This window comes from Streptosporangium sp. NPDC051022, assembly GCF_040683035.1.
Classification (GTDB): domain Bacteria; phylum Actinomycetota; class Actinomycetes; order Streptosporangiales; family Streptosporangiaceae; genus Streptosporangium.
This window is the reverse complement of the sequence record NZ_JBFBCF010000054.1, coordinates 1-43,446: the sequence shown is the minus strand read 5'-3', so window position 1 is coordinate 43,446 and position 43,446 is coordinate 1. Positions and strand designations below refer to the sequence as shown.

Here is a 43,446-nt window from a genome sequence, read left to right as displayed (position 1 = left end):
ACGGTGCACGTCATGGCTGTTTCCACGATTTCCGACAACGACGGTTTCTGGGATTCCCTGAAGAAGGCGTACGGCCGGCCGCCCGGACACGGTGAGCACCCCGGAACACCCGCCGCGTCCGGGCGCACCATGCTTTGCGTGCCCTTTACCGTTCAACGCCAGCCAGATACGAGCATCGGCGCAGGGGTGTGGAGCAGGATCCCACTACGAGAGCCCGCACGGACCAACAGGGAGGCCTGCCATGTTCCGCAAGACCCATCTGGCTCTGATCGTGACGCTCGGCGTGGGCGTCGTCTCCGTCGGCGCCGCGGCGCTGGCCGAGTCGGCGCCGAACGGCCCCGGCCGCCAGGGCTTCGCCGTGATCAAGAACGTCGACGGGGCGACCGTCGGCTCGCTCAGGATCGAGCGCGAACGGTACGGCAAGTCCCGGGTGATCGTGGCCGTCAAGGGCCTGACCGCGGGCTACCACGGCTTCCACGTCCACGCCACCGGAATCTGCGACCCCAAGTCCACCGACCCGGCGACCGGCAGCCCGTTCTTCAGCGCGGGCGGCCACTTCAACCTCGGCACCGGCAGCCACGCCGACCACTCCGGCGACCTGCCCGCCCTCCTGGTCGGCGCCGACGGCACGGGGAGCGCCTCGGTGGTGACCGACCGCTTCCGGGTCGACCAGCTCTTCGACAAGGACGGCAGCGCGGTCATCGTCCACGCGCTCGCCGACAACCACGCCAACATCCCCGGCCGCTACGCCGACGCGGGCGGCAAGGCCGGGCCCGACGAGGCGACGCTCAAGACCGGTGACTCCGGCGGCCGGGTCGGCTGCGGCGTGATCACCGAGCACTGACCCGTCACCGGGCGCCGGCCCCGGCGAGCCTCACCAGCGAGACCCGGGCCCGGGTCTCGCGGCCCTCCTTCCGGCGGGTCCGCGAGCCCTGGGCACAGGGCCCCCTTTCAGCCGACGATCCCCCAGGGCTCGGAGATCCGCGAGGCCAGGCGCGGCTTGGCGTCGGCCCACCACAGGACGGAGCGCACGAGGAGGGCGGCCGGGTCGGCCACCTGGTGCGTCGGCTCGAAGGGGTCGGCCATGCTCGTGTAACTCTCGAACATGCCCAGCAGACGCACCGCCTGGAGCTGGATCGGCGACAGGTGCTGCTCGGCGAAGGGCAGGAAGAAGCGGTGCCATCGCCTCGGCGAGATGAACGGCGGCACGGCGACGGGCGGGATCCCGCGCTCCTCGCGCCAGCCGTTGAGCGTCCGGCAGGTGATGTCGAGCAGCTCCTGCAGGGTCATGCAGTTGCTCCCGCCGGCGATCGTCTCGATCCTCGTCCCCTCCGGCGGCGGCCCCAGGGCGGCGTTCAGGATCACCTCGGCCACCTGGTCGACCGGCGCCACCTCGGCGTATCCCCCGGGCTCGCCGACCACCGCCGCAGCCAGCCCGGAGACCAGGGTCTGCAGCAGCGTGTAGGGACCGGAGAAACGGGCTATCGACCCGTCGTCGCCGCGCCCCAGGATCAGCGGCGGCCGCACGATCGTGGTGGGGCCGCCGTGACGCTCGCCCACCACCTCCTCGCACCGGGCCTTGGACCACTCGTATCCGTTGCGGTAGCGCCCGAACTCGTCGGGCTTGGAGGAGGGAGGGACGTCCGATCCGCCCACGTACGCGGTGGAGACGTGCACCAGGTGGGTACCGGGGTCGAGCAGGCCGAGCACGGCCTCGGCCGGGCCGATGTTGGACTCCACCGCCTCCTGCCTGGTCATCGTCCACCGGGTGGACGCCGCGGCGTGCACGACGACGTCCCAGTGCCCCCGCAGTTCCCCGGGGGGCGGCTCCCGGCCGATCTCCCAGCGGACGTCGCCCTCGTACTGCGGCCGCCTGGCCACCCGTACGAGCTCGACGTGCCCGGACACCCCTCGGAGGGCGCGGGACAGCTCCGTGCCCACCACCCCCGTCGCCCCGGTCAGCAGGATCCGCATCCCGTCGCCTCCGGCCGCGGCGCTCATCGAAACTCCTTAAGCGTGGAAACCCGGTCCTTCAGGGCCAGGAGGAAACGCGGCGCGACGCCGCAGGATTCGATAATGTGTTCGGTGGCGGCGATAACCAAGCCGCCACCTGCACGATCGGCTTCCCCCTCGCCGCCGGGCCGGCGGAGAGGTGAAACGCCTGCGGAGCTGGTGTAAGACCTCAACGAAAGATCCTTTTCGGGCGGGCGTCCGGCGGTGAAACAGGAAACCCTGCGGGCGATCGTGGGAATCCCCTCCCTTCAGGGAGGGGATGAGGTCAAGCGGCCCTCAGCACCAGGGACACGTTGTGGCCGCCGAAGGCGAAGGAGTTGGACAGGGCCACCGGGGAGGTGATCTTCCTCGGTGTTCCCGTGACGAGGTCGATCCCGTCGGCGCACTCGCTCGTGCCGAAGTTGGCCACCGGCGGCACCAGTCCCTCGGCGGCGACGCCGAGTGAGATCACCGCCTCCAGTGCCCCCGCGGCGCCGATCAGATGGCCGACGACCCCCTTCGGGGCGGTCACGGGCGGGCAGCCGTCCGCGAAGCAGGAGGCGAGCGCGCGGGCCTCCGCCCGGTCGTTGAGGTGGGTGGAGGTGCCGTGCGCGTTGACGTGGCCGATGTCGGCGAAGGAGAGCCCGGCGTCCTTGACGGCCCTGGCCATGCAGGCGGCGGCGACGGCGCCGTCCTCCCGGGGGGCGACGATGTGGTGGGCGTCGGAGGTGCTCCCGTAGCCGAGCATCTCGCCGAGGATGGCGGCTCCCCGCCGCTCCGCGTGTTCCCAGTCCTCCAGCACCATGAAGGCCGCGCCCTCCCCCATCACGAAGCCGTCGCGGTCGGCGTCGAAGGGGCGGCTGGCCGCCCGCGGGTCGTCGTTGCGCCCGGACAGCGCGCCGATCCGCGCGAAGGCGGCCATCACCATCGGCGTGACCGGGGCGTCGGCACCTCCGGCGATCATGACGTCGCACTCGCCGGAACGTATCTTGAGCATGGCCTCGCCGATGGCCGTGGCTCCGCTGGCGCAGGCGGTCGCGTAGGTCAGCGCGGTCCCCCTGGCCCCCAGCCGCATGCCGATCCGCGCCGCCGCGGAGTTCGCCATGATCTGCGGCACGGTGAACGCCGGGATCCTGGCCGGGTCGTGCTCGCAGTGCCGCAGCACCTCCTCGGTCGCGCCGAGGCCGGCGGTCCCGGTGCCGACCGCGACCCCGACGCGCTCGGGCGCCGCGAGGTCTCCCAGGCGGGCGCTCTCCACGGCGTCCACCGCGGCGGCCAGGGCCAGCGTGGTGCCGCGGTCCATCTGGCGCCGCTGGCGGAGGATGACGTAACGGTCGAGGTCGAACTCGGGAACGGTGCACGCGAACGTCACCGCGACCCCGTTCCCGGCCAGCTCCTCCACCGTCGCCGCGGTGGACCGGGCCTCCTTCAGCCGCTCGAGCAGGTCCTCGACGGTGTTGCCCGCGGGCGACTTCACCCCGACGCCGGTCACCGCGACCCGTCGCCTGCCGTTCACGCCGGTCACGCCGAGATCCGTACGGCCACCAGGTCGACGGCGTGGCCGATGTTCTTCATCTCGAGGAGGTCCTCGATCTGCATCCGGACGCCGAGCGCCCGTTCCAGCCGCGCGCCGATCTCCATGAGTTCCAGGCTGTCGACGGCGTACTCCGCGCCCAGGTCCGTCTGCTCGCCGATCTCGGCCCGGTCGACCCCCAGTACCTCGGCCACCTTTTCGATCATCAACTCGGATAGTTCGGCTCGGTTCATCTCAGTTCTTTCATCGCGTTCGTCACTTCGAGGTCGGCGGCCGGGAGGCCAGGGAGGGCGCGCACTCGTCCAGGTCGAGTGAGGCGGGCACCCCCAGTGCCCGCCTGCCGAGGAACTGCCGGGTCGCCACGGGGGTCGGCGGATGGAAGCGGATGGCCTGGGCGTCCCGCCACAGCCGCGCCAGCTCGCCCCGGCGGGCGTAGGACGCGCCGCCGCACGCCTCCGCCACCGCCGCCACGAGGGCGGGCACCGTGCGCACCGCCTGCTGCTTGACCGCGAGCGCGGCCGGCAGGAGACGTTGCGGGTCGGCCCGGTCGTCCATCCGGGCCGCGACGGCGGCGCAGCCCGCCTCAAGGGTCAGCAGCTCCGCGACGGGATCGCCCAGCACCGCCTGGTAGCTCGGCAGCTCGGCCCTGGCGCTGCCGAGGTGCGCGATCCGCTGGGCGCCGAGCAGGCGGCGCCCGGCGCTCAGGGCCGACTCCGCGAGCCCGAGGTAGACCGCGGTCGCCGTCAGGGAGAACCAGATCACGCCGGCGGCCAGGACGTCGTCGTCCTCGGCGCCCGCCGGAGCCTGGTAGAAGACCAGTTCGTCGGGGATCACGCAGCGGTCCAGGACCAGGGTGTTGGAGGCGGATCCGCGCATGCCCATCGCGTCCCAGTTCTCCACCACGCTCAGCCCGGGGGCGTTGGTCGGCAGCATCGCGACGAGGACCTGCGGTGGGCCGCCGTCCTGCGCGGGGGCCGCCACCTGGAGGCAGACCAGGTCCGCCTCCGCGGCCAGCGAGCACGGGTACTTCTTGCCGGTCACCTCCCAGCCGCCCGGTACCCGTTCGGCCATCAGCGTCGACCTGGTCGCCGAGCCGCCCAGGTTCGGCTCGGCGAAGGCGGAGGCGACCAGCCGGTTCTGGGTCGCGATGGCCTCGATGAGCAGCCACGACACGTCGGTGTTGCGCCGCCAGTGCTCCACCGTCAGGCCGATGGTGAAGATGTGCATGTTCACCGCCACCGCGAGCGCCGGGTCCGCCCGCCCCAGCAGGCGCTGCGCCGCGCAGGACTCCAGCAGGCTCGCGCCCCTGCCCTGGAAGGGGGTGGGGATGGCGAAGGCGGGCCAGCCCAGCTCCCGCAGCAGATCCAGGCTGCCGGGGCAGGGCCGCCCGTCCTCGTCGGCCCGCGCCGCGCCGGCCGCGAAGCGCTCCAGGGCGTCGGCGGGCATGAGCTCGCCGATGTCGGGCCAGAGTTCGGCGAAGAGATCGGGGTCGGTGCTCACGCCGGTCCTCCCCATGCCGCTCCGGCCTCTTCCAGGGTCTCGTCCAGCGTGGCCATCGCCCGGGCGATCTCGGGCGGGCCCGCCACCAGCGGCGGAAGCAGCCGGAGTGTCTCCGGCCTGCTCAGGCAGGGGGACACCAGCAGGCCGCGCCGGGCCAGTCCCATCTGGATCTCACCGGCCAGCTCGGGGCCCGCGAAGTCGATCCCCCACAGCAGGCCTCTGCCCCGGACGTCGGTGACCAGCCCGGAACGGTTCGCGCGCAGCGTCCGCAGTCCCTCCCCCATCAGGCGGGCCAGCTCCGCGCCGTGGCCGGCGGCGGCCTCGACCTCGGCCAGCGACACCGGGACCGCCGCCATCCCCAGGGGGTGGCCGCCGAAGGTCGCGGTGTGCCGGAACGGATCCTTCAGCAGCGGCTCGTAGAGGGCGTCCGAGCAGACCAGGGCGGAGATCGGCACCACCCCGCCGCCGAGGGGCTTGCCCAGCAGCACCGCGTCCACCTCCAGCCCGGCCGCGAGCGCGACCGAGGGGTCGCCGCACCGCCGCAGGCCGCACTGGATCTCGTCGGAGATCACGAAGGCGCCGGCCCGGCGGGCGTCGGCGATCCAGCGCCGCAGCACGCCGGTCTCCAGCGGGCGCACGCCGTTCTCCCCCTGCACGGGTTCGAAGACGATCGCCGCGACGTCCGTCTCGGCGGTCACCCGTGCCACCGCCTCGGGGTCGTCCGGGGCGATGTGCGTCACGCCGCCCAGCAGGTCGCCCAGCCCGTCGCGGAAGCGGTCGTGGTGGGTCAGGCCGAGCGCGCCGAGCGACTTGCCGTGGTATCCGCCCTCCACCGCGACGACGACGCGCCTGCCGGTCGCCAGGCGGGCGAGTTTCACGGCGGCCTCGACGGCGTCGGCTCCGTTGAGGCCGAAGTAGACCCTGTTCAGGGCCCCGCCGAGATGGCCGCCCAGGTAGGCGGTCACCTGTTCGGCCGCCAGCGCGGCGACCGGGTTGGCGAGGGTCCTGGTCGAGGTCGGCATGACGTCGAGCTGCCGCCGCACCGCGGCCACCACGGCCGGGTGCCGGTGTCCCAGGAGGGTCACCGCGTACGAGCCGAAGTCCAGCGCCGTGCGGCCGTCGGACAGCCGCACCTCGCAGCCGGACGCGTCCGTCTCGACCGCGCCCTGACCGGCGAACTTGCCGCTCAGGGCGAGTCCCGGGGACATGTGCCGCTGAATCCTCCGGAAGGTGACCCGCGCGATGTCGGGAGCCGCCGTCCCCGGTGGGGCGGGCGGTTCCAGCACGTGGCGATCCAACGTTTCCCTTTCCCTGCGTTCTCCCCGCGTCTCGAGGCGCGGGCTCCCTGCCTCTGGGGCGCGGACGCGGTCAGGCCACCGGGCTGACGTCGCTGTTGCGGTTGCTCAGCCGGTTCAGGATGGCCTTGGAGTTCTCCTCCAGCGCGCGGGCCGCGACCGGGTTGAGCATGTCCGCCATCAGCGGGATGCCGATGTCGAACTCGACGTGCAGCTCGATCGTCGTCTGGCCCGCCCCGTCGTCGGTGACCTGCCAGTACCCGTCGAAGTAGGCCAGGTCGCCCTCGATCTGTTCGAACTCGATCCGGCGCCGTTCGTGGTCCACGGTGTCCCGCTCGACCCACTCCAGCTCGGAGCCCTTCAGCAGCACCGCCCATCGGCTGGTCCTGTTCGAGCCCGATCGGTCGAGGATCGTCACGTCGACCACCTCGTCCATGTAGGAGGGGAACTCCTCGCAGTCGAGCAGCACCTCCCAGATCCGCTGCGCCGGCTCGGTGCTCGTGTGCGATGTCGTTACGGTGGGCACTTTCTTCTCTCCTTCGTGCGGGCGGATCCCGGGGACCGTCAGGTCCACGCCGCGGGAAACGCGATGGGAAGTCCGGTGGCCTCGTTGAGGGGCAGCAGCGTCCTGGTCAGCCTGAGCGCGGGGAACAGGCCCGTCCGGCCGCGGATCGAGGCGGGCGGCGTCTCGAAGCCGAGGTCGCGTTCCAGCTCGGCGACGTAGCGGCCCACCCGCTCCGCGGCCTCCCGGGCCGCCGGGATGTCGCCGGCCAGTGCCACGGCGCGGGCCGCGGCGAGCCCGTGCTCGATCTCGTCCTCGGTGAGGCCCGCGTACGGGTCGGCCAGCGGGTCGTGCTCGTCGGGCGGGAACCCCTCGCGCAGCAGGGAACGGATCGCCAGCGCGCGGACCACGGTGTCCCTGGCGACGAACTTCGCGACCGGGAGGAAGCCCTCGTCCAGGGTGCCGAGCAGGTCCTCGTAGCTCGCGTGAACCTCGAAGAGCAGCTCGAAGACGCCGAAACACTGGAAGGCGCCCCATCTGCGCGGCTCACGGACCCGGATGTGCTCCACCCGGTCGCCGGCACCGTCGTTCACAGCGTCGTTCACACCGTGCTCCAGTCGATCGACAGCCACAGCAGGTCCTCCCCGGCCAGGAGCCGGTGCGTCTCGGTCATCTCGCCGCTCCTGCCCGTCCAGTTCCAGCCGGGATCGCCGAGGAACTCGACGTCCCGGGTCCGTACCTCGACTCCGCGCAGCGCCCAGCGGTGGACGAGCGCGCGGTCGCCGTGGCTGCGCCACGTCTCCAGCCCGGCAGCGGGGCTCAGGCCGACCTCCGGGTCGGCGGGCAGGTCCAGGCGGGCGGCCAGCCCGGCGAAGAGGGCGCCCGCCTCGCGCAGGTAGGTCCGCGCCTCGGCGGCGTTCACGGGCAGGTCGAGGAAGCGCCCGTACAGCGAGAGCAGCTCGGCGTCGCCCAGCCGTTCCAGCTTGGCGCCCACCCATTTCTGCCCGAAGCAGACCTCCCCCCGGGCGGTGGCCAGGGCGTCGAGGGCCGCGACCCCCGCCCTGCCGAGCCGTTCGGCCGCGGCCGTCGGCCTCGTGTCGCGCAGCAGCTCGCAGGCGAGGCGGTAGCGGACCGCCTCGGCGCGCCACCACCGCACCGTCGCCTCGGCCACCGGCCGCCGCCTGTCCCGCTGCCAGTCGAGCCAGTCCTCGCCGCCTCGCAGGGGGTGGCCGAGGATGAGCCGGTTGAGCTGGGCGAGCTTCCTCCGGTAGTCCCGCCAGGCGGCGCGGTCCCGCGACTTAGGGGCCTCGGGGTTCCGCAGGGCGTCGGCGGCGCGCCGGATCGACTCGGCCCGGATGTAGTTCACGTCGACGGCGACGCCGAGGGTGAACGACGTGATGGGCAGGCCCGTCACCGTCGAGCTCTCGACGACGACGTGGACGTCGATGTCGCTCATCGGGGTGCCGAACCCGTGCACCACCGAACCGGCCGCCGACATCAGCACGGGTTCGCCGAAACTGGTGTCCACCTCCGCGACGAGATCGTCGAGCGTCCTCCCGTGCGCGGCGAGTCGCGCGCCGAGATGTCGCGCCATGTCTTCAAGGGATGTCAAGGAGCCTCCTTGGCCGGTGCCGGCCATCGTTCGGCCGGGCCGTCAGTACAGGTCGTATTTCTGGCGCCGGTAGTCGAAGGCCGTCGCGGCGACGACCCCGAGGATCACGGCGCAGCCGCCCAGGACGCCGATCGCCTGCAGGACGGGGGCCCACTCCCCCCGGCCGACCGTCGCCTCGTCCAGCGCGCGCAGCGCCCAGTGGTGCGGTGTCAGGAATCCCACCGCCCGGGACACGGCGGGCAGGTTCGCGTCCGGCACGATCGCGCCCCCGACGCTTCCCGCGGTGATCAGGAAGATGTAGAACAGGCTCTCGAAGGTCGAGGTGTCGCTGGTGACGAGATAGAGGACCACCCCCATGGCGCAGCTCACGCCCAGCAGCGCGACCGCCACCGCGAGGAGCTGCCACAGCGAGCCGTGGACGGGCGTGCCGTAGAAGACGACGGCGATGACGGCGAAGAGGCTCAGCTGCACCAGGCCGATCCCCGCGATGGGAAGGATCTTGCCGAGCAGGAAGGCCGCCCGCGACGGCCGGTAGAGCGCCTGCCGTACCCAGGTGTTGCTGCCGAACTCGCGAAACAGCGCCAGGCCCGTGTAGTGGGCGGTCGTGAAGCTGAACATGACGGCGATCCCGAGCATGGCGCGCCCGTGACTGCCGGATCCGGCCACGGCCGACCCGAGGGTGAAGGCCAGGGTCGCCGGCACCGCGAACATGAAGACCAGCGGGGTGCGCATCCGCCACAGGATCAGCAGCTCGGTCGTCGCGTAGCCCGCGACCAGGGACCGGAAGCCGGCCGTTTCCTCAGTCGTTCTCAACGACGCTCCCGCGAAGGTCGGGGTCCATGGAGATGATCTCCCGCAGGTTCCGGCTGGTGAGCCGTACGGACTCGACGGCCGAGCCGCCGTGTTCCGGGTCCCGCGCCCAGCGGGCGAAGGTCTCGGCGGCCTCGGCCACCGTCGTGGGCGCCGGGGCGCGCAGCGTCGCCGGGCCGCCGCGGGACTCCACCCGCACCAGCAGTTCGCTGCGGTAGCCGCCGAGCAGGTCCGGCAGCGGGCCGACGCCGACGACGGTGCCGCCGGAGACGACCGCGACGTGGGTGCACATCTCCTCGATGTCCTCGGGGTAGTGCGAGGTCACGATCATCGCGTCGCCCGCGTCCCGCCATCGCGCCATCAGGGTCACCAGCCGGGACCTGGTCTCGAAGTCGAGTGCGGTGGTGGGCTCGTCGAGGAAGCGGACCCGGGGGGCGTGGACGAAGCTCGCCGCGATGTGGGACAGCCGCTCCCACCCTCCGGACAGGCGGTGCACCGGGGTCCGCGCGACCCGGGCGAGGCCGAAGTCCTCGACCGCGCGCCCGACCGCCGCGGCGACGTCCCGGCGCGGCAGGACGAGCCGCGCGGCGTGCGTGAGGTTCTCGGCGACGGTGAGCTTCTTGTAGAGCGAGATCCGCTGGCCCGCGACGCCGATGTGCCGCCGGGCGGCGGTCCCCCCGGCGCCCCCGGCGCCCCTGGTGCCCCTGGTGCCCTCGGTGCTCCCGGTGCTCCCGCCCAGGTCGTCGCCCTCCCCCGCCTCTCCCAGGACGATCCTTCCGCCGCGCCTGCCGGGCACGATGTCCAGGACCGCGTTGATCAGGGTGCTCTTGCCCGCTCCGTTGCGGCCGAGGACTCCCAGTGCCTCGCCCGCCCGGAGGGTCAGTGCGACCCCGGTCAGGACCGGCTCGGAGGACTCGCCGTAGGCGAAGGACAGGTCCGTGACCGTCAGGAGGACCGGCGCGCCGGGCCGTCCGCCGCCGGGAGCGTCGCCGCGCATCCGTTCCTCCGCCGTCGTGTGTTCCGGGGACGTCGTGTGTTCCGGGAACGCGGCCCGCCCGCCCCCGCGGGTGACGCCGCTCACCGCAGCCGCGCCGCGATGACACCGGCCACCCGGTGGGCGTTCGCCATGGCCGTCAGGGACGAGTTGGTGGCGCCGGAGGTCGGCATGAAGCTGGAGTCGACCACGAAGAGCCCCCTGGCCTCGAAACACTCGCAGTCGCGGTCCAGCACGGCGTCCGAGGCGCTCTCACCGAAGACCGCCCCGCCGTGGTGGTGGGCGGAGACCACGTCGGCGCCCGCCGGGGCTGCGTGCACCCGGGTCTCGACGGCTCCCAGCGCCCGCCCCAGCCGGGCGAAGAGCTTGGTGACGTGGTCCTGCAGGAGGAGGTCCGCCGGATGCGGCGCGTAGGTCACCGCGGGCACCCTGGCCCCGAAGGAGTTCCTGCGCGTGCTCAGCGAGACGAACTTGCCGGTCGAGGGCAGGGACTCGCCCTTGAAGCTGGCCTTGACCACGTAGCGGCCGCTCTCGGCGCGCAGGAACCGCGCGAGCTCGGGGCCGAACATCTTCAGGTTGCGGACGTGCCTGGACGGCGTCTCGGCGACGTAGGCGTCGTAGAGGGCGAACTTGCCGCCCTTGCGCAGCGGCCCGGCGTCCCCGAGGTCGTAGAAGTCCTTGATCACGACGTTTCCGTAGAGTCCCGCCAGGCGGTCGGTCAGTTCCCGGTTCCTCGGTTCCGCGGTCACCAGGTAGCCGGTGCGTTCCAGGGTGAAGGTGAACCTCCGGCCGAGCAGCCCGTTGCGGTTGGGCAGGTCCGAGCTGAGCAGGATCCGCGCGGTCTCCAGGGCTCCGGGGGCCAGCACGACCGTGCCGCACCTGATCCGTCTCGTCCGCAGGTCCCCGCTCTCGTCGCGGCCGACGAACTCGACGCCCTGGACCTCTCCCGCCTCGACCAGGATCCTGGAGACGTAGGAGCCGCCCATCAGATGCACCCGCGGGTCGGTCCGCAGCCTGCCGTACAGGCCGACGTACCAGTTGGGGCGCGCCAGCATCGGCCGTTCGCGGTCGGCGGGGTGTCCGGTGACCGGTGAGACCGGGCAGCTGTCCCAGGCACGCCCGCCGAGGCAGCTCTGCCCGACGTAGGCGTTCAGGCCGTCGCGCCGGAACCTGTCGACCATCAGGCGTTCGAGGTGACTCGGCCCGGGCCGCTCCAGGTACGGTCCCCCGTCGAACTCCCGGTAGGCGGGCGCGGTGTGCCCGTAGGAGCAGCCGAAGGGCCCGAGCCGTTCCTGGACGCGGGTGTAGGCCCGCTCCAGCTCGGCGAAGTCCAGGGGCCAGTCGCGCACCTCGGGGCCGAGGGCGTCGCCGGACGAGGAGCGCATCCGCAGGTCGCTCGGGCGGAAGCGGGACAGCTGGCCGTACCAGAGCCAGGAGCCGCCGCCGGCCAGCCTGGCCGACCACCACTTGCGCAGCCGCGTCTGGCCGCCGGGGACCCGCAGGAGCACGTGGTCCTCCTCGGGGTCGACCGTGAGCGGGCGTTCGAGGGCCAGGCTGCGCTCGTCGGGGAAGGAGTGCTCGGCGGGCTCCCAGAACGCGCCCCTGTCGAGGACCACGACGTCGTTCGCGCCGCCCTCCTCGAGCAGCCGTTCGAGGACGGGGGCGCCGGTGAGCCCGAAGCCGACGACGACGGCGTCAGCGGAGCTCGTCCATCGGGTGTTCATAGCCCACCTCCCTCCGCCACCGCGGGGACGAGAACAGCACGTCGTTCACGCAGGCGCACACCGACTCCGCGGACGCGCGCAGTTCCTCGTCGTGGCCTTCCAGGACCCGCCGGAGGTCGTTCCAGTCGCGGACGCCCGCCCCGGCGAGGGCCCGCGAGCCGAGCCCCCGGGCCCGCGCCGCCCGCAGCGCCTCCCCGGCGAGCGGCTCCGTCCCCGCGTCGGGCAGGCCGTAGGAGCGCAGTACGGCCGTCACGACGCCCGCTAGGCCGTCGTCGTCGCGCGCCATGCCTTCTCCTGTTCGGTCGGCTCGTCGGCCAGGGAGCCGAACTCGCGCAGCCAGGTGAGCGTCTGGCGGAGGCCGTCGGCGAGCGGGGTGCGCGCCCCCGCCCCCGTCCGGTCCAGGCGTGTCGTGTCGAGCGTCAGCTCCAGGTCGCGGAAGGGGAAGTAGTCCCGCGCCGGCACGCCCGCGCCGGTGACGTGGACCAGCCGGGGCGTCGTCCCGGACGTTTCCGCCAGGACGTCCAGATACTCCGCGAACGTGCGGGATCCGGGTTCTCCGATGTTGTAGGTCCCGGGCTCCAGCTCCGCCGCGCACGCCGCCGCCACGGTGCGGGCCAGGTCGGAGACGTGGCAGAACTGGATCCTGGTACGGCCCTCGCCCGGCACGAAGACCGGCTGCCCGGCGAGCATCCGGGCCCACAGGAACCGCTCGCGCGGCTCGGTGTTGTGGGGACCGTAGACGTAGGGCGGGCGCAGGATCGTCAGCTCCGGGCCGGACAGGCCGGACAGCAGGCGCTCGCACTCCGCCTTGGCCTCGGCGTAGCCGCCCCAGAGGGAGTCGCCGCCCGCCGGGTCGCCCTCCCGGAACGGCGGACCCGCGTGCCCGCGCTCGTAGACCGAGGCCGAGCTGACGTAGACGTAGCGGGCGGCTCCGGTCACCGCGGGCGTGCCCAGGACGTTGCGCACGTGGACGGGCTCGGTGCCCGAGACGTCCACCACCACGTCGTGGTCCCCGTCCAGGGCGGCGCGCGTCCGGGCGGCGTCCCGCCGGTCCGCCGTCACCTGGGCGATCCGCGGATCCCACAGGGGCCGGGTTCCCCGGTTGAGCACGGTCACCTCGCAGGAGGGCAGCAGCGCCTCCACGATGGCCCGCCCGACGAACCGGGTGCCGCCCAGCACCAGTGCCCTGGTCACGAGCCCGGGACGCCGGTCGGCACGGTCTCGGCCTCCGCCTCGGCCGCGGCCGCCGTGCGGGAGCGCAGCCTCCGCTGGGCCTCCTGGATCAGGTGGTCGATCCGCTCGGCCCCCTCCAGGCGCAGGATCGGCACCGTGGCGCCGATGCCCGCCAGGAAGTCCTCGGCCCGTGCCCGGAGGTCGGCGGCCAGGTGCTCGCCGATCCCGGACCACCAGTCCTCCTCCGGGTTGTCCGGCGTGTAGACGTTGGGCCGCATGAGCTCGGCGACCTCCAGCGGGTCGGTGACCTCGCGCAGGAGGGGCTCGCGCCCGCGGGCGACGTCCGGCAGCACGATCATGCCGAGCGGCGCCTGGAGCGTGAAGTCCTTGCCGGTGACCGTGCGCAGGCTGGTCAGCGGGATGCTCACCTTGGAGTCGCTCTCGCCGCGCCAGAGCCGCTCCTCGCCCACCCCCCGGTACTCCTCGGGGATGAAGCCGTCCCAGCTTCCCGGATACTTCTGCAACGTTCCCGCCAGCACCCGCAGGCGGGTGGGGATGCCGAACACCTGGAAGCCCCCGGTGACCGGATCCGCGGCCAGGTGGACCTTGTCCACCGACAGCGGCCGGGCGCCGGTCCTGACGATCGCGTCGAGGAAGCAGGTCGTCTTGCCCGAGCGCTTCGGCCCGGAGAACAGCACGGCCTGGCCGTCGACGACGACGGCGGAGGCGTGGATCTGCAGCTGCCCGCGGGCCTCCAGGGTGCGCTGGAGCACGTGCAGGACCAGCAGCGCGAGGTCCTTGTGGACCGTCGGCCTGGCCGGGTAGTCGCCGCCGACGACGAAGGCCAGGCGGGAGTAGGCAGCGTCGGCCAGCAGCCAGGTCCGGGTCTTCAGCGTGCGCAGGAGCGTGGCGCCGCCCGCCCGCCAGTGCTCGACGGGAAGCGAGCCCTTCTCCGTGCTGCAGTACGAGATCATCGCGGGCCGGGTGCCGGGGAGCCCGGGGGCCGCCGCCTCCAGCCGTCCGGCGAGCTCGTCGTCGACCACGAAGGTCATCTCGACGTCGGGCCGCGCCCCGGACGGCGCGCCCGCGTGCGAGCCGAGATAGGCGTGCAGCGCCTCGAACAGGGCGCGGTCGCCGCAGCGCACGTCCAGTTCGAGACCCGCGATGTTCCAGGCCGTGACGACCTCGCACGGGGTCCCGGCCACGGCGTCCTCGACGCCGCCGAGCAGCTCCTCGGCATCGGTCAGGGCACTCATTGTCTTCACTCTCCGAAATCGGGGCGATCGGTGGTCACGCCAGATCCCGCGCGCGCCGCAGGACGGTCCGCGGCGGGAGGAACCCGTTGAACTGCGAGGAGTAGGCCGTGGTGTAGGCGCCCGCGGACCGGACGAACAGCAGGTCGCCCTCCGCCAGGTCGGCCGGCAGCTCGACACCGAGCGCGAAGGTGTCCTGGCTGTCGCACGTGGGCCCGGTGACGTTGTATCTGCGGGCCGGACCGGTCTCCCGCTCACCGGAGATCGGGTACGCGAGGGCTCCCGCGGTCTCCAGGACCTCCATCATCCCGTTGAAGACGCCCAGGTCGGTGTGGGCCCACCAGGTCCCGCCCCGGCGGACGACCTGGATGACCCGGCAGACCATGACCCCGGCCTCGGCCACGAGCGCCCGTCCCGGTTCCGCGACGACCCGGACCGGGTACGGCAGGGCGTCCAGGAGACCGGTGATGTGCCGGCCGAATTCCCGGATGCCGGGGACCGGCTTGTCATATCGCGCCGGAAACCCGCCGCCGATGTCCAGCATGGCGATTCTGATGCCTTTTTCCGCCAGCCGTTCCATAATCTCGGCCGCGTCACGGATCGGGGCGTCCCAGGCGTGCGGGTCCGTCATCTGGGAACCGACGTGAAAGGCTATTCCGTGGGGATGCAGGCCCGATCTTTCGGCCTCGGTGAGAAGACGGACGACCTCCTCCTTGGAGACGCCGAATTTCCCCTCGCTGGGCACGACGCTGGCCGCCAGATCGGTGCCGAGCCGCGCGTAGACGTGCGCGCCCGGAGCCGCCTGTGACAGTTTCGCCATTTCGCGCGGCGAGTCGACGGAATAGCGCCACACCCCCGCCTCGTGACATCGGGAGATGTGGTCGCGCGGCCGTACGGGATTGCTGTAGAGCACCTCGGCGGGGTCGACGCCCACGCTCGTCAGCAGTTCCAGCTCGGGGTGGGAGGCGATCTCGAAGTCGCAGCCCAGCTCCCGCAGGTACCGCAGCAGCTCCGGGTCGGGGTTGCACTTGACCGCGTAGTGGATCCCGACCGAGGGGAACGCCTTGCGGAATCCCTCCACGGCCGCGCCGACCAGCTCCTCGTGGAGGATCAGGCAGGGGGTCGCGAGTCCCGCGCCGCCGAGCCCCGCGACGGGCGCGACGGGCGCGTCGTCCGGAGCCCCCGGGACCTCCGGCGATCCCGCCGGAACGTTCCGGCCCGGGTGATCCGCCGCCAGCGGCGGCCGGGCCGTCACGGGGTACCCCGCAGGATCTCGCCGAGGAGGACGTTCGCGGCGTCCAGGTTCTCCCGGTGCCGTCGCGGAGATCGGCCGCGGACCAGGACCTGGAAGTTGTAGGTCCTGATGTGCCACAGGAGACGCAGGATCGCGATCTGCCGGGTGAAGACGGCGCGATCCCTGCCGGACCGCTCCAGGTAGCGCGACAGGACGATCTCCTCCTGCCCGGCCGTCAGCCAGCCGGCGCGCATCTGGTTGAAGTCCGCGGCCGCGACCCGGAACCTCGCCGCCTCCCAGTCCAGCGTCCACAGCTCTCCGGCCTGGTCGACCAGCCAGTTCTCCCGGTGCACGTCGCCGTGGCACAGGCAGGGGCGTTCCCCTTCGAAACAGGCCATCGCCCCGGCCAGGGCGTCCGGGGCGCCGATGAGCGGGTCACCGGCGTGACGGGGCAGCAGCTCGCACTCCCGCCGGATGAGGTCCAGCAGGTACCGGGGCACCGCCGTCCGGCTCAGCGCCCCGCCGACGTCACCGAGGCCGTCGGCCGGGATCGCGTGTATCGCGAGGAGCCGGTCGGCCAGCGCGGTCAGGACCTCGGGCGCCTCCCAGTCGGGGGCGCGCCCGTCGACGAACTCGAAGACGGCGAACCGGTCCCGGCCCTGCTCGTCCGCCACGACCTGCAGGACCTCCGGCACCCTGACCCGGCCGGACAGCAGGGCGCTCACGTACCGCTCGCCGGCGAAGGTCTGACCGTATCCCGGGTCGTCGAGGACACGGTGCCTGACGAACACCGGCCGGCCGCCCAGGGTGCCCGCGTAGGTGTCGTTCAGCGGTCCCTTGGTGATCGACCGCCCGGCCGCGCAGAGCCGCCGCAGGTCGTGGTGCGTCCACTCAGCCGTCCACTCAGCCACGGGAGAACTCCTCCGGTGACAGCAGCCTGGGGAGCTTGTCCACGGACTTCACCCAGTAGTGGCTCTCCCTGATCGGGTTCGGCAGGGCGTCGGGCATCGCCTGGGCGCCGTCGAGGGCGAGCCTGCAGTACAGGTCGGGCATGTTGAGGCCGAGACGGGCCAGGAAGTAGATCGAGGAGTAGAAGCGGGCGGGCTGCACCTCGGTCGGCAGCGCCCTGCCGTCGTGGTCGTAGGTGAAGTCGACGCCGATGATCCCGTGCGGGCGGGCGCAGACCGCCCGCACGCAGCGTACGGCGAGCTCGTGGAGGTCCTCGTCCCAGAAGGTCCGCTGGGCTCCGGTGATTCCGGTGACGCCGGAGACGGACAGCGCCGAGTACTTCCAGGAGACCCGCTCCCTGAGCTGGGAGCAGACCAGTTCACCGTCGTTCCAGAGCCCGCTGAGCGTGGCGGTCCGCTTCGACAGGTTCTCCGCCGCGGTGAACTGCCCCCACCCGGACTGCTCGTCGAGCCAGGCCCTGGCCAGCGGCATCGACCCGGTCGCGATCGATCCGGCTCCCCCGCTGCCGCTGCGGCGGCGCATCCACACCCGTGGATGGCGGGCCATGATCCTCTCCAGGTCGGACTCCGAGGTGACCAGGAGGGTGTCGGGAACGGGTATCCCGGCCCGCTGGAGCGCCTGGTGGGTGGTCCACTTGTCCTCCATCCGGCGGTGGTCGTCCCGGTCGGGCAGGAGGGTCGGCGCCGCGAGGTCGTCGCGGGCCTCGGCGAGGGCCAGCAGCTCCGGGCTGGTGTCGGCGGCGTAGATCAAGTCCGCTGACTCCCGCTCGGCGATGTCGTTGACCTGTTTCACCAGCCCGGCGGGGTCGTCCCAGGAGATGAGGTAGCGGGTGTCGGCCTCGCTGGCGTGGAAGTCCTCGAGCGTCGTGTCGACGCCGACGGTCCGGTATCCCCCGGCGAGGTCCAGCGAGCGGGAGAAGTTCAGCCCCGTGCCGTCGCCGGAGCTGACGACGAGGACGGTGCGGAGGTCAGAGGACGGGGACATAGGGCAGTCCGAAGGTGGCCGGGTGGCTGCGGATCTTGTCGCGCAGGTCGACGAGGGGCTCGCCGTCGGCCTGTACCCACGGGTACAGCGGCTCGGTCAGCTCCGGGTTCACGAAGTACATCAGGGACATGCGCCGCTCCAGGCCGAGGTTGCGCACCTGGTGGTCCAGCGCCCCGACCCGGCCGCCGCTGAGGTCGGCGAAGACGGAGCCCGGCATCAGGACGACCTCGTCCGGGGCCATCTCCACCGGCAGGCACTCCTCGCCCGGCCAGATCTCCAGCCCGGGGGCGGTGGTGTGGATGACGGTGACCAGGTGACCGTCCTCGTGCCGGTCCTGGAGCAGGTCACGCTCCCCGTCCGCGTGGGTGTAGTTGTTGACCTGCAGGTAGGACGCCGCCTCGAACCGGGGCGCCTTGGCGCCGCCGACGGTCTCTGCGACCTGGCCGACAACGTCGGAGACGAGCGTGGACAGGTGGTCGCGCCAGCGCAGGAGCGCGCCCGTCAGCGAGGCCAGCTCCGCGGAGTTCGGCACGAGGTCGAGCCGGTCCGACCACAGGGTGAAGCAGTCGTTGAGGTCCGGCCGGTCGGCGGTTATCGAGTACTCCATGCCCAGCGGGCGGTAGCCGAAGTTGCAGTCGGCGCTCGAGTAGCGCGACTTGGTCTCGTCAGGAAGGGAGAAGAAGCGCCGGCACTCGTCCAGGGCGGCGGCCAGGAGCGCGGCCTCCCCGGCGTCCAGCGATATACGCGCGTAGCCGACCCCGAGTAGTTCTCGAGCATAGTCAAGGGCCATGTTTGGCATTTCGAGGTTATCCCCCGTCGTGACGAAGAGTTTGCGATGGGCGAATGCCAGGCAGAGCGGAATCGCGCGGCCGTCAGTCGCTGGTCTCCCGACCAGCATTGCGAGCGAGTGTATAGGAGATGATCAAAGCAAATAAATGATGAATTTCGGGGTTAAAGTAACCCAAAGTTGCCCCTTAGCTACACACCTAAATGTCCGCAGCACAACTCGGATATGGCGTACGCGAGGGAAACTCATGTTTCTGGATTACGGGCGCACTCAACGGTTTCAGCGGGCAGCACCTTTTATCTCCGACCGGCCCTTCCTGGAGCGATCCAAGTGATCCCATCAGCGATGATCCCCGGACGGCCGGCGTCGCCACGGCCGTTTCGGTCAGCACCTTTCCAGAAACTTTTATCGCATTAATTGGAACGCTCCCCCCATGGTCAAGCGGTCCGCGACATGGCACACTGATCGCGCGCCGGGCCCGTCACAGGTGAACGGACGGTGACGTCCGCGTGCGGGCCGACCGGCGCGTTCTCCGCCCGTCCCGCTCGTCCCATCCCACGTCACGGTCCGGTCGGCGCGTTCTCCGTCCGCCCCGCTCGTCCCGCCTCACGTCACGGTCCGGCCGGATCCGCGGGCCGGGACGGCCGGTCACGGATGTCCCGCCGCCCGGCGGACGCCCACGCCCCTCGAAGGAACCCGCCTGTGGACGACAGTTCCCCCCTGCCCTCCGGGGAGCCCCCCGGGGTCGCCGTCTTCGACCTGGACGACACCCTGGTGCGGGGCGAGTGCGGCGAGTGGTTCCTGCGCTGGCTCATGAGACGGCAGCCGTGGCGTCTGGCGCTCCTCCTGCCGGCGCTGCCGGTGATCGCCTCGCTGCGGGCGCTGCCCAGCACCAGGACGCGCAAGGCCGCGCTGTCGGGTCTGTGCTGGTTCGCCACCGTCGGCCGGGACGACGAGGAGCTCGACCGGCTGGCCCGCGCCTTCGCGGCCGGGCACGCGGGGCCGGGGTCGGCGAACCCGATGCGCGCGGGACTGGCCCGGCTGCGCGAGCACCTGGCCCGGGGCGACCGGGTGGTGATCGCCAGCGGTTCCGGGCTGCGGATCGTCCGGGCGGTCTGCGTGGAGCTCGGGCTCCACGACGTGGAGATCGTCGCCACGCGCGAGAGACGGATGCTCGGCGGGCTCGTCGTGGACGAGCGCTGCCTCGGCGGCGGCAAGGTGCTCATGCTGCGGGCGGCCGGAACGGCGACACCCTTCGGCTACGCCTACTCCGACAGCGCGAGCGACCTGCCCCTGCTGCTCGCCGCCCGGCGCCGCTTCGCGATCAGCCCGTCCGCCTCCCACCTGAGACGCATCCTGGCCGGGACGGACGGCGACTGCACGGTCCTGCCGTGGCGGACGGAGCCCTCCGGTCCGGCCTCCCATCCGGCCGCCGCTCCCACTCCGACCTCCTGTCCGGCCTCCTGTCCGGCCTCCGGTCCGGCCGCCGCTCCCACTCCGGCGGCCGGACCCGCCGCTCAGCCGCCGTCCTCCAGATCCCCCTCGGACTTGAGGTAGACCTCCTGGAGCTCCCGCAGGATGTCGGGGTCGGGGTGCTCCCACATGCCGCGCCCGGCCGCCTCCAGCAGCCGTTCGGCGATGCCGTGCAGCGCCCACGGGTTGGACTCGGCCAGGAAGGCCTGGTTCTCCTCATCCAGCACGTAGGTCGCGGCCAGTTTGTCGTACATCCAGTCGGCGACCACCCCGGTGGTCGCGTCGTAGCCGAACAGGTAGTCGACGGTCGCGGCGAGCTCGAAGGCGCCCTTGTAGCCGTGCCTGCGCATGGCGGCCAGCCAGCGCGGGTTGACCACCCGGGCGCGGAAGATCCTGGAGGTCTCCTCGGAGAGCGTCCGGGTGCGGACCGCGTCGGGGCGGGTGCTGTCGCCAATGTAGGCGGCGGGCGCCTTCCCGGTGAGCGCGCGGACGGTGGCGATCATGCCGCCGTGGTACTGGAAGTAGTCGTCGGAGTCGGCGATGTCGTGCTCGCGGGTGTCGACGTTCTTGGCCGCGACCGCGATCCTCCGGTAGGCCGTCTCCATGTCCCGCCTGGCCGGGACACCGTCGACGCCCCTGCCGTAGGCGAAACCGCCCCACACCGCGTACACCTCGGCGAGGTCGGCGTCGTCGCGCCAGTTGCGGCTGTCGATCAGCGGCAGCAGCCCGGCGCCGTAGGCACCCGGCCGTGAGCCGAAGATCCGCATCGTGGCCCTGCGCTCGTCGCCGTGCTCGCGGGTGTCGGCCAGCACGTGCGCCCTGACGTAGTTGCGCTCCTCGGGTTCCTCCAGCGCGGCGGCCAGCCGTACGGCGTCGTCCAGCATGGCCACCACGTGCGGGAACGCGTCCCTGAAGAATCCGCTGATCCGGACCGTGACGTCCACCCTGGGGCGGCCGAGCTCCTCCGCCGGGATCGGCTCGAGGCCGGTGACCCGCCGCGACGCCTCGTCCCACACCGGACGCACGCCCAGCAGCGCCAGCACCTCGGCCACGTCGTCGCCGGCCGTGCGCATGGCGCTGGTCCCCCACACCGACAGGCCGACCGAGCGCGGCCAGTCGCCGGTCTCGGCGCGGTAGCGCTCCAGGAGGGAGTCGGCCATCGCCTGCCCGGTCTCCCAGGCCAGCCTGCTCGGCACGGCCTTGGGGTCGACCGAGTAGAAGTTGCGGCCCGTGGGCAGCACGTTGACCAGCCCGCGCAGCGGCGACCCGCTCGGCCCGGCCGGGACGTACCCGCCGTCGAGGGCGTGCAGGATCGCGCCGATCTCGTCAGTGGTGCGCGCCAGCCGGGGCACGACCTCCTCGGCCGCGAACCTCAGGATGCGTTCGACCTGCCCGGAACCGGCCCCGCCATCCGGAGCGTCCGGGGTATCCGGAGTATCCGGGGTGTCCGGGGCAGACCCCGTCCTGGCGGTTCCCGGCACGGTCGCGGCCACCTCGGCGGCGGCCTCCGGGTCCCAGCCCCGCTCCTCCATGGCCTCGACCAGCGATCTGGCCAGCGTCTCGGCCTCGTCGGTGCCCAGGCGGCCCGCCGTACCGTCCTCGCGGAGCCCCAGGGCCTCGCGGAGCCCGGGCAGCGCCTGGCCACCGGCCCACATCTGACGGGCGCGGAGGATGGCGAGCACCAGGTCGACGCGCGCCGCGCCCTCGGGCGCCGCGCCCAGCACGTGGAGGCCGTCACGGATCTGGACGTCCTTGACCTCGCACAGCCAGCCGTCGACGTGCAGCAGGAAGTCGTCGAACTCGGCGTCGTGCGGACGGTCCTCGATGCCGAGGTCGTGGTCGAGCCGGGCGGCCTGGATCAGGGTCCAGATCTGCGCGCGGATCGCGGGCAGCTTCGCCGGGTCCATCGCGGCGATGGAGGCGTGCTCGTCGAGGAGCTGCTCCAGCCTGGTCATGTCCCCGTAGGTGTCGGCGCGGGCCATCGGCGGGACGAGGTGGTCGACCAGCGTCGCGTGGGCGCGGCGCTTGGCCTGGGTGCCCTCGCCGGGGTCGTTGACCAGGAACGGGTAGATCAGCGGCAGGTCTCCCAGCGCGGCGTCCGGGCCGCAGGAGGCCGACAGGCCCGCCGACTTGCCGGGCAGCCATTCCAGGTTGCCGTGCTTGCCCACGTGCACCACGGCGTGCGCGCCGAAACCGTCGGCCAGCCAGCGGTAGGCCGCCAGGTAGTGGTGGCTGGGCGGCAGGCCGGGGTCGTGGTAGATCGCGATGGGGTTCTCGCCGAACCCCCGGGGCGGCTGCACCATGACCACGACGTTGCCCGCGCGCAGCGCGGCCAGCACGATCTCGCCGTCCGGATCCCGGGAGGTGTCGACGAACAGCTCGCCCGGCGCGGATCCCCAGTGCTCCTCCACGTCGGAGCGCAGGTCCTCGGGCAGCGTGGCGTACCACCGGGCGTACCGCGCCGCCGCGATGCGAACGGGGTTGCCGGCGAGTTGCTCCTCGGTGAGCCAGTCGGGGTCCTGCCCGCCCGCGGCGATCAGGGCGTGGATCAGCGCGTCGCCGTCCTGCTCGGTCACGCCTGGCAGCTCGCCCTCGGCGCCGATGTCGTAGCCCCGCTCGCGCATCGCGGCCAGCAGCCGCACCAGGCTCGCCGGGGTGTCGAGGCCGACCGCGTTGCCGATCCGGGAGTGCTTGGTGGGGTAGGCCGACAGCATCAGCACGATCCGCCGCTCGGCGGGCGGGACGTGCCGGAGCGTGGCGTGCCGTACGGCGATGCCCGCCACCCGCGCGGCGCGCTCGGGGTCGGCGACGTAGACGGTCAGGCCGTCCCCGTCGATCTCCTTGAAGGAGAACGGCACCGTGATGATCCGCCCGTCGAACTCGGGGATCGCGACCTGGGTCGCCGCGTCGAGCGGGGACAGGCCGTCGTCGTTCTCCTCCCAGGCGGCCCGGCCGCCGGTCAGGCACAGGCCCTGCAGGATCGGCACGTCCAGCTCGGCGAGCGCGCCGACGTCCCAGGCCTCGTCGTCGCCACCGGCCGAGGCGGTGGCCGGGCGGGTGCCGCCCGCGGCGAGCACGGTCACCACCAGGGCGTCGACCGTGCGCAGGGTCTCCAGCAGGCCGGGCTCGGCGCTGCGCAGGGAGGCGCAGTAGACGGGCAGCGCGCGGGCGCCCGCGTCCTCGACGGCCGAGCAGAGGGTCTCGACGAAGGCGGTGTTGCCCGCGACGTGGTGGGCTCGGTAGTAGAGCACCCCGACGACGGGGCCGTCCTGGCGGCGCGCCTCGCGCTCCAGCACGCCCCAGGCGGGGGTCGGGGCGGGCGCGGCGAACCCGTGCCCGGTCAGCAGCAGGGTGTCCGACAGGAACCGGGCGAGCTCGGCGAGGTTGGCCGGGCCGCCGTGGGCGAGGTAGGCGTGCGCCTCGGCGCAGACCCCGCCGGGCACGGTCGACAGCTCCATCAGCTCGGCGTCGGGCGCCTGCTCGCCGCCGAGCACGACGACGGGCAGGGGTCCGGCGAGCAGGGCGTCCAGGCCCTCCTCCCAGGCGCGGCGCCCGCCGAGCAGCCGGACCACGACCAGGTCGGCGCCCTCGACCAGGGGCGGCAGGTCCTGCGCGGTGAGCCTGGCGGGGTTGCCGAGGCGGTAGTCCGCGCCGCTCGCGCGGGCGCTGAGCAGGTCGGTGTCGGAGGTGGAGAGCAGAAGGATCACGCGTCGCCCTCCGCGGTGGGCGGGACGGCGCGGCACGGGGACACGCCGGGCGAGGCGGCGCGGCCCGGCCGTACGGCGGGCGAAGTGACACGGCCCGGCCGTACGGCGGGCGGGGCGGCGGGGTTCTGCGGTGTCACGGGCCGGCAGGGGAACGGCGAACAGCGCACGGGGGCTTCCTCCCTCGGGGTCCTCGCCCCGGGTCGTCGTCGGCTACGACGGCTGGAGTCTCCTGGCTCCCGGATCGACGCTCCCCCCAGCCTTCCCGTCCGTCGGTCGGACAGTGGCCTGGATGGGGTTCGCTCCCCGGTTACAGTGGCGGGACCGCGCCGGATTCACACCGGCTTCCTCCCTTTGCCGTCGCCAACGATGAGACTACGGCAGCGAGGTTCCTCGCAAGAAACTGGAGCTAACATCCTCAGCGTGTTCATTGGCGACTTCTCCGGGCGATCGCGGCCTGACGCGTGCCCGGGTGCCCTCCAGGTGCACGCCGCCGCCGACGGCGGCCTGGCGCGGATCAGGGTGCCCGGGGGACGGCTGACGTCCTCCCAGCTCCGGGAGCTCGCCGACGCCGCCTCGGCCTGCGGGAGCGGCGTCATCGAACTGACCTCCCGCGCGAACGTCCAGGTGCGCGGGCTCGGCGCGGACGGCGGTCACGCGAACGGTGACTCCACGGGCGGTGACCTCACGGACACCGATTTCGCGGACGGTGGCTTCGCGGCCCGCATGGCGGCCGCGGGGCTGCTGCCCTCGGCCACCCACGAGCGGGTCCGCAACATCCTCGCCTCCCCTCTGACCGGGTGCGACGGCCGGGGGATGCTCGACGTGAGCCCGCTGGTCTCCGACCTGGACCGGCGGCTCTGCGGCACGCCCGCGCTCGCCGGTCTGCCGGGGCGTTTCCTGTTCGCGTTCGACGACGGCCGGGGCGACGTGGCCTGGCTCGACCCCGACGCCGGAATCCTGCCGACCGGCCCCGGCGAGGCCGCCCTGATCCTCGCGGGCACCGACAGCGGCCTGCGCGTGCCGATCGGCTCGGCGGTGACCGCCCTGCTCGCCGCCGCCGAGGCGTTCCTGGCCGAGCCCGAGGTCCGGCGGGCGCGCGCCTGGCGGATCGGCGAGCTGCCCGGCTGCGCCGAACGGATCGCCGTCCGAGTCGCCGTCCGGGTCGGCTCCGCCGTGGGGGCCGGGCGGACGAGCCCGCTCCTGCCTCGCGCGCAGGCGCCCACCGGGTGGGAACCGGTGGGAATCCTCGGAGAGCCGGAAGGTCCGGCGGTGCTCGGGGTCGCGGTGCCGCTGGGACGGCTGACCTCCGCCCAGGCGGGGCTGCTGGCGGACCTGGCCTCCCCCGCCGGGGTACGGCTGACGCCGTGGCGCGGCGTGGTCCTGCCCGGCCTGACCCCCGCCGAGGCCGCCGGGGCCGCCGCCCTGGCCGGAAAGGTGGGTCTGGTCGTCGACCCCGGCTCTCCGTGGACGGGTGTGACGGCCTGCACGGGCCGCCCCGGCTGCGCCAAGTCGCTGGCCGACGTGCGGGCGGACGCGACCAGGGCCATGTCCGCCACCATGTCCACCGACATGTCCACCGACACGACCGCCGCCATGTCCACCGACACGACCGTCGATGTGACCATTGATGTGACCATTGATGTGGCCGCCGGTGTGGCCGCCCCCGCGGTCACGGCCCCGGATGCGGCGGGCTCGCCGCGCACCGGTACGCTCCCCGTGCACTGGGCGGGCTGCGAACGGCGCTGCGGTCGTCCCAGGGGGCGGGTCGCCGACGTGGTCGCCACCGCCGCCGGTTACCGGATCGATCTGGACGGCAGAAGCCTGAACTGCGCGGACATCGAAGAGACCACGGCCGTGGTGACGGCCCTGAGAGGGGAAACGTGATCGACTACGTCCGTGACGGCGCGGAGATCTACCGGCGTTCCTTCGCCACCATCCGCGCCGAGAGCGACCTGGACGGCCTGCCCCCGGACGTCGCCCAGGTGGCGGTCCGTATGATCCACGCCTGCGGGATGGTCGACCTGGTCGGCGACCTCGGCTGGTCGCCCGGCGTGGTGGCCTCCGCCCGCGCCGCCCTGCGCGCGGGCGCGCCGGTGCTGTGCGACGCGATGATGGTCGCCTCCGGGGTGACCCGCCGCCGCCTGCCCGCGGACAACGAGGTGATCTGCACGCTGGGCGACCCCGGGGTGCCGGAGCTGGCCGAACGGCTCGGCACCACCCGCAGCGCCGCCGCGCTCGAACTGTGGCGCGACCGCCTCGAAGGGGCGGTGGTCGCGATCGGCAACGCCCCGACCGCGCTGTTCCGGCTGCTGGAGATGGTCGATGAGGGTGCCGGGCGACCGGCGGCCGTGCTCGGCGTCCCGGTCGGTTTCATCGGAGCCGCCGAGTCCAAGCAGGCCCTCGCCGAACACCCGGCGGGCCTGGAGTACCTGGTCGTGCACGGGCGCCGGGGCGGAAGTGCGATGACCGCCGCCGCGGTCAACGCGATCGCGAGTGAGGACGAGTGAGCGACATGCAGGCCGGACGGCTCTGGGGAGTGGGGCTGGGACCCGGTGATCCGGAGCTGGTGACCGTCAAGGCCGCCCGGCTCATCGGGGAGGCGGACGTGATCGCCTTCCACAGTGCCCGTCACGGCAGGAGCATCGCCCGCTCGGTGGCCGCGCCGTACCTGCGTGACGGCCAGATCGAGGAAGCCCTGATCTACCCGCTCACCGTCGAGACCACCGACCACCCCGGCGGCTACCAGGGCGCCATCGACGACTTCTACGCCGACTGCGCGCTTCGGCTGGCCGCCCACCTGGACGCGGGCCGCGACGTGGTGGTGCTGTGCGAGGGCGATCCGCTCTTCTACGGCTCCTACATGCACATGCACAAGCGTCTCGCCCACCACTACGTCACCGAGGTCGTTCCCGGCGTGACCTCGGTGAGCGGCGCCGCGGCCGTCCTCGGCAGGCCGCTGGTCGAGCGGGACGAGATCCTGACCGTGCTGCCGGGGACGCTCCCGGCGGAGGTCATCGCCGAACGGCTCGCCACCACGGACTCCGCGGCGATCCTCAAGCTCGGCCGGACGTTCACCAAGGTGCGGGACGCGCTGGCCGAGGCGGGCCGCCTCGACGAGGCCTGGTACGTGGAACGCGCGACCACCGGCGCCCAGCGCCTGGCCCCGCTCGCCGAGGTGGATCCCGGCAGCGTGCCGTACTTCTCGCTGGCGCTGATCCCGAGCCCAGTCAACGCGGCCTCGCCCGGCCCGGCGGCACGGGAGACGCCCGCCGCGGCGGTGCCCGAGGTGACGGGCGAGGTGACGGGCGGGGCGGTGGACGGGACGGCGGGCGGCGGTCCCGGCGAGGTGGTCGTGGTCGGGCTCGGTCCCGCGGGGCGGCCGTGGCTGACCCCGGAGGCGCAGGAGGCGCTGGCCGCCGCGGACGAGCTCGTCGGCTACGGCCCCTACCTGGACCGGGTCCCGCCGAACCCGCGTCAGCGCCGCCATCCGACGGACAACCGGGTCGAGGCCGAGCGGGCGGCGCACGCCCTGGAACTGGCCGCGGGCGGGTCACGGGTCGCCGTGGTCTCCTCCGGTGATCCCGGGGTGTTCGCCATGGCCAGCGCGGTCCTGGAGGTCGCCTGCGAACCGCGGTTCGCCGACGTCCCGGTGCGGGTGCTGCCCGGACTGACCGCGGCGCACGCGGTGGCGAGCCGGGCGGGGGCGCCGCTCGGCCACGACTACTGCGTGCTGTCGCTGTCGGACCTGCTCAAGCCGTGGGAGGTCGTCGCAGGGCGGATCAGCGCGGCCGCCCGGGCCGACCTGGTGCTGGCGATCTACAACCCGGCCTCCAGGAGCCGCACCTGGCAGGTCGCCGCGGCCAGGGACCTGCTGCTGGAGCACCGCGCGCCGCAGACGCCCGTGGTCGTCGGCCGGAACGTGGGCGGTACCGGGGAGAGCATGACCGTCACCACCCTCGGCGAGCTCGACCCGGCCGCGGTGGACATGCGCTGCCTGCTGCTCGTGGGGTCCTCGACCACCCGGATCGCCGAGCGGGGCGACGGCGGCCGGGTGGTGTTCACCCCGCGCCGCTACCCCGCGTGACCGCCGTCCCGCCCGTCCCCCCGGCCGCGATCACCCGGCCGGGGACGGTGTCGTTCCGCGTGCCCGCCGCCCCGGACACCCCGGCTGCTCAGGCCGCGCCGGCCGCGCCGCGGCCCGGGGCCGCGTCAGCCCGCGCGGCCCGGCACGCTCTCCAGCCAGGCGAGCGCCGCCTCGACCGTCTCGACCGCGGGGACGCCTGCGGGCGTGGCCGGGCGCCGCACGACGACGACGGGAAGCCCGAGCTCACGGGCCGCGAACAGCTTGGCGGTGGTCATCCGGCCGCCGCTGTCCTTGGTGACCACCACGTCGATCCGGTGGTCCCGCATGAGGGCCAGCTCCCCCTCCACGGTGAACGGCCCCCGGCTGAGCAGCACCTCCGCGTGGCGCGGGAGGGGCGGCTCCGGCGGGTCGACCGAGCGGGCCAGGAACCACAGTCCGTCGAGACCCGCGAAGACCGGCAGGCTCCGGCGGCCGGTGGTCAGGAAGACCCGCTCCCCCAGTCCGGGCAGCAGCCCGGCCGCCGCCTCCAGCGACGGCGTCCAGCGCCAGTCGTCGCCCGGCCCCTCCTGCCAGCCCGGGCGCCGCAGGATCAGCAGCGGCACCCCGGCCCGCCCGGTCGCCTCGGCCGCGGAGGCGGTCATCCGGGCGGCGAACGGGTGCGTGGCGTCCACGACGACGTCGACGCGGTGCTCCCGGATCCACGCCTCCAGCCCGGCGGGGCCGCCGAAGCCGCCCTCGCGCACCTCGCCGACCGGCAGTCTGGGATCGCGGACCCGTCCCGCCAGGGAGGACACCACGTGCGTCCCGGCGCGCCCGGCGAGCCCGGCCGCCAGCCGCCTGGCCTCGTCCGTACCGCCCAGCACCAGGATGTTCAGCACACCTTCGCCTTTCTCTCGGTTCTTCGCCCGGGGCGGTCCGCTCCGCCATACCGGACGGTGCCGGGACCATGAGCACACCCCTGCGCCACGGATGGACCACCGGCGCGTGCGCGACGGCGGCCACGACCGCCGCCTACACCGCGCTGCTGACCGGCGCCTTCCCCGACCCGGTGGAGATCCTCCTGCCCCGGGGGCAGCGCCCGGCGTTCGCGCTGGCGAGGGAGCGGCTGACCGGTGGCGGCGCCATGGCCGCGGTGGTCAAGGACGCCGGCGACGATCCCGACGTGACGCACGGCGCGCTGATCTCCTCGACGGTACGGCACGGCGCCCCCGGCACCGGAGTGGTGTTCACCGCGGGTCCCGGGGTCGGCACCGTCACCAAGCCGGGGCTGCCGCTCCCGGTGGGGGAACCGGCCGTCAATCCCGTCCCCCGGCGGATGATGCGCGAGCACGTCGCCGAGGTCGCCGCCCGGTACGGCGGGACCGGGGACGTGGTCGTGGAGATCTCCGTCGAGCACGGCGAGGAGCTGGCACGCAAGACCTGGAACCCCCGCCTGGGGATCCTGGGCGGCATCTCGATCCTCGGCACCACGGGCATCGTGGTGCCCTACTCGTGCTCCGCCTGGATCGACAGCATCCGGCGGGGCGTCGACGTGGCCAGGGCGGCGGGCCGCGAGCACGTCGCCGGATGCACGGGAAGCACCTCCGAGCGGGTCGCGGCGGAGCTGTACGGGCTGCCGGAGGACGCGCTGCTCGACATGGGCGACTTCGCGGGAGCCGTCCTGAAGTATCTGCGCAGGCATCCCGTCCCGAGGCTGACCGTCGCCGGGGGGATCGGCAAGCTCTCCAAGCTCGCCGACGGCCACCTGGACCTTCACTCGGGCCGCTCGCAGGTCAACCCGGAACTGCTGGCCGGGATGGTCCGCTCGGCGGGCGGGGACGAGAGGCTGGCCGGGCGGGTGCTGGAGGCCAACACCGCGCTGCACGCGCTGCGGCTGTGCCAGGAGGCGGGGCTTCCGCTGGGCGACCTGGTCGCCGAGCGTGCCCGGGAGACGGCCACCGGCGTGCTGCGCGGGGCTCCCGTGACGGTCGACGTGGTGGTCATCGACCGCGCGGGGGTGATCGTCGGCCGCGCGGGCTGACCCCGGCCGGTGCCGTACGGCCGTCCGGTGAGGAGGCGTGACCGCCACCCGCGCGCCGACCCCGGCCCCGGCCCCGGCCCGCTCCCGGAACGGGACGGTCCGGTGTGCGGCGTGACGGAACGGGAGGCTCCGGCGCCGGGCGCGACGGGCTCAGTCACGGCAGCGGGCGGCCGAGTACAGGTGGCTGTCGGGGAACTCGGAGGCGGTCAGCACCCTGCCGACCACGATCACCGCGGTGCGGACGACGCCCGCGGCGCGGACCAGGGCGGCGATGTCGGCGAGCGTGCCGCGCAGGATCACCTCGTCGTCCCGGCTGGCCCTGGCGACCACGGCCACCGGGCAGTCGGCGCCGTAGTTGGGGATCAGCTCCTCCACGACCGCCTCGACCCGCTGCACGGCCAGGTGGAGGACCATCGTGGCCCGGCCGCTGCCGAGCGTGCCGAGGTCCTCACCCTCGGGCATGGGGGTGGCGCGCGCCGAGGTCCGGGTCAGCACGATCGTCTGGCCGACCCCGGGCACGGTGAGCTCCCGCTTCAGCGACGCGGCCGCCGCGGCGAAGGCGGGCACCCCGGGAACCACCTCGTACGGCACGCCCGCGGCGTCCAGGCGCCGCATCTGCTCGGCCATCGCGCTGAACACCGAGGGGTCGCCGGAGTGCAGCCTGGCCACGTCGTGGCCCGCCTCGTGGGCGGCGAGCATCTCCGCCACGATCTCCTCCAGCGTCATCCTGGCCGTGTCGACCAGGCGCGCCCCCGGCGGGCAGCACTCCAGCAGCTCGGCCGGGACCAGCGAACCGGCGTACAGGCACACCGGCGACGACGCGATCACCCGCTGCCCCCGCACGGTGATCAGGTCGGCGGCGCCCGGTCCCGCCCCGACGAACCGCACCGTCATCGTTCCTCCTCCACCGGCTTGACCGCCGTCCAGATCGTCACCGGCATCATGGACCGCCAGCCGGTGAACCCGCCGACCGGGGCCGCCCTGCCGACCGCCAGCCTGACCAGGTCTCCGCCGAGCCTGCCGTACCAGGAGGCCAGCACGGCCTCCGACTCGACGGTCACCGCGTTGGCCACCAGCCTGCCGCCGGGCCGCAGCGCCCGCCAGCAGTCCTCGACCACCCCGGGGACGGTCACCCCGCCGCCGACGAAGACGGCGTCGGGGGTCTCGAGCCCGGCGAGCGCCCCGGGCGCGGCACCGGTCACCACGTTCAGGCCGGGCACGCCCAGCGCGGCGGCGTTGCGGGAGACCCGCTCCGCCCGCGCGGTGTCCCTTTCGATGGCGATCGCCCGGTTGGCCCGGTGGCCGCGCATCCACTCGATCGCGACGCTGCCCGCCCCCGCGCCGACGTCCCACAGCAGTTCGCCGGGGACGGGCGCGAGGCGCGACAGGGTCACCGCCCGTACCTCGCGCTTGGTCAGCTGGCCGTCGTGCTCGAACACCTCGTCGGGCAGGCCGGGCAGGCAGGGCACGGGCACGGCCGCGGCGTCCGCGCGGCATTCGACGGCCACGACGTTGAGGTCGCGGGCGGCGGGCAGGGACCAGCCGCCCGCCGTACCGGAGATCAGGCGCTCCTCGGCGCCGCCGAGGTGTTCCAGGACCGTCATGGGGCTTTCGCCGTAGCCCCGCGCGGTCAGCAGCGCGGCGACCCCGGCGGGGGTACGGCCGTCCTCGCTGAGGACCAGCAGCCTGCGGCCCGGGTGGACCACGGTGTGCAGCGTCTCGACGGGGCGTGCCACGAGACTGACCACCTCGGCCCGGTCGGCGGCCCAGCCGAGCCTGGCGCAGGCCAGCGAGACCGACGAGGGGGACGGCAGCACCCGGACCCGCCCGGCGCCCAGCAGCCGGACCAGCGTCGTGCCGACGCCGTGGAACATGGGGTCGCCGCTGGCCAGCACGCACACCCTGCGCCCCCGGTGGGAGTCGAGCAGGGCGGGTAGCGCGGGCAGCAGGGGCGAGGGCCAGGCGACGCGCTCGGCGCCCCGTTCCGGCACCAGCGCGAGCTGCCTGGCGCTCCCCATCAGGACCTCGGCGGCCTCCAGCTCGCGCCGTGCCGCCGGGGACAGACCGGCCCAGCCGTCGGCGCCGATGCCGACGACCGTGACCGGATCAGACATTGCCGAGCACCCGGGTCACACGGATCTCGATCACGACGCGGGCCGGGTTCTCCCTGGGCTGCCGGTAGCGCTCGGTGTAGCGGCGCACGGCCTCGGCGACCGACTCGGGGTCGCGGCGGATGACCGCGCGCCCCTCCAGCGTCGACCAGCGGCCGCCGTCCACCTGGCAGACCGCGACCGTCGCGCCCTCGTCTCCGGCGGCCAGCACGTGGCGGACCTTGTGCGAGCCCCCCGAGGTGATCACCCGGGCGATCCCGGCCTCCGCGTCCAGCGTCACCCCGACCGGGATGACGTGCGGGGTGCCGTCCGCCCGCAAGGTGGTCAGCGTGCACAGGTGGTACTCCCGCCAGAAGGCCTGGAACCCGTCACCGCGATCCTTCAACACCGGCCGCCCCTCCCGTCGCTGCGTCTACGGGGCGACATGCTAGCCGCAGGGCCGGCCGGGCGGAGGATCGGCTCCGCCTGGCCCGCCCCGGTCAGTCCGCGACGGATGCCCCGTCGCGTTCCCGCTCGTAGGCCGCCAGGACCTGCTCGCGCCGCTCGGCCGGGAGCCGGTCGATGTACAGCGTGCCGTTCAGGTGGTCGGTCTCGTGCTGCAGGCAGCGGGCGAGCAGCCCGGTGCCCTCGACCGTGACCGGCGCGCCGGTGACATCGAACCCGTGCACCACGGCGCGGTCCGGCCTGGCCAGGGACGCGCGCTGCCCGGGCACCGACAGGCAGCCCTCGTCGTACTCGTCCAGGTGCTGCTCGTCCGGCGCGGGCAGCACCAGGGCCGGGTTGACCACGACGCCCTTGCGGTACTCCTCGGTCTCGTCGGGGCAGTCGTAGACGAACACCCTCAGGCCCACCCCGATCTGGTTGGCCGCCAGCCCGACGCCCTCGGCGGCGTACATGCTCGCGAACATGTCGGCCACCAGCGCGGCCAGCTCCTCGTCGAAGCGGGTCACGTCCTCACACGGGCGGTGCAGCACCGGCTCTCCGACGCACGTGATCGGCCTGGCCGTGCCCTCACCGTTCGTTTCCATCCGTAACGCCTCCAGGTCGCCGGGTGTGTCGCAGCAGACTACCCGGACGGGCGGGATCCACGGGGCGGACGGTCAGCGGCCTCCGCTGTAGATGACCTGCTCAGGCTTGATCCTGACGGTGATGCGCTGCTCGCCCGGCTGACGGTAGGGGTAGGTGTCGACCCCGAGGTACTTCTTCGCCAGGCCGTCGATGACCGCGTCCGCGCCCTCCGGCTCCAGTTCGGCGGTGCCCGAGACGCTCACCAGGTGGAAGGCATCATTGGGGTCGAGCACGCTCACCGAGACCTGCGGGTTGGCGCGCAGGTGGCGCTCCTTGACGCGGCCGACGGCCGTGTTGAAGAGGACGTCGTCTCCGTCGACGGCCACCCAGACGACGGTGCTGTGCAGCGAACCGTCAGGCCGCACGGTGGTCACCCAGCCGTGAATCGGCTGGTTGAGCAGTTCCTTGGCGTCGTCGTTCAGCTTTCCCACGGGGACCTCCACGATTTCACGTTGTACCTACGGACCAATCGAACACCACACGTAACTGATCGATTCCATCACCCCCACACCGATTCCGTCCCCCGCCGCTCCCCCGTGTACCAGCCCCGCGGCGTTTCGGAGGAGCGGGCGCGCACCCTGCCCACCCACCCGGCCCCCTCATCCAGAGGGAGCCGCCTACTGGGAGATTCCCCGATGGCGGGCGAGGCGGGGAAGTCTGCGAACCATCTCCGTGTGATCGCCGAAGTCCCATTCCTCACCGCCGAGCCTGAGCTCGATGAGCGGGAACCTCGGGTGGACCCCTCGGGCGCGAACGGCATCGCCCGGCGACCCCGTGTCCAGGCCGGTGACCCTCCGGTACGGGCCGAGCGTCACATGGCCCAGGAGCTCGAAATTCGGTTCCTCCTCCTCGGACCATGACGGAGACTCGCCGTTGGCGATCCTCGCGCGGAGGATCTCGAGCAGGCGCAGGAGCTGAGGCAGCTCGATCGCCTCGTCCGCGCACTCCGCCACCCGCTCGAACGGTTCGCGCCCCAGGCTCACCAGCCAGCTCACGAAGTACTCGAAACCGTTCAACGATCCCCAGCCGACGGTGCAGCAGTACACCGCGTACATGTCCCAGGTGCACAGCCGGCCGGTGACCGAGCACCACCACATCTTGAAGTCGACGATCTCCTCGGCCGGAAGCCGGGAGAGCTCGTTCTCCAGCCAGGCCAGCCGTTCCCGTCTGGTGCCGCTCTCCCTGTCGGACCGCTCGACCAGCTCCCAGAAGGCGTCCACATCCACGAAAGATGATCATGGTATCCGTGACCCTCCGCGTACAGCCCCGCGAAGCCTTCACACGACAGCTGCGGATCAGGACGCCGATCGAAACCCGGCCACGATCGCCGTAGAACACCGGCGGCACCGGGGCATGTCCCCTGGACGCTCAGGTCCGGCTACCACGCTCCCGGACAAGCCGTGCGCCCGATGATCCGGTCCGTACGCAGGTCGGCCGACCGTTACCGCCGACCGGCTAGCACTGCCACAGAAAAACGTCCACGGACCATGAGCACACAGTCCCGGCCTTTGATCCGCGGCCAGTTCAAGGTCATCCAAGGGATTTCCACGAAAGCATGGTGCGAGAGTTGCCTCCCTCCCTCATAGCCCGACGGGGACCCCTCCTACGCCTGCTCTTACCCCAGGGTCATGTTTACCTACAACCCCGCGCACACCGCGCATGGACGTGCTTACGTGACGATCATCCACGGCTCTTCAAGGAAGGTGCGATCCGTATGCCCAGAAAGCGCAAGTATGTGATCAACAAGGGGTTAGACGGGGAGCGGACCGTGTGGGCGGACACGGTCAATGAGGACGGGGGCCGCTATACCTTCAAGGAAGACGGCGAACTCATCTTGATGATTCATGCCGATCCGGTGAAGTCAATAGACCAGATCTAGAGTTCTCAGTCCCAGGTTCACGAAAGCCCCGCTCTCTCCTCGTGCGGGGCTTTTCTGCGCCTGAAGACGGTCCCCATCAGCATTCAGCTCTTATGGCCCCCGTTGTTTCCGCTACTGCTCCGCATGCTCATCGGTAAGCATCATGCCAAACCACCGGACGGCGATCTCGAACAGGCGATATGAGGGGAGAATCATCTGGAACGGCGGTGCCGTAGTTCCTCAAGCCATCGGCGTACCTGTTCGTCATCGTGCAGGAAGGGCCCATCCGGTCCGTGAGCCAGATCGATCCCATGCAGGAGGCACAACGCCCACCAGGCCACGTCACCCCAGACAAGCGAATCGTCGAGAACCCAGCGGGCCGCCCAACGGTCTGCCTCATCCCGGCTGATCCGTCCGTCGAGGATCGTGGCAAAGCGCTGCTCGATCTCGTCCAGTCCTGGCTGTTCGCCGTCGCTCACAAACCAACTGTATTTCCTACGGGGCGAACGTCGCTTTGCGCGGTGTCAGTACTGCTCTCCCGTCTTGTTTTCTCCGGGCCAGGTGCGCATCGAGAAGTCGCGTGTTTCGACGGCGAGGTGATCCGAGACCTCAGCGAAGCACAGACCGCAACGCCATGGAAACCCTCAAGGAGGTAGCCACATGGTGCTGGGCATGGTGAACAGCTGGGTCGTAAGGGGTACCGTCGCGGAAGTTCGAACACTTCATTACGGGTTAGGAGGACTGCGGCAAGATGATCCTTTCGCTTTGGGGACGACACCTTACCGACGCACTGACGAATCAGTTGCTCTCGTGGGGCGAGCTTCTGCTGCCGGTGTTCCTGGCCGGTCTCCTGCTGCGCGCCTCGCCGCGGACCGTGAGCCTGGGAATCGCGGCGATCTGCGCTGTTCTCGCCTTCCGGCTGTTCGCGATCTCTCTTCCGCCCGACACCCACCCCCTCACCGGCGCCGTCCTACCCGTCGAAGAACTCTGGCCGTCGGTCCTCTGTTACGTCGTGGCCGTCGTCGCGCTGCTCCTGACGGCCCGGTCGCCCCTGCCTCCGGCGCGGAAGGGAGCCGCGCTCTGGGCGACGGCCGTCGTGGCGAGCCGGACGCGGCACCGTATCGCATTGGGGCTCGGTGCGCTCCTCGTCATCGCGACCGTTCTCCCGGGGCGGACACCGTCGGCCGAACCCGGAGAACCTCACCCGTCGTAGAGACGAACCGGGGGAACGCCGGCGTCCCCTCCCCACGAGTGGGATCACGTCCGTCCAGGGTCGTCGAGCGATTGTTTCGAGCAGAGGCCCACACCGGCGTTCCCGAGCTCATCGGCCGGCCAGGTGGAGATCGCCTCCAAAGCTCCAGGCGACCACGCTTCCCGTGTCGAAGACGAACTCCGCCCCCATGCGCTGAGTGAGATATCGGCTGTCGAATCGCTCGATCACCCGCACCAGCCGTTCGCCGATGTGCCGTACGAACGGAACTTCGTCAGGGGCCGGGATGACGTCGACACGAATACCGAACTCCGGCATCGTGTAGCTCTCCCCAGGCTCGTCCGATGTGATCCGCAGCGTCCAGTCAGCCGCGACACGGACCAGGACGGTCACCGGCTCCAGATGGAGCCAGACCTCGAACACTTCGGAGACGCCGGACTCGTCCGTGGACCGGGCCGCGGTGACCGCGACCAGGCGTTGGCGCTCCAAACGGGAAAGATCCACCGTCCCCCGAACCGGTTCGAGCCGACTTTCGCCGACCATAGACGATCGCAGACCGGATGTGCTCGGTGATTTATGGCGATATGGGAGAGAGTGTGTAGTTGATGGGCTGAGGGATGGTAGTGCTGACCCCCCTGTCGAGAGCGGTGCCGCCGTGACTGTCTTCCGGTGCCCGGGACGGCAGAGTTGGAGATGTCAGAAGCGACGACCTGGAAGGCGGATCCCATGAGCGCGAACCTGCGGGCGGTCACCACCGGCTCCACCACCGACTCCACCGCCGACGCCCGGCTCGACGGGCTCACCCCGGCCGAGCGGCAGGTGTTCGTGCTGCGGGAGGCCTTCTCCTACGGCTACCGCGAGATCGCCGAGACCATGGGCCTGACCGAGACCGCCTGCCGCCAGCTTCACCGCCGCGCCCAGCAGCGCACCGCGGCGCGGCGCAGGAACGAGGAGCCCGGCGCCGGCCTCGGCCACGACCTCGGCGACCTCCTCCCGGCCGCCGCCTAGAACCGTCCCGCGAAACCACTCACGAACCCGTCCCGCGAAACCACCCACGCGACCACTCACGAAACCACTCACAGAACCGCCTGCGCGACCACTCACGGAACCGCTCACGAAGCCGTCCCGCGAGAGAGACCAGCCACGGAGCCGTCCCCCAGGAGCGGACGGCGGAGGCCACGACCGGCCCGGTGGGTGAAAAGGCGAGATCGAGCCGTTCCCCGCTCTCCCGCCCCCTCTCGTCCCCACCCCACCCTCACCTCGCGCGCCTCGTTGCGGCAGGTCACAGGCCCGATGAACAATGTCCGGGTGAGCACACGTGTGCGCTCCGCGATCAGAGTCGAGGGCATCGTGCAGGGGGTCGGATTCCGCCCCTTCGTGTACGGCCTGGCGACGAGACTCGGCCTCGGCGGCCTGGTCGGCAACGACGAGCGCGGCGTGTTCATCGAGATCGAGGGAGCGCCGTCCCGGGTCGAGGAGTTCACGGCCGCACTCAGCGGAAACCCGCCGCCGCTGGCGGTGATCGAGCGCATCAGCACCCGCGTGCTTCCCCCGACGGGCGAGACCGGCTTCGTCATCGCGCGGAGCTCGGCGGGCGGGGAGAAACGCGCGCTCGTCTCACCGGACGTGGCCACCTGCGAGGACTGCCTGCGCGAGATGGACGACCCGGCGGACCGACGGTACGGCTACGCGTTCACCAACTGCACGAACTGCGGCCCCCGGTTCACGATCGTCGAGGACGTGCCCTACGACAGGCCGAACACCACGATGGCGGCCTTCGCCATGTGCGAGGACTGCGCGCGGGAGTACCACGATCCGCGGGACCGGCGTTTTCACGCCCAGCCGGTGTGCTGCCCGGCCTGCGGTCCCCGGCTGCGGCTGCTCGGCCACGCGGGCGAGGAGATCGGCGACGATCCGCTGGAAGGGGCCGTGGAGCTGCTGCGCGACGGGAAGGTGCTGGCCGTCAAGGGACTCGGCGGATACCACCTGGCCGTGCTCGCCGCCTGCGAGCCGGCGGTGGCCACGCTGCGTTCCCGCAAGCACCGGGAGGACAAGCCCTTCGCGGTCATGGTCTCCGGCCTGGCCGAGGCACGGCGGCTGTGCGAGGTCGGCGAGGCCGAGGAGCGGCTGCTCACCGCCCGTTCCCACCCGATCGTGCTACTGCGGCGGCGTCCGGAGGCCGCCGTCGCGCCCTCGGTGGCGCCGGGGAGCCGCTGGCTCGGCCTGATGCTCCCCTACACCCCGTTGCATCATCTGCTGCTGCGCCGGTCGGCCACCCCGGTGGTACTGACCAGCGGGAACGTCTCCGACGAGCCGATCGCCCACCTCGACGGCGAGGCCCTCGCCCGGCTGGGCGGCATCGCCGACGCCTTCCTCACCCACGAGCGGCCGATCCGTACCCGCACGGACGACTCGGTCGTGCGGGTCTTCCGCGGCGGCGAGCTGCCGCTCCGGCGCTCGCGCGGTCACGTCCCGCATCCGCTGCCGCTCGCGTGGGACTTCCCCCGGCCCGTGCTGGCCTGCGGCGCCGAGCTGAAGCACACCTTCTGCGTCGCGAAGGGCGGCCACGCCTTCGTGTCCCACCACATCGGCGACCTGGAGAACTACGAGACGTTCCGGTCCTTCACCGAGGGCGTCGGCCACTTCCTGCGGCTGTTCGACGTCGCTCCCGAGGTGGTCGCCCACGATCTGCACCCGGAGTACCTGTCGACCAAGTACGCGCTGGCCGGGGAGGGGGTCGATCTGGTCGCGGTGCAGCACCACCACGCGCACATCGCCTCCTGCCTGGCCGACAACGGGGTGGCGGGACCGGTGATCGGCGTGGCCTTCGACGGGCTCGGCTACGGCCGGGACGCGACGCTGTGGGGCGGCGAGTTCCTGGTGGCTGACCTGGCCGGTTTCGAGCGGGCGGGCCATCTGGCCACGGTGCCGCTGCCGGGAGGGGCTGCGGCGATCAGGCAGCCGTGGCGGATGGCCGCCGCCTACCTCGACGCGGCCTACGACGGCGCCGTACCCGGTGACCTGGAGGTCGTCCGGCGCAACGCGGCGAGCTGGGAGGGCGTCGTCGCGCTCGGCCGCCGCGGGGTGAACGCCCCCCTCACCTCGAGCATGGGCCGGTTGTTCGACGCGGTCGCGACGATCGCCGGCCACCGCGACGTGGTCGGCTACGAGGGGCAGGCCGCGGTCGAGTGGGAGCAGCTCGCCGACCCGCGGGAGACGGGCACGTACGGCTTCCGCGTGACGGGCGAGGCCCCCTTCTCCGTACACGGCGCCGACCTGGTCAGGGCGGTCGCCGACGACGTACGGGCGGGCACGGAGCCCGGGGTGGTCTCCGCCCGGTTCCACAACGCGGTCGCCCACGTCGTCGCCGACGGCTGCGTCCGCGTGCGGGAGACGAGCGGCCTGTCGGCGGTGGCGTTGTCGGGGGGCGTGTTCCAGAACGTCCTGCTGCTCGAACGGGCCGTCACCCTGCTGACGGAGCGCGGTTTCCAGGTGCTGCTGCACCGGCGGGTGCCGCCGAACGACGGCGGGATCAGTCTCGGCCAGGCCGCCGTGGCCGGCGCCAGGGACAGGCTGCGCTGACCCCCGCGCCCTCGTCACGTCGAGAGGGCGCGCGGGGAAGCGCGGAGGGCACGCGGGAGCACGGAGAGGGCACGGAGAGGGCACGCGGGGAGACGGGGAGGGCTCGGGCCGCGTGACGGACCCGCCGGTTCAGCAGATCCGGGGCAGCGGGTCTCCGACCAGCATGTCGACGATGCGGGTGCCGCCGAAGCCGGTCTTCAACAGCACCAGGCCCGGCGGATCGTCCTTGACGTGGCCGACGAGCGCGGCGCCCTCGCCGAGGGGGTGCGCGCGCAGGGCCGCCAGCGCCGTGTCCGCCGCGGCGCCGTCCACGACGGCGACCAGGCGCCCCTCGCAGGCGACGTAGAGCGGGTCGATGCCGAGCAACTCGCACGCGCCCCGTACGGCGGGCCGTACCGGGATCGCGTCCTCCTCGACGACCACGGCGACGCCGGAGGCGTGCGCGACCTCGTTCAGGATGGTCGCGACCCCGCCCCGGGTGGCGTCGCGCATGCAGCGCACCGCGTCCGGGGAGACCTCGTCGCAGGCGTCGAGGAGCGCGGCGACCAGCCCGTTCAGCGGCGCGGTGTCCGAGACGAGGTCGGCCTCGATGTCCAGCTCGCCCCGGGCGAGCATGATCGTGACGCCGTGCTCGCCGATCGGCCCCGACACGATGACGGCGTCGCCCGGCCTGGCTCCCGACGCGCCGAGGGCGACCGGCCGCTCCAGCAGCCCGACCCCCGCGGTGCTGACGTAGCAGCCGTCGGCCTTGCCCCGCTGCACCACCTTGGTGTCGCCGGTGACGATCAGCACGCCCGCCGCGTTCGCGGCCGCGGTCATCGAGGCGGTGACGCGCCGCAGGTCGTCGACGGGGAACCCCTCCTCCAGGATGAAGCCCGCCGAGAGGTACAGCGGGCGCGAGCCGCACACCGCCAGGTCGTTGACGGTCCCGTTGACCGCGAGGTCCCCGATGTCGCCTCCGGGGAAGAAGAGCGGGGAGACCACGTAGGAGTCGGTGGTGAAGGCGAGCCTCTGGGAGCCGGCCTCGAGCACGGCGCCGTCCTCCATCGGCTCCAGCAGCGGGTTGCGGAAGTCCTCAAGGAAGATCGCCTCGATCAGGGACCGTGTGGCCTTGCCCCCCGCGCCGTGGGCCATGGTGATGTGCTCCTCCTTCACCCTGGCCTTGCGGCGGCGGGCCCGGTCGATCCGTTCGAGGACCTGCTCCTCCCGGCTCGGCCGCTCCGCCTCGGCGGCGTGTTCGCGGACCGCGGCCTCCGCCCAGCCCGCTGTCCTCTCGACGTCGGTCACCGTGTCGCCTCCCTCATCCCTCACTCGCTCGCGCGAGAACCGGCCGAAGTCGTGGCAGGCCGCGCGGGCCCCTTCCGAGGAGACCACGCGGGTGCCGATCGGGGTCTCAGGCGTGCAGGCCGTGCCGAACACGTTGCACTCCCATGGCTTGAGCACGCCCTTGGGCACTCACCTGTCCGCCGTCGTGTTCACCACACGTCCGGCCGGTCCGTGTCGTCGCCGAGCGGCTCGACCTCGTCGGGTGAGAAGTACAGGAAGCGGCCCTGTTCGCGCTGGAGGTCCGCCCCGGGGTCGTCGGCCAGCGTGACGGCCAGGTGGTGGACGCCGTCCACGTCGAGCAGCACGGCCTCGACCGTGGCGATCCGTCCGGCCAGGAACATGTCGTGGGCGTCGGCGCGGCGCCCGTACGAGGAGGGTCCGCTCGGTGCCCCCGGAAGGGTGGCTCGGCCGCCGGGCAGCAGCCGGACCCTGCTGCCTCTGGCGACGGTCACCCCGGCGACGACGACGCCGTCCGATTCCGGGGACACCGAGGTATCCGCGCCCGGATCCCACCAGGGCAGGTCCTGTAGCGGCTCCGAGTCCGCCGGATGCCGGGCCTGGCTGTCCGGGCGCGTGCCGCGGAGGGCGCCGTGCGGCCGCTCGAACAGTTCGGGCGGCAGGCCGGCGGCCCTGTCGACGATCTCGGCGGCACGCGGGCCGGTCGCTCCGGCCTCCTGTTCCTCCTCCTCGGTCAGGGTGAGCATCCTGAGGCTGAGCAGTTCGTCGATCTCGGTGGCGTCGAAGAGGTCTCCCGGGCTCTCCGGCGCGACCATGGGGTGGTCGTACAGGATGATCGGCGCCGACAGCATCACGTCGCGCCGGTACTCCTCGCCGATGAGCACCGGCCAGGTGTGCAGGTTGCGGCACGAGCGCGCCTCGGCCCACGCCCACTCGGGGGGATCGAGCAGGGACAGGAACGCCCCGTCCACGGTCGCGATCAGGGTGTGCGTGGCGATCAGCGAGTGGCGCAGCGCGTCGTCGCGCGACGCGCCCGGCCCGGGGTGCCAGCCGCCGGTGTTCTCGACCCGCACCCGCAGTTTCACCAGACCGTACGGCCCGGCGAGCCGTACGGCCCGCACCCGCATCACCGCGTCGAGCGGCCGGTGTTCGCGGACGACACGGCCCACCGGCTCCCCGTCGGGGTCCACCAGCGGTTCGACGGTACGGCTCGCGGGGGCCCCGACGTCGAGGACCTGTTCGGTCTCGAGCAGGGCGGGCAGCGGGAGCAGGGCGTCGTGCTGCGTCTCGACGGCCTCGTCGTAGGTCAGGTGGGTCCGGCCGCCGGCCTCCAGGGCGGGGACCGGGCGGTATCCTTCGCCTTCGGCGCGTTCGACGGATCTGGACAGGATCCGCAGGAACCGCAGCCGGATGTGCAGGGGCGCGTAGCCCGCGTCCTCGAGCAGGCATTCGGTCTGGCAGGCCGAGGGGTCGGCGGTGGCCGTGCACGCGGGCGGGGCCAGCACTCCGAACTGCCATCGCGCCTGGTTCCCGGCGGCGGAGGCACGGTAGGGGTGGAGCAGGTGGCCCTCGTACAGCACGGTGTCGGCCACCTTGCGGGCGATCTCCATCGGGGTGTTCATCGGGACGCCTCCCCGGTCCGGGCCGGCGGCGTCGCCACGGCCTCGTCCCAGGTGGCCAGGGCGCGTCCGGACTTGAAGCGGGGCAGGGCGCGCAGGGTCTCGCGGCGCAGCCGCAGCCACCCGCTCTCCGGGAGGCAGGGGTCCATCGGCTCCCGCCGGACGGGTACCGGCAGGTCGGTCATCGCCGTCTCCCCTCGTCGTCACCGGGTGGGCCGCCGCCCACCGGACGGCTGTGCCCGCGCAGGCCGTCGAAGAAGGCGTCGATGGCGTCCCACGCCTCCTGGCCGCCGCCGAAACCCTTCCAGCGCAGCCGTACCAGGCCGACGAGTTCGTAGCAGGCGTCGATCGGCACCAGGTGGCAGGCGGAGCGGTCGCCGCGGCGGTCGACGAGCAGTGCCTCGACGTCCGGCAGGACGCCGGCGAGACCGGGGTTGGCCGCCATGATCCGGTCCCAGGTCTCCATCGGGAGCTCGGACTCGGTCGCTCCGCCCGGGCTCGGGTAGAAGGCGACGGTCCGGCCGAGGACGGAGTTGCGGAAGAAGAACGCCATGCGCACCGGGATCTGCAGTTCGTCCCAGTCAGCCGCGGAGAGGGCGAAGGAGGGCGCGTACAGGTAGCGGTCCGGCACCGCCAGGAACCTGCCCATCGCCGCGCCCTCGGCGGTGAAGAGCAGGTGGCAGCCGCGGCAGGCGCAGATCAGGGCGCGGGTCTCGACGTTGACCACGTGGCCGTGCCCGGAGCCGATCGGCTCGGCGCACAGCTCGCAGTGCTCCTCGGCGGCCCGGGGCGGGGTGGGCGCGGGTTCGGTGAACCGCCGCAGACCCGTGTTCATCGCACCGTCGCCCTTACGGCTCTCACCAGGGCGCCCGGTAACCGGTCAGCAATTCCCGCCCCCGCCGACGCCATCGGGGCTCCTTGTCCACCGTCTTGAGCGTGATGCCCCGCAACGTACGCACCACCCCGCCATAGGCCGCACTGGCCGCCGAGGAGATCCGCGCCCCCGGCGGCTCGTCCATGAACGGCATGAACTTGTCCGGAAACCCCGGCATCGTGCACGCGATACA

Annotated in this window: 42 protein-coding genes, 1 pseudogene and 1 riboswitch; of the genes and pseudogenes, 10 read left to right on the top strand and 33 right to left on the bottom strand. The window is 72.7% G+C overall.

What is annotated here, in order from left to right:
* Positions 1–241: 241 nt before the first annotated feature.
* Positions 242–844, top strand: coding sequence for a superoxide dismutase family protein (locus AB0N02_RS45385; RefSeq protein WP_363961021.1), 603 nt, complete (start codon positions 242–244; stop codon positions 842–844).
* A 107-nt stretch (positions 845–951) separates the two neighbouring features.
* Here AB0N02_RS45385 and AB0N02_RS45380 read toward each other — a convergent pair whose 3' ends face one another.
* The 18 genes from AB0N02_RS45380 to AB0N02_RS45295 form a co-directional block, all read right to left on the bottom strand.
* A complete protein-coding gene (locus AB0N02_RS45380; RefSeq protein ID WP_363961019.1) occupies positions 952–2,001 on the bottom strand; it encodes an SDR family oxidoreductase in 1,050 nt (349 codons plus the stop codon).
* 277 nt (positions 2,002–2,278) lie between these two features.
* Positions 2,279–3,517, bottom strand: a complete 1,239-nt coding sequence (locus tag AB0N02_RS45375) for a beta-ketoacyl-[acyl-carrier-protein] synthase family protein (protein ID WP_363961017.1) — start codon at positions 3,515–3,517, stop codon at positions 2,279–2,281.
* The gene (locus tag AB0N02_RS45370) at positions 3,514–3,732 is read right to left on the bottom strand and encodes an acyl carrier protein (protein ID WP_363961015.1); all 219 of its coding nucleotides are present in this window, start codon (positions 3,730–3,732) and stop codon (positions 3,514–3,516) included. The genes AB0N02_RS45375 and AB0N02_RS45370 overlap by 4 nt, the downstream gene beginning before the upstream one ends.
* Before the next feature lie 49 nt (positions 3,733–3,781).
* The gene (locus AB0N02_RS45365; protein ID WP_363961013.1) at positions 3,782–5,026 is read right to left on the bottom strand and encodes an acyl-CoA dehydrogenase family protein; all 1,245 of its coding nucleotides are present in this window, start codon (positions 5,024–5,026) and stop codon (positions 3,782–3,784) included.
* On the bottom strand, positions 5,023–6,312 hold the full coding sequence (locus tag AB0N02_RS45360; RefSeq protein ID WP_363961011.1) for an aspartate aminotransferase family protein: 1,290 nt from the start codon (positions 6,310–6,312) through the stop codon (positions 5,023–5,025). The genes AB0N02_RS45365 and AB0N02_RS45360 overlap by 4 nt, the downstream gene beginning before the upstream one ends.
* An 82-nt stretch (positions 6,313–6,394) precedes the next feature.
* Positions 6,395–6,847: an SRPBCC family protein gene (locus AB0N02_RS45355; protein ID WP_363961009.1), complete on the bottom strand. Its 453-nt coding sequence runs from the start codon at positions 6,845–6,847 to the stop codon at positions 6,395–6,397.
* Positions 6,848–6,885: 38 nt separating this feature from the next.
* Complete coding sequence (locus tag AB0N02_RS45350) at positions 6,886–7,428, bottom strand: hypothetical protein (protein ID WP_363961007.1); 543 nt, start codon at positions 7,426–7,428, stop codon at positions 6,886–6,888.
* Positions 7,425–8,435 (bottom strand): hypothetical protein, encoded by a 1,011-nt coding sequence (locus AB0N02_RS45345; protein WP_363961005.1) that lies wholly within the window; start codon positions 8,433–8,435, stop codon positions 7,425–7,427. The genes AB0N02_RS45350 and AB0N02_RS45345 overlap by 4 nt, the downstream gene beginning before the upstream one ends.
* A 42-nt stretch (positions 8,436–8,477) precedes the next feature.
* A complete protein-coding gene (locus AB0N02_RS45340) occupies positions 8,478–9,248 on the bottom strand; it encodes an ABC transporter permease (protein WP_363961003.1) in 771 nt (256 codons plus the stop codon).
* Positions 9,235–10,242 (bottom strand): ABC transporter ATP-binding protein, encoded by a 1,008-nt coding sequence (locus AB0N02_RS45335; protein WP_363961001.1) that lies wholly within the window; start codon positions 10,240–10,242, stop codon positions 9,235–9,237. The genes AB0N02_RS45340 and AB0N02_RS45335 overlap by 14 nt, the downstream gene beginning before the upstream one ends.
* 80 nt (positions 10,243–10,322) lie before the next feature.
* Complete coding sequence (locus AB0N02_RS45330; protein ID WP_363960999.1) at positions 10,323–11,963, bottom strand: GMC oxidoreductase; 1,641 nt, start codon at positions 11,961–11,963, stop codon at positions 10,323–10,325.
* A complete protein-coding gene (locus tag AB0N02_RS45325; protein ID WP_363960997.1) occupies positions 11,935–12,249 on the bottom strand; it encodes a hypothetical protein in 315 nt (104 codons plus the stop codon). The genes AB0N02_RS45330 and AB0N02_RS45325 overlap by 29 nt, the downstream gene beginning before the upstream one ends.
* On the bottom strand, positions 12,225–13,157 hold the full coding sequence (locus AB0N02_RS45320; RefSeq protein ID WP_363960995.1) for an NAD-dependent epimerase/dehydratase family protein: 933 nt from the start codon (positions 13,155–13,157) through the stop codon (positions 12,225–12,227). Before AB0N02_RS45320 ends, AB0N02_RS45325 begins: the two co-directional genes overlap by 25 nt.
* On the bottom strand, positions 13,154–14,392 hold the full coding sequence (locus tag AB0N02_RS45315; RefSeq protein ID WP_363960993.1) for a hypothetical protein: 1,239 nt from the start codon (positions 14,390–14,392) through the stop codon (positions 13,154–13,156). Before AB0N02_RS45315 ends, AB0N02_RS45320 begins: the two co-directional genes overlap by 4 nt.
* Positions 14,393–14,426: 34 nt before the next feature.
* Positions 14,427–15,644: a type III PLP-dependent enzyme gene (locus AB0N02_RS45310; protein ID WP_363960991.1), complete on the bottom strand. Its 1,218-nt coding sequence runs from the start codon at positions 15,642–15,644 to the stop codon at positions 14,427–14,429.
* The gene (locus AB0N02_RS45305; protein WP_363960989.1) at positions 15,641–16,534 is read right to left on the bottom strand and encodes an aminoglycoside phosphotransferase family protein; all 894 of its coding nucleotides are present in this window, start codon (positions 16,532–16,534) and stop codon (positions 15,641–15,643) included. The genes AB0N02_RS45310 and AB0N02_RS45305 overlap by 4 nt, the downstream gene beginning before the upstream one ends.
* Positions 16,527–17,576, bottom strand: coding sequence for a hypothetical protein (locus AB0N02_RS45300; protein WP_363960987.1), 1,050 nt, complete (start codon positions 17,574–17,576; stop codon positions 16,527–16,529). Before AB0N02_RS45300 ends, AB0N02_RS45305 begins: the two co-directional genes overlap by 8 nt.
* Entirely contained in the window at positions 17,560–18,366 is an 807-nt protein-coding gene (locus AB0N02_RS45295) for a 2OG-Fe(II) oxygenase family protein (protein WP_363960985.1), read from the bottom strand. The genes AB0N02_RS45300 and AB0N02_RS45295 overlap by 17 nt, the downstream gene beginning before the upstream one ends.
* A gap of 699 nt (positions 18,367–19,065) precedes the next feature.
* On the opposite strand from AB0N02_RS45295, the gene AB0N02_RS45290 reads away from it, so the two are divergent.
* Positions 19,066–19,920 (top strand): haloacid dehalogenase-like hydrolase, encoded by an 855-nt coding sequence (locus AB0N02_RS45290; RefSeq protein ID WP_363960983.1) that lies wholly within the window; start codon positions 19,066–19,068, stop codon positions 19,918–19,920.
* Here the strand turns inward: AB0N02_RS45290 and cobN are convergent.
* Complete coding sequence (gene cobN, locus AB0N02_RS45285) at positions 19,881–23,543, bottom strand: cobaltochelatase subunit CobN (RefSeq protein WP_363960981.1); 3,663 nt, start codon at positions 23,541–23,543, stop codon at positions 19,881–19,883. The genes AB0N02_RS45290 and cobN overlap by 40 nt on opposite strands.
* Positions 23,544–23,746: 203 nt before the next feature.
* Positions 23,747–23,940, bottom strand: a riboswitch (cobalamin riboswitch).
* A 23-nt stretch (positions 23,941–23,963) separates the two neighbouring features.
* Between cobN and AB0N02_RS45280 the strand changes: the two genes are divergently transcribed.
* Genes AB0N02_RS45280 through AB0N02_RS45270 form a run of 3 tightly spaced genes read left to right on the top strand, consistent with a single transcriptional unit; the run spans position 23,964 to position 27,627 of the window.
* Positions 23,964–25,427 carry a precorrin-3B synthase gene (locus AB0N02_RS45280; RefSeq protein WP_363960979.1) on the top strand — a complete coding sequence of 488 codons (1,464 nt, stop codon included), beginning with the start codon at positions 23,964–23,966 and terminating at the stop codon, positions 25,425–25,427.
* Positions 25,424–26,050, top strand: a complete 627-nt coding sequence (locus tag AB0N02_RS45275) for a precorrin-8X methylmutase (protein WP_363960977.1) — start codon at positions 25,424–25,426, stop codon at positions 26,048–26,050. The genes AB0N02_RS45280 and AB0N02_RS45275 overlap by 4 nt, the downstream gene beginning before the upstream one ends.
* 5 nt (positions 26,051–26,055) lie before the next feature.
* The gene (locus tag AB0N02_RS45270) at positions 26,056–27,627 is read left to right on the top strand and encodes a precorrin-2 C(20)-methyltransferase (protein WP_363961023.1); all 1,572 of its coding nucleotides are present in this window, start codon (positions 26,056–26,058) and stop codon (positions 27,625–27,627) included.
* Between the two features lie 125 nt (positions 27,628–27,752).
* On the opposite strand, the gene AB0N02_RS45265 is transcribed toward AB0N02_RS45270, so the two are convergent.
* Positions 27,753–28,505: a cobalt-precorrin-6A reductase gene (locus AB0N02_RS45265; RefSeq protein WP_363960975.1), complete on the bottom strand. Its 753-nt coding sequence runs from the start codon at positions 28,503–28,505 to the stop codon at positions 27,753–27,755.
* Between the two features lie 68 nt (positions 28,506–28,573).
* Between AB0N02_RS45265 and AB0N02_RS45260 the strand changes: the two genes are divergently transcribed.
* The gene (locus AB0N02_RS45260; RefSeq protein WP_363960973.1) at positions 28,574–29,647 is read left to right on the top strand and encodes a cobalt-precorrin-5B (C(1))-methyltransferase; all 1,074 of its coding nucleotides are present in this window, start codon (positions 28,574–28,576) and stop codon (positions 29,645–29,647) included.
* 150 nt (positions 29,648–29,797) lie between these two features.
* Here the strand turns inward: AB0N02_RS45260 and cobM are convergent, their stop codons facing one another.
* The 6 genes from cobM to AB0N02_RS45230 form a co-directional block, all read right to left on the bottom strand.
* On the bottom strand, positions 29,798–30,541 hold the full coding sequence (gene cobM, locus AB0N02_RS45255) for a precorrin-4 C(11)-methyltransferase (RefSeq protein WP_363960971.1): 744 nt from the start codon (positions 30,539–30,541) through the stop codon (positions 29,798–29,800).
* The gene (gene cbiE / locus AB0N02_RS45250) at positions 30,538–31,761 is read right to left on the bottom strand and encodes a precorrin-6y C5,15-methyltransferase (decarboxylating) subunit CbiE (RefSeq protein WP_363960969.1); all 1,224 of its coding nucleotides are present in this window, start codon (positions 31,759–31,761) and stop codon (positions 30,538–30,540) included. Before cbiE ends, cobM begins: the two co-directional genes overlap by 4 nt.
* Positions 31,754–32,146 (bottom strand): TIGR03618 family F420-dependent PPOX class oxidoreductase, encoded by a 393-nt coding sequence (locus tag AB0N02_RS45245; RefSeq protein WP_363960967.1) that lies wholly within the window; start codon positions 32,144–32,146, stop codon positions 31,754–31,756. Before AB0N02_RS45245 ends, cbiE begins: the two co-directional genes overlap by 8 nt.
* A 91-nt stretch (positions 32,147–32,237) precedes the next feature.
* The gene (gene def, locus AB0N02_RS45240; protein ID WP_363960965.1) at positions 32,238–32,786 is read right to left on the bottom strand and encodes a peptide deformylase; all 549 of its coding nucleotides are present in this window, start codon (positions 32,784–32,786) and stop codon (positions 32,238–32,240) included.
* Positions 32,787–32,858: 72 nt separating this feature from the next.
* Positions 32,859–33,257: a PPOX class F420-dependent oxidoreductase gene (locus AB0N02_RS45235; protein WP_363960963.1), complete on the bottom strand. Its 399-nt coding sequence runs from the start codon at positions 33,255–33,257 to the stop codon at positions 32,859–32,861.
* 186 nt (positions 33,258–33,443) lie between these two features.
* On the bottom strand, positions 33,444–34,052 hold the full coding sequence (locus AB0N02_RS45230; protein WP_363960961.1) for a DUF4240 domain-containing protein: 609 nt from the start codon (positions 34,050–34,052) through the stop codon (positions 33,444–33,446).
* Between the two features lie 488 nt (positions 34,053–34,540).
* Between AB0N02_RS45230 and AB0N02_RS45225 the strand changes: the two genes are divergently transcribed.
* Positions 34,541–34,705, top strand: a complete 165-nt coding sequence (locus tag AB0N02_RS45225) for a hypothetical protein (protein ID WP_363960959.1) — start codon at positions 34,541–34,543, stop codon at positions 34,703–34,705.
* A gap of 191 nt (positions 34,706–34,896) precedes the next feature.
* On the opposite strand, the gene AB0N02_RS45220 is transcribed toward AB0N02_RS45225, so the two are convergent.
* Positions 34,897–35,163 (bottom strand): hypothetical protein, encoded by a 267-nt coding sequence (locus AB0N02_RS45220; RefSeq protein ID WP_363960957.1) that lies wholly within the window; start codon positions 35,161–35,163, stop codon positions 34,897–34,899.
* Between the two features lie 272 nt (positions 35,164–35,435).
* On the opposite strand from AB0N02_RS45220, the gene AB0N02_RS45215 reads away from it, so the two are divergent.
* Positions 35,436–35,897 carry a hypothetical protein gene (locus tag AB0N02_RS45215; RefSeq protein ID WP_363960955.1) on the top strand — a complete coding sequence of 154 codons (462 nt, stop codon included), beginning with the start codon at positions 35,436–35,438 and terminating at the stop codon, positions 35,895–35,897.
* Between the two features lie 108 nt (positions 35,898–36,005).
* On the opposite strand, the gene AB0N02_RS45210 is transcribed toward AB0N02_RS45215, so the two are convergent.
* Positions 36,006–36,383, bottom strand: coding sequence for a hypothetical protein (locus tag AB0N02_RS45210; protein ID WP_363960953.1), 378 nt, complete (start codon positions 36,381–36,383; stop codon positions 36,006–36,008).
* A 237-nt stretch (positions 36,384–36,620) separates the two neighbouring features.
* Here AB0N02_RS45210 and AB0N02_RS45205 point away from each other — a divergent pair, with 237 nt between their 5' ends.
* On the top strand, positions 36,621–36,902 hold the full coding sequence (locus AB0N02_RS45205; RefSeq protein WP_363960951.1) for a sigma factor-like helix-turn-helix DNA-binding protein: 282 nt from the start codon (positions 36,621–36,623) through the stop codon (positions 36,900–36,902).
* A 300-nt stretch (positions 36,903–37,202) separates the two neighbouring features.
* Positions 37,203–39,476, top strand: a complete 2,274-nt coding sequence (gene hypF, locus AB0N02_RS45200) for a carbamoyltransferase HypF (RefSeq protein WP_363960949.1) — start codon at positions 37,203–37,205, stop codon at positions 39,474–39,476.
* Positions 39,477–39,605: 129 nt separating this feature from the next.
* Here hypF and hypE read toward each other — a convergent pair whose 3' ends face one another.
* From hypE to AB0N02_RS45175, 5 genes and pseudogenes are all read right to left on the bottom strand, one after another.
* Entirely contained in the window at positions 39,606–40,919 is a 1,314-nt protein-coding gene (gene hypE, locus AB0N02_RS45195; protein ID WP_363960947.1) for a hydrogenase expression/formation protein HypE, read from the bottom strand.
* Between the two features lie 32 nt (positions 40,920–40,951).
* Positions 40,952–42,382 carry a hypothetical protein gene (locus tag AB0N02_RS45190; RefSeq protein WP_363960945.1) on the bottom strand — a complete coding sequence of 477 codons (1,431 nt, stop codon included), beginning with the start codon at positions 42,380–42,382 and terminating at the stop codon, positions 40,952–40,954.
* Positions 42,379–42,564, bottom strand: coding sequence for a DUF6084 family protein (locus AB0N02_RS45185; protein ID WP_363960943.1), 186 nt, complete (start codon positions 42,562–42,564; stop codon positions 42,379–42,381). Before AB0N02_RS45185 ends, AB0N02_RS45190 begins: the two co-directional genes overlap by 4 nt.
* Complete coding sequence (locus AB0N02_RS45180; RefSeq protein ID WP_363960941.1) at positions 42,561–43,214, bottom strand: DUF5947 family protein; 654 nt, start codon at positions 43,212–43,214, stop codon at positions 42,561–42,563. Before AB0N02_RS45180 ends, AB0N02_RS45185 begins: the two co-directional genes overlap by 4 nt.
* A gap of 22 nt (positions 43,215–43,236) precedes the next feature.
* Positions 43,237–43,446: pseudogene (locus AB0N02_RS45175) on the bottom strand (hydrogenase expression protein HypE); the annotation flags it as partial.

Excerpts from the sequence above, each read along its gene's own strand:
- cobM (WP_363960971.1), bottom strand. The coding sequence starts at position 30,541 with ATGACGGTGCGGTTCGTCGGGGCGGGACCGGGCGCCGCCGACCTGATC.
- AB0N02_RS45215 (WP_363960955.1), top strand. The coding sequence starts at position 35,436 with ATGATCCTTTCGCTTTGGGGACGACACCTTACCGACGCACTGACGAAT.
- AB0N02_RS45185 (WP_363960943.1), bottom strand. The coding sequence starts at position 42,564 with ATGACCGACCTGCCGGTACCCGTCCGGCGGGAGCCGATGGACCCCTGC.
- AB0N02_RS45225 (WP_363960959.1), top strand. The coding sequence starts at position 34,541 with ATGCCCAGAAAGCGCAAGTATGTGATCAACAAGGGGTTAGACGGGGAG.
- AB0N02_RS45315 (WP_363960993.1), bottom strand. The coding sequence starts at position 14,392 with ATGAGTGCCCTGACCGATGCCGAGGAGCTGCTCGGCGGCGTCGAGGAC.
- AB0N02_RS45335 (WP_363961001.1), bottom strand. The coding sequence starts at position 10,242 with ATGCGCGGCGACGCTCCCGGCGGCGGACGGCCCGGCGCGCCGGTCCTC.
- AB0N02_RS45270 (WP_363961023.1), top strand. The coding sequence starts at position 26,056 with ATGCAGGCCGGACGGCTCTGGGGAGTGGGGCTGGGACCCGGTGATCCG.
- AB0N02_RS45205 (WP_363960951.1), top strand. The coding sequence starts at position 36,621 with ATGAGCGCGAACCTGCGGGCGGTCACCACCGGCTCCACCACCGACTCC.
- cbiE (WP_363960969.1), bottom strand. The coding sequence starts at position 31,761 with ATGTCTGATCCGGTCACGGTCGTCGGCATCGGCGCCGACGGCTGGGCC.
- AB0N02_RS45330 (WP_363960999.1), bottom strand. The coding sequence starts at position 11,963 with ATGAACACCCGATGGACGAGCTCCGCTGACGCCGTCGTCGTCGGCTTC.
- def (WP_363960965.1), bottom strand. The coding sequence starts at position 32,786 with ATGGAAACGAACGGTGAGGGCACGGCCAGGCCGATCACGTGCGTCGGA.
- AB0N02_RS45380 (WP_363961019.1), bottom strand. The coding sequence starts at position 2,001 with ATGAGCGCCGCGGCCGGAGGCGACGGGATGCGGATCCTGCTGACCGGG.
- AB0N02_RS45260 (WP_363960973.1), top strand. The coding sequence starts at position 28,574 with ATGAGCACACCCCTGCGCCACGGATGGACCACCGGCGCGTGCGCGACG.
- AB0N02_RS45370 (WP_363961015.1), bottom strand. The coding sequence starts at position 3,732 with ATGATCGAAAAGGTGGCCGAGGTACTGGGGGTCGACCGGGCCGAGATC.
- AB0N02_RS45325 (WP_363960997.1), bottom strand. The coding sequence starts at position 12,249 with ATGGCGCGCGACGACGACGGCCTAGCGGGCGTCGTGACGGCCGTACTG.
- AB0N02_RS45385 (WP_363961021.1), top strand. The coding sequence starts at position 242 with ATGTTCCGCAAGACCCATCTGGCTCTGATCGTGACGCTCGGCGTGGGC.
- AB0N02_RS45180 (WP_363960941.1), bottom strand. The coding sequence starts at position 43,214 with ATGAACACGGGTCTGCGGCGGTTCACCGAACCCGCGCCCACCCCGCCC.
- AB0N02_RS45190 (WP_363960945.1), bottom strand. The coding sequence starts at position 42,382 with ATGAACACCCCGATGGAGATCGCCCGCAAGGTGGCCGACACCGTGCTG.
- AB0N02_RS45295 (WP_363960985.1), bottom strand. The coding sequence starts at position 18,366 with ATGGCCCTTGACTATGCTCGAGAACTACTCGGGGTCGGCTACGCGCGT.
- AB0N02_RS45300 (WP_363960987.1), bottom strand. The coding sequence starts at position 17,576 with ATGTCCCCGTCCTCTGACCTCCGCACCGTCCTCGTCGTCAGCTCCGGC.